48 protein-coding genes, 1 tRNA gene and 1 riboswitch (1 of these 50 running past the window's edge) are annotated in these 57671 nt (G+C 44.7%); of the genes, 24 read left to right on the plus strand and 25 right to left on the minus strand.

Annotation, left to right across the window (positions count from 1 at the left end; translation table 11 throughout):
* Positions 1-108 precede the first annotated feature (108 nt).
* From AB4482_RS07400 to sodB, 3 genes are all read right to left on the minus strand, one after another.
* Positions 109-792, minus strand: coding sequence for an SDR family oxidoreductase (locus AB4482_RS07400; protein ID WP_017070508.1), 684 nt, complete (start codon positions 790-792; stop codon positions 109-111).
* Positions 793-1070: 278 nt separating this feature from the next.
* Complete coding sequence (locus AB4482_RS07405) at positions 1071-1574, minus strand: VC2046/SO_2500 family protein (RefSeq protein WP_277815999.1); 504 nt, start codon at positions 1572-1574, stop codon at positions 1071-1073.
* A 247-nt stretch (positions 1575-1821) separates the two neighbouring features.
* Positions 1822-2406 carry a superoxide dismutase [Fe] gene (gene sodB / locus AB4482_RS07410; protein WP_004734050.1) on the minus strand — a complete coding sequence of 195 codons (585 nt, stop codon included), beginning with the start codon at positions 2404-2406 and terminating at the stop codon, positions 1822-1824.
* 269 nt (positions 2407-2675) lie between these two features.
* On the opposite strand from sodB, the gene AB4482_RS07415 reads away from it, so the two are divergent.
* Positions 2676-3014 (plus strand): Grx4 family monothiol glutaredoxin, encoded by a 339-nt coding sequence (locus tag AB4482_RS07415; RefSeq protein ID WP_004741702.1) that lies wholly within the window; start codon positions 2676-2678, stop codon positions 3012-3014.
* Between the two features lie 98 nt (positions 3015-3112).
* Positions 3113-3742, plus strand: coding sequence for a DsbA family protein (locus tag AB4482_RS07420; protein ID WP_372099925.1), 630 nt, complete (start codon positions 3113-3115; stop codon positions 3740-3742).
* A 191-nt stretch (positions 3743-3933) separates the two neighbouring features.
* Here AB4482_RS07420 and AB4482_RS07425 read toward each other — a convergent pair whose 3' ends face one another.
* Both AB4482_RS07425 and rnt read right to left on the minus strand, forming a co-directional pair.
* Positions 3934-5259, minus strand: a complete 1326-nt coding sequence (locus AB4482_RS07425; RefSeq protein WP_372180761.1) for a Na+/H+ antiporter family protein — start codon at positions 5257-5259, stop codon at positions 3934-3936.
* Positions 5260-5324: 65 nt separating this feature from the next.
* On the minus strand, positions 5325-5969 hold the full coding sequence (rnt, locus tag AB4482_RS07430) for a ribonuclease T (protein ID WP_017061178.1): 645 nt from the start codon (positions 5967-5969) through the stop codon (positions 5325-5327).
* A gap of 188 nt (positions 5970-6157) precedes the next feature.
* Here rnt and motY point away from each other — a divergent pair, with 188 nt between their 5' ends.
* Positions 6158-7039 carry a flagellar protein MotY gene (gene motY / locus AB4482_RS07435; protein WP_017063457.1) on the plus strand — a complete coding sequence of 294 codons (882 nt, stop codon included), beginning with the start codon at positions 6158-6160 and terminating at the stop codon, positions 7037-7039.
* Positions 7040-7134: 95 nt separating this feature from the next.
* On the opposite strand, the gene AB4482_RS07440 is transcribed toward motY, so the two are convergent.
* Positions 7135-7569 (minus strand): DUF2753 domain-containing protein, encoded by a 435-nt coding sequence (locus AB4482_RS07440; protein ID WP_004734047.1) that lies wholly within the window; start codon positions 7567-7569, stop codon positions 7135-7137.
* 199 nt (positions 7570-7768) lie between these two features.
* Complete coding sequence (gene gloA, locus AB4482_RS07445; protein WP_004734046.1) at positions 7769-8185, minus strand: lactoylglutathione lyase; 417 nt, start codon at positions 8183-8185, stop codon at positions 7769-7771.
* A gap of 747 nt (positions 8186-8932) precedes the next feature.
* Between gloA and AB4482_RS07450 the strand changes: the two genes are divergently transcribed.
* On the plus strand, positions 8933-11686 hold the full coding sequence (locus AB4482_RS07450) for a cation-transporting P-type ATPase (protein ID WP_017061173.1): 2754 nt from the start codon (positions 8933-8935) through the stop codon (positions 11684-11686).
* Between the two features lie 180 nt (positions 11687-11866).
* On the opposite strand, the gene nth is transcribed toward AB4482_RS07450, so the two are convergent.
* From nth to AB4482_RS07505, 11 genes are all read right to left on the minus strand, one after another.
* Entirely contained in the window at positions 11867-12502 is a 636-nt protein-coding gene (gene nth, locus AB4482_RS07455; protein ID WP_017061172.1) for an endonuclease III, read from the minus strand.
* Positions 12503-12666: 164 nt separating this feature from the next.
* Positions 12667-13359: an electron transport complex subunit E gene (locus tag AB4482_RS07460; RefSeq protein ID WP_012603531.1), complete on the minus strand. Its 693-nt coding sequence runs from the start codon at positions 13357-13359 to the stop codon at positions 12667-12669.
* Positions 13359-13988, minus strand: coding sequence for an electron transport complex subunit RsxG (rsxG, locus tag AB4482_RS07465; protein WP_017061171.1), 630 nt, complete (start codon positions 13986-13988; stop codon positions 13359-13361). The genes AB4482_RS07460 and rsxG overlap by 1 nt, the downstream gene beginning before the upstream one ends.
* Positions 13989-14001: 13 nt before the next feature.
* Complete coding sequence (rsxD, locus tag AB4482_RS07470) at positions 14002-15048, minus strand: electron transport complex subunit RsxD (RefSeq protein ID WP_017063459.1); 1047 nt, start codon at positions 15046-15048, stop codon at positions 14002-14004.
* Positions 15048-17483 carry an electron transport complex subunit RsxC gene (rsxC, locus tag AB4482_RS07475; protein WP_372180762.1) on the minus strand — a complete coding sequence of 812 codons (2436 nt, stop codon included), beginning with the start codon at positions 17481-17483 and terminating at the stop codon, positions 15048-15050. Before rsxC ends, rsxD begins: the two co-directional genes overlap by 1 nt.
* A 7-nt stretch (positions 17484-17490) precedes the next feature.
* On the minus strand, positions 17491-18084 hold the full coding sequence (rsxB, locus tag AB4482_RS07480; RefSeq protein WP_004734040.1) for an electron transport complex subunit RsxB: 594 nt from the start codon (positions 18082-18084) through the stop codon (positions 17491-17493).
* Between the two features lie 2 nt (positions 18085-18086).
* On the minus strand, positions 18087-18665 hold the full coding sequence (gene rsxA / locus AB4482_RS07485; protein ID WP_004734039.1) for an electron transport complex subunit RsxA: 579 nt from the start codon (positions 18663-18665) through the stop codon (positions 18087-18089).
* Between the two features lie 269 nt (positions 18666-18934).
* Positions 18935-19939, minus strand: coding sequence for a substrate-binding domain-containing protein (locus AB4482_RS07490; protein ID WP_136973536.1), 1005 nt, complete (start codon positions 19937-19939; stop codon positions 18935-18937).
* A 299-nt stretch (positions 19940-20238) separates the two neighbouring features.
* On the minus strand, positions 20239-23340 hold the full coding sequence (locus tag AB4482_RS07495) for a beta-galactosidase (RefSeq protein ID WP_372132047.1): 3102 nt from the start codon (positions 23338-23340) through the stop codon (positions 20239-20241).
* Between the two features lie 121 nt (positions 23341-23461).
* Positions 23462-24364: a MalM family protein gene (locus tag AB4482_RS07500; protein ID WP_372110616.1), complete on the minus strand. Its 903-nt coding sequence runs from the start codon at positions 24362-24364 to the stop codon at positions 23462-23464.
* 107 nt (positions 24365-24471) lie between these two features.
* Positions 24472-25716 (minus strand): carbohydrate porin, encoded by a 1245-nt coding sequence (locus AB4482_RS07505; RefSeq protein WP_136973539.1) that lies wholly within the window; start codon positions 25714-25716, stop codon positions 24472-24474.
* Positions 25717-26547: 831 nt separating this feature from the next.
* Between AB4482_RS07505 and AB4482_RS07510 the strand changes: the two genes are divergently transcribed.
* Both AB4482_RS07510 and melB read left to right on the plus strand, forming a co-directional pair.
* Positions 26548-28665, plus strand: a complete 2118-nt coding sequence (locus tag AB4482_RS07510; protein WP_102321133.1) for an alpha-galactosidase — start codon at positions 26548-26550, stop codon at positions 28663-28665.
* A 475-nt stretch (positions 28666-29140) separates the two neighbouring features.
* Positions 29141-30514 carry a melibiose:sodium transporter MelB gene (gene melB / locus AB4482_RS07515; protein ID WP_102394332.1) on the plus strand — a complete coding sequence of 458 codons (1374 nt, stop codon included), beginning with the start codon at positions 29141-29143 and terminating at the stop codon, positions 30512-30514.
* Positions 30515-30684: 170 nt separating this feature from the next.
* Here melB and AB4482_RS07520 read toward each other — a convergent pair.
* Positions 30685-30760, minus strand: a tRNA-Asn gene (locus tag AB4482_RS07520).
* Between the two features lie 508 nt (positions 30761-31268).
* Between AB4482_RS07520 and uvrB the strand changes: the two genes are divergently transcribed.
* The 3 genes from uvrB (at position 31269) to luxU (ending at position 35359) form a co-directional block, all read left to right on the plus strand.
* Positions 31269-33299 carry an excinuclease ABC subunit UvrB gene (gene uvrB / locus AB4482_RS07525; protein ID WP_372126065.1) on the plus strand — a complete coding sequence of 677 codons (2031 nt, stop codon included), beginning with the start codon at positions 31269-31271 and terminating at the stop codon, positions 33297-33299.
* A 302-nt stretch (positions 33300-33601) separates the two neighbouring features.
* Positions 33602-34990 carry a quorum-sensing sigma-54 dependent transcriptional regulator LuxO gene (gene luxO / locus AB4482_RS07530; protein ID WP_004734031.1) on the plus strand — a complete coding sequence of 463 codons (1389 nt, stop codon included), beginning with the start codon at positions 33602-33604 and terminating at the stop codon, positions 34988-34990.
* 24 nt (positions 34991-35014) lie between these two features.
* A complete protein-coding gene (gene luxU, locus AB4482_RS07535) occupies positions 35015-35359 on the plus strand; it encodes a quorum-sensing phosphorelay protein LuxU (RefSeq protein ID WP_372126067.1) in 345 nt (114 codons plus the stop codon).
* Between the two features lie 74 nt (positions 35360-35433).
* Here the strand turns inward: luxU and AB4482_RS07540 are convergent, their stop codons facing one another.
* A complete protein-coding gene (locus tag AB4482_RS07540) occupies positions 35434-36321 on the minus strand; it encodes a YvcK family protein (RefSeq protein ID WP_017062178.1) in 888 nt (295 codons plus the stop codon).
* Between the two features lie 195 nt (positions 36322-36516).
* Positions 36517-36669, plus strand: a riboswitch (molybdenum cofactor riboswitch).
* On the opposite strand from AB4482_RS07540, the gene moaA reads away from it, so the two are divergent.
* From moaA to AB4482_RS07595, 11 genes are all read left to right on the plus strand, one after another.
* The gene (gene moaA / locus AB4482_RS07545; RefSeq protein ID WP_009848642.1) at positions 36658-37647 is read left to right on the plus strand and encodes a GTP 3',8-cyclase MoaA; all 990 of its coding nucleotides are present in this window, start codon (positions 36658-36660) and stop codon (positions 37645-37647) included. (Overlaps the previous riboswitch by 12 nt.)
* Positions 37648-37733: 86 nt before the next feature.
* Positions 37734-38246: a molybdenum cofactor biosynthesis protein B gene (gene moaB / locus AB4482_RS07550; RefSeq protein ID WP_004734027.1), complete on the plus strand. Its 513-nt coding sequence runs from the start codon at positions 37734-37736 to the stop codon at positions 38244-38246.
* Positions 38247-38258: 12 nt separating this feature from the next.
* Positions 38259-38738 carry a cyclic pyranopterin monophosphate synthase MoaC gene (gene moaC / locus AB4482_RS07555; protein ID WP_004734026.1) on the plus strand — a complete coding sequence of 160 codons (480 nt, stop codon included), beginning with the start codon at positions 38259-38261 and terminating at the stop codon, positions 38736-38738.
* A complete protein-coding gene (gene moaD / locus AB4482_RS07560) occupies positions 38735-38980 on the plus strand; it encodes a molybdopterin synthase sulfur carrier subunit (RefSeq protein ID WP_017063465.1) in 246 nt (81 codons plus the stop codon). Before moaC ends, moaD begins: the two co-directional genes overlap by 4 nt.
* A gap of 2 nt (positions 38981-38982) precedes the next feature.
* On the plus strand, positions 38983-39438 hold the full coding sequence (gene moaE, locus AB4482_RS07565) for a molybdopterin synthase catalytic subunit MoaE (RefSeq protein ID WP_017062176.1): 456 nt from the start codon (positions 38983-38985) through the stop codon (positions 39436-39438).
* Between the two features lie 652 nt (positions 39439-40090).
* Entirely contained in the window at positions 40091-41722 is a 1632-nt protein-coding gene (locus AB4482_RS07570) for an ABC transporter substrate-binding protein (RefSeq protein ID WP_016767672.1), read from the plus strand.
* Positions 41723-41825: 103 nt separating this feature from the next.
* The gene (oppB, locus tag AB4482_RS07575; protein WP_017067676.1) at positions 41826-42746 is read left to right on the plus strand and encodes an oligopeptide ABC transporter permease OppB; all 921 of its coding nucleotides are present in this window, start codon (positions 41826-41828) and stop codon (positions 42744-42746) included.
* Positions 42747-42761: 15 nt separating this feature from the next.
* The gene (gene oppC, locus AB4482_RS07580) at positions 42762-43664 is read left to right on the plus strand and encodes an oligopeptide ABC transporter permease OppC (RefSeq protein ID WP_019823598.1); all 903 of its coding nucleotides are present in this window, start codon (positions 42762-42764) and stop codon (positions 43662-43664) included.
* Positions 43665-43706: 42 nt separating this feature from the next.
* The gene (locus AB4482_RS07585) at positions 43707-44678 is read left to right on the plus strand and encodes an ABC transporter ATP-binding protein (protein WP_012603544.1); all 972 of its coding nucleotides are present in this window, start codon (positions 43707-43709) and stop codon (positions 44676-44678) included.
* Complete coding sequence (gene oppF / locus AB4482_RS07590; RefSeq protein WP_372132049.1) at positions 44675-45661, plus strand: murein tripeptide/oligopeptide ABC transporter ATP binding protein OppF; 987 nt, start codon at positions 44675-44677, stop codon at positions 45659-45661. The genes AB4482_RS07585 and oppF overlap by 4 nt, the downstream gene beginning before the upstream one ends.
* Before the next feature lie 182 nt (positions 45662-45843).
* Positions 45844-46782, plus strand: coding sequence for a glutathione S-transferase family protein (locus AB4482_RS07595; protein WP_372132051.1), 939 nt, complete (start codon positions 45844-45846; stop codon positions 46780-46782).
* 82 nt (positions 46783-46864) lie between these two features.
* Here the strand turns inward: AB4482_RS07595 and pta are convergent, their stop codons facing one another.
* Both pta and AB4482_RS07605 read right to left on the minus strand, forming a co-directional pair.
* Complete coding sequence (gene pta, locus AB4482_RS07600) at positions 46865-49030, minus strand: phosphate acetyltransferase (protein WP_017062170.1); 2166 nt, start codon at positions 49028-49030, stop codon at positions 46865-46867.
* A gap of 147 nt (positions 49031-49177) precedes the next feature.
* Positions 49178-50374 (minus strand): acetate kinase, encoded by a 1197-nt coding sequence (locus AB4482_RS07605; RefSeq protein WP_017062169.1) that lies wholly within the window; start codon positions 50372-50374, stop codon positions 49178-49180.
* A 341-nt stretch (positions 50375-50715) separates the two neighbouring features.
* Between AB4482_RS07605 and yfbV the strand changes: the two genes are divergently transcribed.
* The 3 genes from yfbV (at position 50716) to AB4482_RS07620 (ending at position 54154) form a co-directional block, all read left to right on the plus strand.
* Positions 50716-51168, plus strand: coding sequence for a terminus macrodomain insulation protein YfbV (yfbV, locus tag AB4482_RS07610; protein ID WP_017062168.1), 453 nt, complete (start codon positions 50716-50718; stop codon positions 51166-51168).
* Between the two features lie 302 nt (positions 51169-51470).
* A complete protein-coding gene (locus tag AB4482_RS07615) occupies positions 51471-52436 on the plus strand; it encodes an ABC transporter substrate-binding protein (protein WP_017062167.1) in 966 nt (321 codons plus the stop codon).
* 251 nt (positions 52437-52687) lie between these two features.
* Positions 52688-54154 (plus strand): GGDEF domain-containing protein, encoded by a 1467-nt coding sequence (locus AB4482_RS07620; RefSeq protein ID WP_372109818.1) that lies wholly within the window; start codon positions 52688-52690, stop codon positions 54152-54154.
* Positions 54155-54292: 138 nt separating this feature from the next.
* Here AB4482_RS07620 and dusC read toward each other — a convergent pair whose 3' ends face one another.
* Positions 54293-55249: a tRNA dihydrouridine(16) synthase DusC gene (gene dusC / locus AB4482_RS07625; protein ID WP_017069187.1), complete on the minus strand. Its 957-nt coding sequence runs from the start codon at positions 55247-55249 to the stop codon at positions 54293-54295.
* Positions 55250-55424: 175 nt separating this feature from the next.
* Between dusC and AB4482_RS07630 the strand changes: the two genes are divergently transcribed.
* Positions 55425-56045: a YecA family protein gene (locus tag AB4482_RS07630; protein WP_017062164.1), complete on the plus strand. Its 621-nt coding sequence runs from the start codon at positions 55425-55427 to the stop codon at positions 56043-56045.
* Between the two features lie 121 nt (positions 56046-56166).
* Here AB4482_RS07630 and dsbB read toward each other — a convergent pair whose 3' ends face one another.
* Together dsbB and nhaB are read right to left on the minus strand one after the other, a co-directional pair.
* Entirely contained in the window at positions 56167-56682 is a 516-nt protein-coding gene (gene dsbB, locus AB4482_RS07635) for a disulfide bond formation protein DsbB (protein WP_029235613.1), read from the minus strand.
* A gap of 427 nt (positions 56683-57109) precedes the next feature.
* A protein-coding gene (gene nhaB / locus AB4482_RS07640) for a Na(+)/H(+) antiporter NhaB (protein WP_136973544.1) crosses the window boundary here: on the minus strand, positions 57110-57671 show its 3' portion. Its footprint extends 1031 nt past the window's final position; only the last 562 of its 1593 coding nucleotides appear in the window; the start codon falls outside the window, past its right edge — the gene reads right to left on this strand; the stop codon is at positions 57110-57112.

Here is a 57671-nt window from a genome sequence, read left to right on the forward strand (position 1 = left end):
CGCGATGAACCTTTTTTTATGTTTGGTTCGTTTGTAAAACGGATTGAGAGGCAATAGCTCTGCTACTTAATATGAGCTGAGCCAGTCATGTTCAATTGGAATAGGGAGTTAAACCTCTGCCGCGACAACTCGCCCACTGAAGTAGTCATTCGAGACAATGTATTCGGTTGTTCTGGTCAGCTCGTCTTGCAGCTGCGCCCAGTGACATCGGTTGAGCTTGCCATCGGAGTTATGAACGGCGGGAACAACGCCACCGACTCGAATGCCAAAGGGAGTCAGCTCTTTCGCCCAACTATGGGTAAAGCCAGTGATCATTGAGTTTGCGCTCTCTAAGCCAGACACATCGTGAAAGTCATCATGAGATATCACATTCACAATCACGCCTTCCTTATCTTCCTCTCGCAATCTCTCAGCACTGATTTGCCCAAATGCGAACAGGGTCGATGCCATCGATGAGAGATCATTAATAAAGCTGCTCACAGGCTGATCGCCAATTAGGCTAGGCATTGGGGAGCTTATCCAGTTATTGACCAGCACATCGGGTGTCGTGTTGAAGGTGGTTTGAATAAAATCATATACGCTGAGAATCGCTTGGCTGTCATTGCCTTTGAGCGTGTAGTGGTAAACAGAGTCAGAAAACCGGGCACACTGTAGATACGTCGCTCTAAGTGCTTCCGTGTCTTTATCACAAAGGATGACGGTGGCTCCAAGGTTAACAAAGTGGTTCGCAATCGCCCCCCCCAGTCGCGAGCCGGCAGATGTCACCAATATGATTGAGCTTTTTATTTCCATCCCAGTACCTAAACAAATCGTCCATGTCGGATAAGGATGGGTTAAAATTTATACAACGGGTGTGAATTGGTTCAAACTAAGGTGTGCCAATTAATAAGTTTTTATGAAGTTAGTGGCACGTCACATTTTGTAGTAACTTCAAGCGGTAACCGACATCAGGTGTTTTTAGGTTGCCTAAGGCTAGTGGTTCATATCATTCGTGTGAATACTTTGAAGTGTGCGAGTTAGTCGAAGAAGAGCTATGGATAGACAGCGAAAAAGGGAAAGGTAGGCGACCGCTATACTTGAGCTTGAATTTGATACTGACGTTGCGCGGTGGTTAGCTCATTGTAGAGCGTGGAATGTGGCAAATCAGGTAAATGCTTGTTTGCGAGTTTGCGTCGGTCATGACCAGAAAGGTTTTGGTAAACCTCTTCGGGTAAGTCGGCTGTATCTTCAGGCATGAAGGCAAGCGCTTCAGGTTTCAAGTAATGGCTGAGCTTGGCGCTGGCAAGGCTAGCTTGATGAAAATGATTAGATTGCTGAGCTGAAATCTCATATGAAGACTGGTTTGAACGCAGTTGTTGAGGTTCTGCTATGCCAAATTGTTTGCGCAGGCGATCTTCATTTGTCTCTGTGATTTCAATGGTGTCAATTGGCGTGCAATCACGGACATCATTAGAAAACATAGATAACAGCAACGCGAAATCTGCACGGCGACCTTGCTCAACCGCTTGGCTGATCCCGATGCCGAACTTCAGTTCGTTGATGATTCCTGCTTTGTCTAAAGTATGTATTTGCATGTCGCCTCTCATTGGATACACCTTTAACGGCATGGAGTCGGCAAACTTTAGTGTTTAATTACAGGCAAATAGAGAATTTATGTAGGGTTGGGAAGAACGCTATCAATAGTTCGAGAAGTAAGCGCTATTGGCGGGTTTATTACGAAATGTTTAGATTTTGTGGAACACGACAGATACAAAAAAGCTCACGCCGAGGCATGAGCTTTCAATAGATAACTCGCTATAAATAGCGCAGCGTAAGCAATAATTACTTAGCTAGGTTCTCTTCTACGAAAGACCAGTTTACTAGGTTCCAGAATGCAGCCATGTAGTCAGGGCGAACATTGCGGAAATCGATGTAGTAAGCGTGTTCCCATAGGTCAACAGTTAGAAGTGGAGTAACACCTTCTTCTGTTAGAGGAGTAGCAGCGTTAGAAGTGTTAACGATGTCTAGAGAACCGTCAGCTTTCTTAACTAACCAAGTCCAAGAAGAACCGAAGTTGTTGATTGCTGAATCAGTGAATTTCGCTTTGAATTCTTCGAAAGAACCGAATGCAGCGTTGATAGCTTCTGCAACAGCGCCAGTTGGTTCGCCGCCCGCTTTAGGAGCAAGACAGTGCCAGTAGAACGTGTGGTTCCAGATTTGAGCAGCGTTATTGAAAACACCACCAGTAGAAGTCTTAACGATCTCTTCTAGTGTTTTGCCTTCAAACTCAGTACCTGGGATAAGGCCGTTTAGCTTAACAACGTAAGTGTTGTGGTGCTTACCGTGGTGGAAATCTAGCGTTTCTGCTGAGATGTGTGGTTCTAGCGCGTCTTTCGCGTAAGGAAGAGCCGGTAGTTCAAATGCCATTGCTCAATTCTCCATTGATATGAAAGAGTTAACTCTTTCGATTGCTTCCAGTGATATTATTATTCATGGCTCGCTATACTGCCAACCATGGTCAATTTGCTGACTTGCGATATAGTTTAGCAAGTTTTTACTTTATTAAAAGCTTATTTCATTACTTTTGTGTGAATTGTTAGCTTAGCTTGTTAACCGCTTTTTTTATATGGTTTTTATTCTTTTAGTTTGGGGTAGAATAAAGGCAATAAAAGCCGTAATCCATTAACGAGGAAGCAATGGAAACTATCGATAAAATCAAACAGCAAATTGAAGAAAACACTATTCTACTGTACATGAAAGGTTCTCCTAAGCTACCTAGCTGTGGTTTCTCTTCTCAAGCGTCTCAAGCTCTAATGGCATGTGGCGAAAAATTTGCTTACGTAGATATCCTACAAAACCCTGATATCCGTGCAGAGCTTCCTGCTTACGCACAGTGGCCAACTTTCCCACAACTTTGGGTTGAAGGTGAGCTAATCGGTGGTTGTGACATCATTCTTGAGATGTTCCAAAAAGGCGAACTTCAGCCAATCATCAAAGAAGCAGCGGCTAAAGTTGCTGGCGATGACGCTGAATAAGTTCTAGCCTTTGCGCTGAATAGTTAAAATGAGGGGCCTTAATCAGGCTCCTTTTTTGTTTGAATTGATCGAATCATTGACTCGATAAGGAATGAACAATGAACGTAAAACTTCATTATGTGCATGATCCAATGTGCAGCTGGTGTTGGGGTTACAAGCCAACACTTGAGTTATTGAAACAACAATTGCCTGCGAGCATTGAGTTTAACTATGTAGTGGGTGGTTTGGCCCCGGATTCTGATGAGCCAATGTCAGAAGAGATGAAAGGCAAGCTGCAAGCGATTTGGAAGCAGATCGAAGCTAAGTTGGGTACTGAGTTTAACCATGATTTTTGGACAGAGTGCCAACCTGTTCGCAGTACTTACCCTGCGTGCCGTGCCGTGATTGCTGCAGGTTTTCAAGACCACTACGAAGCGATGCTTGAAGCGATTCAACATGCTTACTACCTTCGTGCGATGTTGCCACATAGCCAAGACACACATTTGCAGTTGGCTGAAGAGCTAGGTATGAATGTTCAACAGTTAGAAAATGACCTTTCTAGCAAGTTATTGGAAAGTGAGTTAGATGACCAGCTAGGCTTTAAAGAAGCGATGGGTGTATTTTCTTACCCGACCTTAATGCTTGAAGTGAACGGCATCTTTAGTGAAGTTGAATTGGATTATCATTCAACGGAAGCGACGCTTAAGTCTATTCGCGAAATTTTAGTGAGTAATGCTCCCGCTGCGTAATTCAGCGAGAGTCATCTGTATTCGCAATGATTTCTAAGGCTTACTCATCAGAGTAAGCCTTTTTTGTTTGGTGTCGCTAGTTCAATGAGAGTGAGCGGAAGGAAGAGTAGAATGAATCTCAGAGACAAAAAAGACCGCACGAGGCGGTCTTTATAAAAGTGAGCGTAGGACTGTTTAACTACAGAACCTAATTACAGAACCATGGCTGCAATCCAACCGAATACGATCAGTGGGATGTTGTAGTGCAGGAACGTCGGTACTACGGTTTCCCATACGTGCTCGTGTTGACCATCAGCATTTAGACCAGACGTTGGACCTAATGTTGAGTCAGAAGCCGGAGAGCCCGCATCACCAAGTGCAGCAGCTGTACCTACTAGAGCGATTGTTGCCATTGGCGAGAAGCCAAATGCTGCTGCTAGTGGAACGTAGATAGTTGCAAGGATTGGAATCGTAGAGAACGAAGAACCAATGCCCATAGTAACCAATAGACCAACAATTAGCATAAGTAGTGCTGCTAGAGGCTTGTTGTCGCCGATGCTTGTTGAAAGTGCTTCAACCAAAGATTCAACGCCACCTGTTTGCTTCATAACTGCCGCGAAACCTGCTGCTGCAATCATGATGAAACCGATCATTGCCATCATGTGAACGCCCTTGGTGAAGACATCTTGTGTCTCTTTCCAAGCAATAACGCCACCGAAGGTAAATACCATGAAACCCGCTAGAGCACCGATGATCATAGAGCCAGTCGATAGTTGAACTGTTAGCGCTGCTACGATACCAGCTGCTGCTACTAGGATGTGCTTCTTGTTGATCTCTTTCACTTCTGTTGAAACAACAGTGTGAGAGGTTTCTTTGTATTGGCGAGGCTTACGGTAAGTAAAGAATACTGCAGTAAGAAGACCGAAGATCATGCCCGCAGCGGGTAACAACATCGCCATTGGCACTTGGCTTGCTACTACGTTTTCAAGACCATTGTCGTGAAGGTTTTTAAGCAGAATGTTGTTTAGGAAGATGCCACCAAAACCAATCGGTAACACCATGTAAGGTGTAATCAGACCAAAAGTCAGCACACACGCAACTAGACGACGGTCTAGGTTCATTTTTGCGAATACGCCTAGTAGAGGTGGGATTAAGATTGGGATGAAGGCGATATGTACCGGAATCACGTTTTGCGAAGACATGGTCACTAAGATCAACGACGCAAGCATGCCGTATTTAAGACCAGTCGATGCTGCACTGTTCTCTTTGCCGTGAATGCGTTTGATAACACTTTGAGCAAGGAGATCTGTGATACCAGAACGTGAGATAGCAACAGCGAATGTACCAAGCATAGCGTAGCTAAGTGCAATCGTTGCACCGCCGCCTAATCCACTTTCGAAAGCCGCGACTGTGTCGTTCAAGCTCATACCAGAGGCTACGCCACCGATAATTGCACTGAACGTCAGAGCAACGACTACGTTTACGCGCATCAAAGCTAAAACAAGCATGATGCAAACTGAAATTACAACAGGATTCATATTATTCTCGGGATGTTGTGTTTTTTATGAAGGCAATACGAAAAAACGTTTACCGACTCTATTTTTTATTCTTCGTCAACAAGAGGCCAACCACCAAGGGCTTTCCATTTGTTTACAATGCCGCAAAATAACTCTGTGGTTTTTTGCGTATCATACAAAGCAGAGTGTGCTTCTTTGTTGTCAAATTCCATCCCTGCAGTGCGGCAAGCTTTAGCCAAAACGGTTTGACCGTAGGCAAGACCACTAAGAGCTGCAGTGTCAAAAGTAGCAAATGGATGGAAAGGGACGCGTTTAAGCTTACAGCGCTCACTTGCCGCATTAACGAAGTTCAAATCGAATGTAGCGTTGTGAGCAACCATGATTGCGCGACTGCAATCTGAAGCTTTTTGTTCTTTTCTCACTAGCTTGTAGATTTCTTTAAGGGCTTCTTGTTCCGACACAGCACCACGTAATGGGCTAAATGGGTCTTTAATTCCGTTAAAGTCTAATGCTGCCTGCTCTATATTTGCGCCTTCAAAAGGCTCAATGTGAAAATGAAGCGTTGATGCAGGGTGCAGATCTCCGTTCTCATCCATTTTTAATGTAATGGCACAGATTTCTAATAATGCATCGGTTTCAGCGTTAAACCCTGCGGTTTCCACGTCGATGACCACTGGAAAATAGCCGCGAAAGCGTTTTTTTAGGGTCAGAGCTTCGTTTTCTACAGTCATGTTAGCCCAAATAAGTGTGATTAAGGCTGCATTATTGCAGATAATAGCAGTGATAAAAACTAGGGAAGGGCAATAAATCATAAATTACCTAACCCATTACGGCTTGATAATTGCATATTTAAACGTGAGAGAAAAATGCGGCAATTGGCTGCATTGTTAAACGAATTGCTTAAGAGATACTCCACTTTATGAAGAAACAACTCATAACAGGTTCAATGCTATTTTCGCTACTTGTGTCGTCATCGGTCATGGCACAAGAAAAGCGTTACGGAGCATCTCCTCAACAGTCGACATGGGAGATGGTGGCCAACACGCCACTAGAATGTCGCTTGGTTCACCCAATTCCAAACTTTGGTGATGCTGAGTTCTCATCTCGCGCGAGTAAAAAAATCATTTTGGACTTTGAGCTTAAAATGCGTCGCCCAATGGGTGCGACGCGTAATGTCAGCTTGATTTCGATGCCGCCACCTTGGCGTCCGGGTGAAAGTGCTGATCGCATGACAACCATTAAGTTCTTCCAACAATTTGATGGCTATGTCGGTGGTCAAACAGCTTGGGGCATCTTGAGTGAGTTGGAGAAAGGGCGTTATCCGACATTCAGCTACCAAGAGTGGCAGAGCCGAGATCAACGTATCGAAGTGTCGTTGTCGTCAGTGCTATTCCAAGAAAAATACAATGTGTTCAGTGACTGTGTTGCTAATCTGCTGCCTTACAGCTTTGAAGATATCTCTTTCACTATTTTGCATTACGACCGCAACAGCGATCAGCTGAATAAATCGTCGCGTAAAAGGCTGAGCCAGATTGCTGATTACGTTCGCTATAATCAAGACATCGACCTTGTGCTGGTGGCAACGTACACCGACTCTGTCGACAGCAAAGGGATTAGCCAAAACCTTTCAGAGCGCAGAGCGGAATCGTTAAGAGAGTACTTCAAATCTCTAGGCTTGCCAGAAGATCGTATTCAAGTACAAGGCTATGGTAAGCGTCGTCCGATTGCAGACAATAACTCGCCAATTGGTAAAGACAAGAACCGACGTGTTGTGATCTCTTTAGGTCGTACACAGGTTTAAGCTAAACAATAGCTTGTTTTGAAATGACAAAGCCCGTCTTGATGACGGGCTTTTTTATGTTTTAGATTTGGAGTCGTTGTTTGGACGTAACTTGTTTAGTTCAAGCGGAAGCGGGCGATCATTTCACAGTTGGTCGCGGTATCGATCTTCTCCACCATAGAGGCAATTTTAGGGTTTGGGTGGCGTTTCATGAAATCGATCAGCGCTTTCTTACAGCAACCAATAGAATCGATAAAGCTTGAACATTGAGTATTAGGGCACTGAGGGATCAGTGTGAGTACCTTTTCGGAAGCCAGTTGAAGATACTTGAGCTCGTATTCAGTGTCGCCAGCCCAACGCCAGAATTGAGCAAGATTGTGGCAAGAAATCACCGAAATCAGTAACCGCTCATCGGCTTGAATATCGGTGCGTTCTGTAATTTCTTCACTTAAGTTCAAAGCCTGCTGATAATGAAGAATACTTCGTACAGGATCGTCGAGCTGCAATGCAGTATCGGCAAGTAACGTGTGTTTTTCCCATTCGCTAATCATTGTATTACCTCATTAATCAATAGGTGGTTAATTTAAATAATAATTATTATCATGTAAAGTTTCATCAATGAGATTGTTAAGAATAATTGGTGAAGCATATCGATTATGGGGAGAGTGATAAAAAAGAAGCGAGCATAGTGCTCGCTTCTTTTTTATTTCATCAGGCGTTCAAACTCAACTTCTCAAAGAGGTTAAGGAATTAACCTTCTAGACCTGCGCTTGCTTGTTTGTTCTGAATCAGCTCAATCATGTAGCCATCAGGATCTTTAACGAACGCAATGTGTGTAGAGCCGCCTTTAACCGGACCCGCTTCTCGCGTTACGTTGCCGCCAGCTGCTTTAATCGCATCACACGTTGTGTAGATGTCATCAACACCGATAGCAACGTGACCAAAAGCAGAGCCAAGATCGTATTCCGTGGTGCCCCAGTTGTAAGTCAGCTCAATCACTGCGCCTTGAGATTCGTCGCCAAAGCCAACGAAAGCCAGTGTGTATTCGTACTCTTTGTTTTCGTTCTTACGTAATAGCTGCATGCCCATTACATTGGTGTAGAACTCGATAGACTTGTCTAGATCACCCACGCGTAGCATGGTGTGTAAAATACGACCGTTTGACATGATTTGCTCCTAGCTTGTTATTGGTTGTTTCTTTTATAGCACTATATATGAGCAAGCTCATAAGCAACACCAAAGAGATGATGAGCTTGGTCATATTTTCTTATTCTCATCATCTATCTTACTCTCCCTCTCTAGATTTTTCTTATTTGTATTACAAGAAAATGAAAGTAGACGGCCTTCTTGATTTGTCAGTCACTATTGATTAATTCGAATTTTTGCATAAATAGTAAGTTTGAGTATTGGTCTTTTTTGTAATGGCCTTGGTTATTGAATTGTGACTTATATCTCCATCTTGTTGCTGATTTCCTTTCGTTTTTAAAATTGGCATCTAACTTTCCATTTTATCAATTTATGATTACGCCAACATCTCCCTGTTTATAGAAAGGTTATTCCGATGTTTTACTTCGTTATTAAGGAGTTTTCGATAAAATACGCCGATAACCAATGGTTTTTACGAAAGTGCAAAGGGTGTCTATTTTTTGTGCTTATCTTTTTTAAACAATAGTTTGGGCTTGTATTGTTTGTTTTATGTTTGATGTGGTTGTGTTTTCAAAGTAGTTGTCAAGTGTGTATCAAGTGTATCTTTTGCGATCTTTGCTAAATAGACAATCCTTACTATATAGTTTTTCAAGCGCACCAAATCGACTAAATATTCACTTTTGATTTGTGCGATTTTTCTATCACATAAGAATAAGTATTATTTTATTACATTAGCCTCGGCGTGAGGCATTGATGTGGAGTACTCAAATGACGAGTAAATGGTTTACACAACAAAGTTCAGATGTTTTAAACGAACTGAACGCAGATCAAACGACAGGTTTATCAACTTCTGAAGCGGATGCACGCTTAGAGAAGCACGGCACTAACGAACTGACTGCACAAGAGTCAGCTTCTGCGTGGGAACTGTATATTCATCAATATAAAAACCCACTGATTTTTATTCTAGCTGTTGGTGCAATCGTTTCTTGGTCTACTGGCCACGCGATTGATGCTATGGCTATTGCAGTGATTATCCTTATCAATACTGGTATCGCGTTCTGGCAAGAATTTAAAGCTCAGAAAGGGATGGAAGCGCTAAAAGAAATGGCAGCTCCAGAAGCCGAAGTGATGCGCGATGGTAAATGGATCAGTGTTCCAGCTAAAACCCTCGTTCCTGGTGACATCATCAAAATTAATACTGGCGATATTCTGCCTGCTGATGTTCGTATTCTTGAGTCAAACCGTCTGACGGTAGATGAGGCTGCACTGACCGGTGAATCTGAGCCAGTGAATAAGCAGTCTGAACGCCTTGAAGATGAGACCCTTGGTCTTGGCGATCAGAAGAACATGGGCTTCATGACAACAATCGTGACTACAGGTACAGGCCTTGCTGTGGTAACAAGCACAGGTATGCAAACTGAAGTTGGTCACATCGCTGATATGATGAACCAAACGGAAGAGACGAAAACACCAATGCAAGAGCGTATGGACACCATCGCACTCGCATTATTGGTTGTTGCTCTTGTGGTTGTTGCTATTGTTTGTGCTATCGGTGTTTACCACGGTATGCCATGGTTAGAAATCCTAACAACAGGTATCTCTTTATCGGTTGCCGCTATTCCTGAAGGTTTACCAACGGTGGTTACTATCGTATTAACGATGGGCTCGACTAAGATGGTTAAGAATAATGCTTTGGCTAAACAGCTAGCAGCAATCGAAACGCTTGGTTCTACAACCGTTATCTGTTCAGATAAAACCGGTACGCTAACACAAAACCAAATGCAGGTGATGAAAGCGTACGATGTGTCTGGTCGTTACTGGGATGTGTCAGGTAAAGGTTTTGATCCTAAGGGTGAATTCATTACCAAAGGTCACAATGTCGAAGCGACAAACAGCCCTGCAATGATGAAAGGTCTTGTTGTTGCAACGCTTTGTAACGATGCTGAATATGTAAATGCTGATGGTAAATGGACGGTTCGTGGCAACCCGACAGAAGGTGCACTAATTGTTGCAGCTGCAAAAGCAGGTCTTAAACAAGATGAAATGCTATCAACGGGTGGCTACTCAATCGTTAAGAAGTTCCCGTTCGATTCTGGTCGTAAGATGGCTTCTGTTATCGTTCGTGACCCACAAGGTAAGCACTTCCTAGCATTGAAAGGTGCGCCAGATGTTGTTCTTGGTAAATCAACCAGCTTCATGGTTGACGGTGGTTTCGTACCAACGGTTGGCTGTGAAGTTTCAGGCAACTTGGCTCTCGATACCGCACCGTCTCAAGAGCTTCATTTAAACTTTGAAGCGGCAATCCAAACCTTTGGTGGTGATGCTCTGCGTACACTTGCCGTTGGTTTCCGTGAATTAAAAGAAGAAGAGCTTGAGTTAGATTTCCCTGAGCTTGAAAAAGACGTCAGCATCCTGGGTATCTATGGCATCATGGATCCACCACGTCCAGAAGTGCGTGATGCTGTAAATAGCTGTTATAGCGCTGGTGTTCGTACGGTAATGATTACCGGTGACCACGCAGTCACGGCAGCAGCGATTGCTCGTGAAATCGGAATCATCCGTAGCGAAGACGATCTAGTGGTAACGGGTGCTGAGCTTGACCAAATGGATGACGAGAAGCTTTTGTCTATCTGTTCTCAGGTTGCAGTATTTGCACGTGTTACTCCAGAGCACAAGCTGCGTATCGTAAAAGCGCAGCAAGAGAACAATGAAGTTGCCTCTATGACCGGTGACGGCGTGAACGATGCGCCAGCACTGCGTCGTGCAGACATTGGTGTTGCGATGGGTATTACAGGTACGTCTGTTGCGAAAGACTCAGGTGACCTTATCCTGTTGGATGACAACTTCAGTACTATCGTGAAGGCGGTACGTCAGGGTCGTCAAATTTTCGATAACCTACGTAAGTTTATCCGCCAAGCACTTACAGCGAACGTGGGTGAGGTTTCGGTAATCCTATTTGCATTCCTACTCATGGGACCAGATGTAGTACTTCCGCTAACTCCACTAATGATTTTATGGGTTAACCTCGTTTCTGATGGTCTACCAGCACTCGCACTCGGTGTTGAGCCAGAAGAGAAAGATCTCATGGAGCGTAAGCCAGGCAAACGTGACCAAGGCTTCTTCTCTAATGGTCTAGGCGCTCGTATCCTAACTCGTGGTCTCGCATTAGGTGGTCTAAGCTTTGTGACATTCTCTTACGCACTCGACGGTGGTTACAGTGCTCAATACGCACAAACCGTTGCGTTTTTAACACTGATCTTTGCTCAACTTTGGAGCTTGTTCGATGCACGTACGTTTACAACGATTTATCGTAAGAATCCGTTCACTAACCACTACCTACTTGGTGCGGTGGCAGTATCGGCTATCTTGTCTTTAAGCGTTGTGTACACAAGCTTCGGTCAGTTGGTATTCAGCACAGAAGCGCTAGAGTTTAATCACTTAATATCGTTAATCTTCATTGCAGCAGTACCAACATTTGTTCTATCTGCTATCAAAGAAGTGACTAAAGTGGAGTTTATCTAAGACAGACTTCTTAGCTAAATAATTGAATCCCGCCATAAAAGGCGGGATTTTTTATGCCTGTTGTCTTGGGAACGCAGAATTAGAAGTGAAAACTTATGTAGAGGCGGATTCTAGAGAGTGGCAATAAAAAAGCAGCGCTTTAAGCGCTGCCGTATTGATTAATCGTTGTGAACGGAAAGACTAATCTTCGCTCTTTTCTTTGAATTCACAGAGGTCTTCAATGATACAGCTGCCACAGCGTGGTTTACGTGCGACACAGGTGTAACGTCCATGAAGAATGAGCCAATGGTGGACATCCAGTTTGAATTCTTTTGGGATAACCTTAAGTAGTTTTGCTTCGACATCGTCGACGGTTTTACCCATCGCTAGCTTAGTGCGGTTTGATACACGATAGATGTGAGTATCAACGGCAATGGTTGGCCAACCGAATGCGGTATTTAACACTACGTTTGCTGTTTTACGACCGACACCTGGAAGGGCTTCTAATGCAGCGCGATCTTCCGGTACTTCACCATTATGTAGGTCAAGCAGCATACGACACGTTTTGATGGTGTTTTCTGCTTTTGAGTTAAATAGGCCGATGGTCTTGATATACTCTTTTAAGCCATCAACACCTAGGTCGAAAATTGCTTGCGGAGTGTTGGCTAAAGGGTACAGCTTATCCGTCGCCTTGTTCACGCTGACATCGGTTGCTTGTGCAGACAATAGAACGGCAATCAGCAGCTCGAATGGGCTGTTCCAGTTAAGCTCAGTCTCTGGCTTTGGATTGTTTTCTCTTAAACGCTCAAGTATTTCTACTCGTTTTACATTGTTCATAGCGACATTACTTTCAAATAGTTAGGGCATGAAGCTTGGATTGCTTCTGCTTTATCATCGGTTACGCGCTCTTATGAGCGTCATTATTATATGTACTGTTTAGATCTGATTTCCCCCGCTGAGTGGTTGAGCTAACTCAGCGAGGTTTAAGCTAATTTAACTTATTAGGCATTGGTAACGCGAGCGCGTTCAATGACTGGTTTTTCTTGTTTTGGTTGTCTAGATTTTGCTTGGTTATCGATGATATTTTTCAAAGCAATTAAGAAACCAACACCAATGAAGGCACCCGGTGGAAGCAGGGCTAACAAGAAGCTGTTATCAAATTGGAATATCTGGATTCGTAACACCGAAGCCCAGTCACCAAGCAGCAGGTCTGCGCCATCAAATAGGGTCCCGTTACCAATAATTTCACGCATCGCACCTAACACGACCAATACTGATGTCATGCCTAGACCCATCCAGAAACCATCTTGAGCCGCTGGTAGCACTTCATTTTTTGAAGCGAAGGCTTCCGCACGACCAATGATGATGCAGTTGGTTACGATCAGCGGGATGAAGATACCCAAAGAGAGGTAAAGCCCATAGGCGTAAGCGTTCATCAGCAATTGAACACAGGTTACTAGCGAGGCAATGATCATTACGAATACTGGGATACGTACTTCTTTTGGCACATGATTACGAACCAAAGAAACAGAAACGTTTGAGCCGACCAGTACAAGCAAGGTAGCAATGCCTAGCCCAAGTGCGTTAGTGACTGTTGACGATACAGCCAGCAGCGGACATAACCCAAGAAGTTGCACTAGGGCAGGGTTATTGGCCCACATGCCATTTTTGATCAATGTTTTATGGTCACTCATTATTCACCACCACAATTTAGAGGTTGAGCAAGCAATGCTTGGTTGTTTTGGTTAACGTACTGGACCGCTTGTTTGACTGACTTCACGACTGCTCTTGGCGTGATAGTAGCGCCAGTAAACTGGTCAAAATCACCACCGTCTTTACGAACCTTCCAACGGTCTAGATTAGAATCCGTCACTTGCTTACCTGCAAACGAAAGAATCCAATCACTCACACGCAGATCAATCTTATCACCCAAGCCCGGAGTCTCTTGGTGAGAAAGCACGCGAGTACCTAAAATAGTACCGTCAGTTTTCATTCCAACAATGACTTTAATCGCGCCATTGTAGCCGTCTGGTGCAATCGCTTCGATCGCAATCGCGCTAGGCTCACCATTAAGCTTAGCAATGTAAGCCGGCATCGCTTGCTCAGTACCAAGCTCTTCTGCTTGAACCAAAGTACAAGACGAAAACAGCTCGTTGTCGTGCTGATCGTGTGGGATCACTTGGTTAAGAACAGACAGTAACTGAGCCTGTTCTTGTTGTTTGATCTGATCTTTGGTTAGGTAGTGAGTTACCGCGACCAAACCCGTCGAAGCACACGCAAAAATCGCGAGTACAAGGCCGTTTTTCTTAATTGCATTTAGCATGGTATCCGCTCCCTTAGTGACCGTATGTGCGAGGTTTGGTGTAGTAGTCAATCAGTGGAACACACATGTTGGCTAACAATACAGCAAACGCCACGCCATCAGGGAAACCACCCCAACTGCGGATGATAAAGACTAAACCGCCGATCAGAGCGCCAAACACTAAGCGACCTTTGACTGTCGTGGATGCTGAAACTGGGTCGGTTGCAATAAAGAATGCACCAAGCATAGTCGCGCCAGACAGAAGGTGAATGGTTGGAGAAGCGGTTTCACCAGGAGTGAGCACTAAGAACACTAAGCTAAACAGAGTAAGACTGCCGATGAAAGCCACAGGGATATACCATTGAATAACACGTTGCTTAATCAGCACTAAACCGCCGATTAGGTAAGCAAGGTTTACCCACTCCCAGCCTACGCCAGCTAACCAACTAAATTGAGGTTGAGATAGTGCTTCTGAGGCAGTATTGCCTGCCGTTAATGCCGTTTTGAATGCATCAAGCGGCGTCGCCATTGTGGTGCCATCAATGCCAAGGCGTGCTTGTTGCAGAGACAAACCTTCGTTATTGAAGCCAGTAAAGATCATCAAGAATGAGTCAATAAAGCTTGTTGCTTCTGCTGTCAGGCTCGCGGGAGCATTCCAACTGGTCATTTGAACTGGGAATGAAATCAGCAAAACAACGTAAGCGACCATCGCAGGGTTAAATGGGTTCTGCCCTAGGCCGCCGTATAAGTGTTTCGCGATAATAATAGCGAAGAACATACCAATGACGAGGATCCACCACGGAGAGTGTGGGGGAATCGCGACACTGAGTAGCCAAGCGGTTACAACAGCACTGTAATCACGCAGTGCCATTACTGGCGGGCGTTTTCTCAATAGCATGACGGCTGCTTCAAAGGTAACAGCAAGTGCAATAGCAAATACTAACTGGATGAGGGTACCCCATCCAAAGAAGTAGGTTTGAGCTAGTAGACCTGGCAATGCACAAATAGCCACCCATTTCATTAGATCTGGGGTGCTTCTACGGCTATGCGCGTGCGGTGAGCTGGCGATAAAGAAGGCCACTACTCTTTCTCCTCATTGTTCTTTTTATCTAGCTCTTGCTGGGCTTTTTTCGCTTTAGCACGAGCGATAGCTGCAGCAACAGCAGCTTTCTTCGGATCGACCTGTTCAGATTGAGTATCAGTTTCTACTTCAACTACTGGTTCAGATGTTTCTGCTTGCTTAGCTTGCTGTGCTTTTTTTGCTTTAGCACGGGCTATAGCGGCAGCAACGGCGTCTTTCTTAGCATCGCCAGAACTTCCAGCTTCAGTTTCAACTGCAGGTTCAGGAGCTTCGGTTGTTTCTTGTGTCGCTTGCTGTGCTTTCTTAGCCTTAGCGCGAGCGATGGCCGCAGCAACAGCAGCTTTCTTAGGGTCGACTTGCTCCGATTGAGTCTCGGTTTCAACTTCAACCACTGGTTCAGATGTTTCTGCTTGCTTCGCTTGCTGGGCTTTTTTGGCTTTAGCACGAGCGATAGCGGCAGTAACAGCATCTTTCTTGGCATCGCCGGATTTTTCAGCAGGAGCTTCAGCAGCAGATTCAGCTTGTTGAGCTTTCTTGGCTTTAGCACGAGCAATGGCCGCAGCGACAGCATCTTTCTTAGCATCGCCAGAGCTTTCAACAGGAGCATCCGAAGCAGATTCCGCTTGCTGTGCTTTCTTCGCTTTAGCACGAGCAATCGCTGCAGCGACGGCATCTTTCTTAGCATCGCCAGAGCTTTCTGTTGGATTATCCGTTGCAGCTTGCTGTGCTTTACGTTCTCGTGCTTGACGTTTACGCTCTTCACGTAGCTTAGACATTTCAGAGTTATCTGGTTCTGCGTCATTTGCTTTCTGGGCCGCAGCTTGTTTTGCTTTTGCTCTAGCAATAGCCGCTGCAACCGCAGGTTTTACAGCCGGTTCCGAATTAGGAGCTTGGTCTGCCGCGGCTTTTTGCGCTTTAACGCGAGCAATCGCAGCTGCAATCGCATCATCACCATCCGTAGACTTCATGTCTTTACGACGGTTGTCAGCGGCTTTCTTGAAGCGGTTTTCACGCTCTGCTTTGTCACGCTCCATGCGAGCGTTTTTTTCTTCGAAACGAATCTTGGCGCGTTCTGCAGCTGTTGCTTCGTCTTTTCTTGTTTTGATTTCTGCTTTCGCTTGGCGATAGTACTGAACAAGAGGAATTTCACTTGGGCAGACAAAGGCACAAGCACCACATTCAATGCAGTCTTTAATATTCAGTTCTTCACACTTATCCAACTCGTTGGCTTTCGCATGCCATTGCAGTTGTTGAGGGAGCAATGACGCAGGACATGCTTCGGCACAAGCACTGCATCGAATACATTCCATTTCATAAGTGCTTGGCGAAATTTCACGGCGTGTCGGCGCTAAAATACAGTTGGACGTTTTGGTAATTGGCACATTAGCATGTGGTAAAGTGAAGCCCATCATAGGGCCGCCCAAAATCAATCGCGGCAGCTTTTTATCCGCTTTGTAGCCAAACTCTTCCAGTAACTCGTGTACTGGTGTACCTAATAGTGCCCATACGTTGCGAGGTTGCTTAAAGGTCTTCCCTGTTAAAGTCACAACACGGTTGATAACGGGCTCGCCGTCAACCACTGCTCTTTTAATAGAGTAGAGAGAACCGACGTTTTGAACCAAAACACCAATATCTGCAGGTATACCACCAGCTGGAACCTCTTTATTGGTGAGGATCTTGATGAGCTGTTTCTCACCACCCGAAGGGTATTTAGTTGGGATAACTCGAATGACGATGTCTTTGTTTTTCGCTGCAACCTCAAGTGCTTTTATTGCATCAGGTTTGTTGTCTTCAATACCGATAACGGTCAGCTTTGGTTGAAGAATGTGTTCAACCACTTCGATGCCTTTTAATACTTCGTCGGCATGTTCTTGAAGCAACTTGTCATCAGAGGTGATGTAAGGTTCACATTCCGCAGCGTTGACGATCAAAATGTCGGTACGACCTAAGCCTGATTGAAGCTTCTTAGCCGTAGGGAAACCTGCGCCGCCCATGCCTGAAATACCAGCTTGGCGAATCACATCAAGCAGTTCGTCAGAAGTCTTTGTCGAAAAATCTTCAACTGGATTTTTTTCAATCCAAGTGTCTAGGCCATCAGGTTTAATAACCACGCATATTTCGCTCAAGCCTGAAGGGTGAGCGGTAGTTCGCGGTTCGATAGCGGTAATCACACCCGATGTTGGTGCGTGTACTGGCAAAGTAAAACCTGTGTCTAAGGCCGTAAGTTGCTGACCTTTTAACACAGTGTCGCCAGCAGCAACCAATAGGTTCCCCGGCTTACCGATGTGCTGTTTCACAGGAAGAACGATTTCTTCTGGAAGCCTTGCATGGACGATATCAGTAGTATTCGACTGTTTCTTGTTTTCAGCAGGGTGCACGCCACCAGGGAAGTTCCAAATACAGCCCGTGCGAATTTGTTCAATTAAAGAGATCATACTAACCCTATGCTTTAGGCTCTGACGCAGTCGCATCAGTCGCTTGGTTAGTGATATCAGTAACAGGGATGATGTTCATCTGCCATTTCCAATTTTCAGTCGTTGTTGCCACTGGAATCATTTCAATACAGTCAGTAGGGCACGGTGCGACACATAGATCACAACCTGTACATTCATCTTTAATTACTGTGTGCAGTGCCTTGGTGCCACCAACAATGGCGTCAACAGGGCAGGCTTGAATACACTTGGTACAGCCGATACACATATCTTCGTGAATGAAGGCAACGGTTTTTACTTTGTTATCTAAATCATGAGCGGAGTCTTCAACTTCTACGCCCATTAAATCTGCTAGCTTCTCAATGGTTGCTTGGCCGCCCGGAGGACATTTGTTGATCTTGTCTCCGTTAGCGATCGCCTCTGCGTATGGGCGACAGCCAGGGTAGCCACACTGGCCACATTGAGTTTGCGGTAAAATGGTGTCGATTTGATCGACGATAGGATCAGCTTCAACTTTAAAACGGATAGAAGCAAAGCCCAAAATAGCGCCAAAAACAGCGGCTAAAACGGCTAGCGCAATGATCGCAATTAAAATGGTACTCATGTTTATTTCACCAACCCAGTAAAGCCCATGAATGCCAGAGACATTAGGCCTGCTGTGATCATCGCAATCGATGCGCCTTTGAATGGCATTGGAACATCAGCAACCGCAATACGTTCACGCATTGCAGCAAATAAGATCAATACAAGAGAGAAACCCACCGCTGCGCCGAAACCATAGATGATCGACTGAATGAAGTTGTGGTTTTCATTGATGTTCAGAAGTGCCACACCTAATACCGCACAGTTGGTGGTGATAAGAGGCAGAAAGATACCCAGCAGGCGATAAAGAGTCGGGCTGGTTTTGTGAACGACCATTTCCGTAAATTGAACAACCACCGCGATAACCAAGATGAAACTCATGGTACGCAGGTATTCAATACCCAGAGGGGTAAGGATGTAGGTTTCTACTAGGTATGCAGAGACCGACGCTAACGTTAGAACGAAAGTCGTCGCGAGGCCCATGCCAATCGCAGTCTCCAGTTTCTTGGAGACTCCCATAAATGGACATAGTCCTAAAAACTTCACTAGCACAAAGTTATTGACCAGCACTGTGCCAACCAACAACAAAAGGTATTCGGTCATAATGGATTAATTCTTGAGATTCCGATCCCGATATTATCCTGCTTTGCTCACCTAATAACAACCAAGGATCACTAGGGATTTAGACACTTGGTGAAAAAATCAACGGGTAACCGTTTGATTAAGATGGATCAGGTTAAGTATAGGTGGGTATTTGCGGGGAATGAAAAATAAGATTAACTCAATGATAACTCATCGAATCAATCCTATTTTCTTTGTTGTAAAAAGTGTCGAGGAACGAAATGACTTAGTCTTTATGAACCTGAGCTTTCTCAATTAATGTTTCGAACAGAGGCTCTGCGCACCAAAATTGGCATAAATAGCTTATGTTCCGTGTGTTCTTTTGGCTCGTCACTTGCGAGTTGCAGAGAGAGCTTAACCGCTTGATTAGCCATGACTTGAATTGGGTAACGAATGGTGGTCAATCGAGGGTAGATGAAGCGAGCAATGTGGCCGTCATCAAACCCAATAACTGATATATCTTCTGGAATACGAACGCCATTTTCTTGTAATAACGCCAAACAGCCTGCTGCCATGTAGTCGTTATACGTTGCAATGGCTGTGATATCTGTGTTTTTTGCCATTAAGTTAACCATGGCTTGCTCACCGCCTAGCTCGTCAGGTTCACCATATTCGATGTACTCATCGTTCGATTCAATACCGTGATCTTTCAATGCATCCAAATAGCCACCTAAGCGGTCGTGAGCATCTTCAATATCGTGACTCGAGCAGATGTAGCCAATGTGCTTGTGGCCGTTTTTAATCAAATACTCAGTCGCGATGTAAGAGCCGCGGCGGTTGTCGAGAGCAATACAGCGGTGTTCGATATCGGGAACAATTCGGTTGATGAGAACTAAGCCGGGCACTTCATTGGCTAGCTTAACCAATTCTTCGTCGCTAATGCCTTTGCTATGAACCACGAGTGATTCGCAGCGGCTGTTGATCAGCAAGTTAATCGCATTACGCTCTTTGGTCGCGTCATGGTAGCCGCTGCCAATCAGTAGCTGCTTTTCTTGCTCACTTGCCACGGTATCAATGGCTTTGATCATCGAGCCGAAGAACGGGGCAGAAACATCATTAACCAGTACACCAATCGCGTTTGAAGATTTGCTGACCAATGCACGGGCGTTGGCATTTGGGCGATAGCCGAGTTTTTCCATAGCGGCTTTTACCGCCGCAATTGCGGTTTCACTGGTGTGAGGTGCATTGTTGATTACTCGAGAGGTGGTCGCGATTGATACGCCTGCTTCCTTCGCAACATCTTTAATGGTAGCCATTCCGCTCTCTTATTCTGAATATAATGCTGTGTGCTGGTGGTTGGACATTTAACAACGGATAGTTAGGCAATTCAAATATTAAACATCAAATATGACGAGGTTTGATGGTTTATTTTTGATTGGCTGACTAGTTTGAAAATAATAAGCCAAGCTCTAGATTTGAGCTTGGTTTTTGAGTCACATTGGCGTGTGGACTGCTGTCGTGTGAGCTGTTGTCGCGTGAAGTAAGGTAATCACAGGTAACCCAAAGTAATAGGGGAACCAAGTGGCTTAGAGCAAGCCGCTTGGTCCGAATCTACTTACGATGCGCTTGTTAGCGTAACCTGATAACGATATTGATTGTCGGTGAGTTGAAACTCTTGGTGAACACTTGGACTCCAAGAATCATCACCACCAACACCCATATGTTGGTGATCTACGCGTACATAGATTTTCTCTTCACGAGTCAGGTCATTGGTATGCTTAGCATCCGTTAATTGTTGCTGGCTGTACTGACTCACACTGAATGAAAAATCGCCTTCGATCCCGATATTTCCTACATTCAAGTTTTTGGTTCCGCAACGTAACCCGCTATCGGTTGGGAATATATACGGCGTATGCATCTGATCCAGTGTCTGTTTGTGTAAACCGAATCGAGCAGCAGCCAAACGGTCTGGATAGTTTTCAAAAGGACCTAATCCCAGCCACGATACTGGAGTTTCATTGGCAGTTTCGAGTGGTAAAGGTAGCTCCATCTCAAGACCAATGCGTGGCATCGGTGGTAAGTGATCGGCTAAGTTGACATCAACCGCGATATTCATTTCGCCTAGGTTATTTAAGGTGTATTGCCATTTGGTAATCGCTTGGATTTGGCCATTAAATTGGTAGGCGAATACTGACGCCACTTGTACTGAGTCTGCGAGCGCTTGCACGACACAACTTGTACACTGACGCTCCCATTGACCAATGCCTGCAAGTTCCCAGCGACAAGCCCATGCATTTGGGTCGATGTTGTCTATCTCACTGATACCAATGTCGTTATCAAGTGGCGCGCGATAGAAGTTATCGACAGGTGCCTTGATAACTTGCGGTTGCCCATCAACGATCCAGTGGGTCAACAATCCACTCTCTGTATCCCATTGCCATTGATGTGTTTCATCTAGGCTAGACACGACCACTTTATTGTCTTGCTGATGTAACTGGGGAGCCAAAGCATTTGCCGTGATCGGGAGTTGCAAGCCAGCATGGTTACGTAAAGCAAATTGCTCCGTCGCACAAACATGGCCTTCCCCTGCCCACTTGGTTGAATGAGTCAGAGTAATATCGGTGTTGAGATGATATTCGGCTTGTGCTTTTGGTGTGAAAGCGAGGTCAATTACCAGCTCTTGTTTACTATCTTCAGCAACGGATAAGACTTGTTGCCCTGATTGAATCACGATGCCATTTTCGAGCAATCGCCAGCGTAAGATTTCATTGTCAGTCGCTCGGAACAGGTTTTCATTGGTTACCGTTAGGCGGCATTGATCTTCAGTTTGCTCTGCTAACGTCACATTGATCATTCTCTGGCAGTATTTCGCCTCTTCCAAGGTCGGGTGTACGCTGCGATCTGGGAAGATCAAACCGTTGATGCAGAACTGACGGTCGTTGATGACATCGCCAAAGTCTCCACCGTAGGCCCAGAAGTGTTCACCGTTTTCATCCCATTGGCTTAGTCCTTGGTCAACCCAATCCCAGATGAAACCGCCTTGTAGGCGAGGATATTCTCGGAATGCATCCCAGTAATCATTAAAGCTACCCAAACTGTTACCCATTGCGTGTGCGTATTCACAAAGAATAAGCGGGCGTTGCTCGTTAGGCAGAGAAACCCATTTCTTGATAGACCATTTTGGAACGGCATCGTCTTCGATAGTGCTGTTAACGCGTGCGTACATTGGCGCAATGATATCGGTCGCTGTGGTATTTGAACCACCGCCTTCATACTGTACCGGGCGAGAAGGATCGTACTGTTTCGACCAAGCATACATCGCATTGTGGCTGCTGCCGTGCCCTGACTCGTTGCCCAAAGACCAGATGATGATAGAAGGGTGGTTCTTATCACGCATGACCATTTGCGTATAGCGACTCATATAAGCGTGTGCCCATTGCGGATCCGCAGACAAGCGATTCATAGGCTGCATGCCATGGGTCTCGATGTTCGCTTCATCACACACATATAAACCGTATTCGTCACACAGCTCGTACCATCGTGGGTGGTTAGGGTAGTGAGCGGTGCGCACAGCATTGAAGTTGTACTGCTTCATTAGACAGATATCGCGGATCATGTCTTCTTCTGTCATCACATGCCCCAACTCTGGGTGATGCTCATGACGGTTGACGCCGCGAATCAATAGCGGTTTGCCGTTTAGCTTTAGCTGACCGTCTGTCATTTCGACTTTACGGAATCCAACTTGATAAGCTTCACTTTCTATGTGGTTACCTTGCCTATCAAGCAATGACACGACAATTCGGTAAAGGTTAGGAACTTCTGCGCTCCATTTCTTCGGATCTCGAACATGAAGAGTTTGGAATACCACATCATCGTAGGTGCCACGCTCGTCAATTCGTCGATTATGAGGGCGATCGATAAGCGGTTCAGTCACCGCGTTTTCACCGTCAAACAGTTGAACCTGAACTTGGTAAGTGTCTGGTGCCGTAATTTTGGTGACAATAGACAGTGAACCATCGCGATAGCATGCGTCTAAGTCCGGCGTAACGAACACATCTTCAATGCACTGCTTTGGTTTAGCTAGTAAGGTCACATCACGGAAAATACCGCTTAGCCACCACATATCTTGGTCTTCTAAATAGCTACCATCACACCAACGTATCACCATGACAGAAAGCGTATTGTCGCCAACCGTTAGATACTGAGTTAAGTCGAACTCGGCAGGTAAGCGGCTATCTTGGCTGTAACCAACCCAATTGCCATTACACCAAAGATGAAAAGCGGAATTGACGCCATCAAAGATAATACGTTGGGTGTTCTTTAGGTCATTTTTAGTCAACGTAATTTGAGTGCGGTAACAACCGGTTGGGTTTTCTGCCGGTACAAACGGTGGGTTCACTTCAAATGGGTATTTTACGTTGGCGTAGATAGGTTTATCGTAGCCTTGCATTTGCCAGTTCGATGGTACGGTAATCTCGTCCCATTGTGAGTCATTGAAACTTGTTTCGATAAATTCACCGTCAACTTGTTCAGGTGCATCAAAGTATTTGAACTTCCATTGTCCATTAAGAGATTTACGTTGTGACTCAATGCCGTCTCGAGCGTGCTTAAGGTTGCGGTAGCTTGATAATGGGCTGTGCGCATTAAGGCAGTGGATATTCACAGACTGTGGGTTTTCCCAATCGCGTCTTTGGATGATGTTTGAAAATGCCTTCATGGTATTCCTACTCTTAAAGTGTTCAATATGGGTAATAATTCTATTAAGTCATCGGTCTTTTAAGCCGTGATGACCGTTATCAAATCGTTGGTTATGCGTATTGTTCTGTTGGCTTATTCAGCTATTCAGCGAGCTGTTTTAATAAATAATCTTTTGCTTCGGGTATGCCCTGTTCGGCCGCTTGATTAGCAATAAATGCAGCTTGTTTGATGTCATTGTTGTTTAGGGCTTGGTCAATGTCTTTTTGGATATTCAGCCATTGCGCCTTTTGATTGGTTTCAATTGTCTGATTTGATGGTTGAGAAACTTGCTTTGAACCTAAGGTTTCGGGTTCATTGTCGGATGAAACACCAAGCTCAGCCAATAGAGTCAAAACCGCACTGTTTGTTGATTTGCTCGCCGTAACATCAATGACACCTACGTAGCTCAACGTCGCAGTCAACGGCAGTTGCTTATTGCCAATAACCTGCTGAGATTCTGAATACAGATCTTCAGGATGAATTCGATTGATGGCGCTATCTAACTTAGTGCTATCGGCGCTGACCACAATAAATTGCGCGTTGTCTCGTTGAGGTTCGAGTGCAATTGATGCTTCAATTCTTTCTAACCCTTGCATCGTTGTCGGGTAGTAAGTGAAGTCGTTAGTACTGTATTGACCAAGCAGTCGCCATTGTTTGTCAAAGACATAAATAGACGGTGCGAATAGCGCATCATTTTTAATGTATGAACGAATGAGCAAGGACAGCGATTCTGTCGTGTCACTGATTTGGTACGCGATGGTCGGAAAGCGTTGGCTATCCGCTTGTGTATTGTCATTTAACAATGAAGAGGAAAGGGTCGGTAAATGACCGTCCATAATCACTTGTTGGTGGAATGGAACAGACAATTGCGTCATTGGCAGCGCACTTAGCTGAGAGCAGCATGCACTCTCATTGAAATCAGTATTAAGTTCCTTTTCAGGTATTCCGCTGCATGCGCTAACTGTGAGTGCCGCGACAATGATCACCAATGATTTTAATTTCATCTGATTGCTACCTTAGTAAAGGGGAAAACATCGGCTTTCCCCGTTAAATTGCTATTCCAGTGTTGAGCGTCAATTCGTTGATTGAACAGACGCTCGGGTGTGGTGGTTTACCACCAAGTTTCTACGTTGAAACCAAAGGTAATTTCATCGACGGTCTCTGCATTGATGCTCGTCGCCGTGCCATACACTTCGTTACCACGGTCCCATTCGTTGTTGGATTCAGAGTACGTCGCAAAAATACGAATAGATGGACGAGCCCATACCCCTTTTCCAGCTTGGAACATTTGAGCCACGGTCACTTTATACATATCGTTGGTGCCCGAGCCGTTTTGAGCTTCTACCGTTTCGTAACCCACCTCTAATGCTGTCGACATGTAATCTGTCCAAGCATATTGAGGACGAGCTCCGACACTGAACCACTTCTCACCATCGTTGTTATCTAGGTTTTTGTCTTGATAAGCGATGGAGTACATCACTTGAACATCTTCACTGATATTCAAGTCACCGTGGTTAAATAGGCGCCAGCTAGAACCATCGTGTTCCACACCCGTGCTGTATTTTCTGTTTGATCCACCTTCAGCACTCATTAATCCACCTGCCAACGCATCGGTACCATATTGGAAGGCCAAGGTGTTTGAACCGTAGTTCCAAGCTTGACGGTAAAGAGCAGAGAGCATTGCGCCAGAAGTAGTAATGTCTTTATCGTCGTAGCTTGAGTTCTGCGTGGTTACGTAGTTTAGGCCGAGTGTTAGGTCTGCTGTTTCACTTAGCTCAATGCCACTTAAGCGGGCATCGATGTTATGAAGGCTGCGTCCATCGTCACTTGAAGAGTTTGGTGCCATCCAAGCTAAGTGAGCATCAGCAAAGCCGAGATCCCAATCTTCAATACCAAGACCGGTGCTGGATGTATCCCAGTACTTCACATCTATCATGTGGACTTCGTGGCGACGGTAAAAACGTTCACCTGCCCAAATTTTTGCGTTGGGTTGGCCGTCGATAAGCCCATGGCCTGCTGACCAAAGCTGAATCGTACTCACGTCTCCCCAGCTATCTCCACTGCCTAGATAAATCGTGGTGTCAAAATAGGCGTCATTGTCACGCCATACATCGGCTTTCACTCCCGCTTCCCACCAATTTAGTTCATTACCTAAACGGTAGTTACCGTAACCTTGGCCCGCTCGAATAACGTCGTTGCGTTCTCCTTTGCCGTCGTTATGTTGGTCATTATCGGTGTAGATGTTTCCCCATTTTGCATAACCAAAATACGTTACGTTCTCCACTGCAGCGAAGCTGACTAATGGGGCGAGGGACAGAGTGAATCCTAATGCTTTGACTAGCATTTTTTGTTTCATGAAGTGTCTCCATTATTTTTTATTTATGGATATTTTTATGTTTGAGTCCTAACTCGAGCGAGAGTGTAAATAAACTCTGGAAACGTTTTCATGATGAAGTTGGCATTTTTATGCTATTGATGGGTTTGTGATTATTTTGTGTGATTTTGATCTGATTATTGGGCTTGTATAGGTGTTTTTACGCTAGGTTTTGTGATTTTAAAGTGGAATCGTTTTCTTTACTCAGTGCTATGTGGTGGTTTAGAGGGAGTGATTATGCTGTTGGTTGTCTTGGAATTTGAGGTGAAGCGGGTTTGAGGTACTTTGAGTGTCGGGTTGTTCGAGGGCTTTGAGGAAAAGCAGCCCAGTTAATGATAACTGGGCTCGTGAGACAAGGAAGTAAGTATCAAAGCAAATGCAGCAGCAAGGCTACAAGCATCGTGTTCTGTACCGTCAAGCTGGAATGTAAAAGTTAGGACCCAGAGAGACACTTCATAGATGTACTCGAAGATCTAAGAATACGAGTGTGATGTGATCAGTTCAAGAGGAAATGTATTTTAGCCTATGTGTTAATGGGAACTTTGATTTAATATACTGAATTTAAAAGATTAAATTGCCATTAATTATCGTTTTATATTGCTTTATTTAGAGTGGAAAGTTCAATTCTACCTAGAGGTAGGCAATATGAGATGGAATGGTGGTCAATCTAAATCTTTGAATTAGGAGCTATTTACCAAAGTTATCAGTCTTGAATATTTACTGGAAACGTTTTCATGATTTCGAGTTTGATCACAGAAACTCTGGGCTTAATAATTATGATACGGGGTAATTAAACGCGTTAAGGTTAAAAAAATGACGAATAAATCCCTAATTGATATTACCGGTCAACACTCGCAACTGATTGTAGAACTTGGCGATTTTGCCGAAATTCTTCATTGGGGAGCTCCCGTTCGTGGTGATTTAGCTAGCTTCCGTGTTTCTCTTGAAAGACCGGTTCCATACGGCCGCCTTGATAATGATGTTGCTATGTCTCTGAGCCCAGAGCTCGGGCGCGGTGTTTTCAGCAGTCCGGCATTAGAAGGGCACCGAGACGGATTGGACTGGGCGCCTGTTTTCTCTATTACGGATGTTCAACAAACACCATCTAGCCTAATCATTGAGAGTGAAGATATACGTGCAGGCTTACGTTTAACAACCGAGTTATGCCTCGATAAACATGATGTTGTGAAATCTCGTCACACCTTAACCAACGTTAAAGCCGGCCTTTATCAGGTGAACCGTCTCGCCAATACTTTGCCATTACCAGCAAGAGCTAATGAGTTGATGACGTACTACGGCCGCTGGGTACATGAGTTCCAAACGGTGCGTCAACCCTTACAGCAAGGGGGCTATCAGCAAGAAAATCGTCGCGGAAGAACGTCTCATGAACATTATCCAGCGATGGTTGTCGGTACCGCTAACTTTAATGAAATGGCAGGTGATGTGTGGGGGATTCACTTCGCTTGGAGTGGTAACCACAGACTGCGCGCGGATGTAAAAGCAGACGGTCGTCGCTACGTGCAAGCGGAAGTTATTTATCTACCGGGTGAGATTACATTGGATGAAGGTGAAAGCTTAACGACACCTTGGTTATATGCCAGTTTCAGTTCGGAAGGCTTAAATGGAATGAGCCATCAGTTCCACTCCCATGTGCGTTGTTCCATCTTGCCGGAGTCTTTCGCACAAAAGCCTCGACCTATCCATCTTAATACTTGGGAAGGCATCTATTTTGACCATGATCCTGATTATATTATGTCGATGGCTAGCCAAGCCGCGGATATGGGAGTAGAGCGTTTTATCATTGACGATGGCTGGTTCAAAGGGCGCTGCGGAGACAAGGCTGCGCTAGGGGATTGGTTCTTAGATGAAGAAAAATACCCAAATGGTTTAGATCCGATAGTTGAGCACGTTAATCAGTTGGGTATGGAGTTTGGATTGTGGTTCGAACCTGAGATGATCAATAAGGATTCTGACTTATACCGAGCCCATCCAGACTGGTTGCTTGCGGTTGACGGCTATGACCAACCAACGGGTCGTAATCAATATGTTATCGATCTTCAGAATCAACAAGCATTCGACTTTTTGTTTGAGCGTCTTGACCACTTCTTAAGTCAGTACAACATTGCTTACATTAAGTGGGATATGAACCGAGAAGTTGTACAACCTGCGCATCTAGGCAGGGCTGCGGCTCATCAACAAACCGCTCGTTATTATGAGTTGGTCGATAAAGTCCGAGAGAAGCACCCAATGGTTGATATTGAATCGTGTGCGGCTGGTGGTGGTCGTATCGATTTTGAGGTTCTTAAGCGTACGCAACGTTTTTGGGCGTCTGATAACAATGACGCGCTGGAAAGACAAACGATTCAGCGTGGGATGAGTTACTTCTTCCCCCCTGAGGTAATGGGAAGCCATATTGGTGCGAGCCACTGCCACAGCACTCGTCGTCGTCATAGTATTGAGTTTCGTGGTCTAACAGCACTGTTTGGTCATATGGGGATTGAATTAGATCCTGTGAAAGAAGTGCAAGAAGAGAAGCAGGGCTTTGAACACTACATCAAGCTACATAAGATGCTGCGCCCGTTACTGCATAGCGGGAGAACTTGGCGAGTTCCAACGGACGATAGTGCCCATCAAATCCATGCGGTCGTCTCCGAAGATGTGTCAGAAGCTGTGGTGATGATTGCACAGCTTGCGATGCCAACCAATTCATTGAGTGGTCATTTGCGTATACCTGGGCTAGATCCACAAAGTTTATACAAGGTATCTGTGATTGATAAACCGTCAAATTACGATGATATTGTGAATTATCAACCGCCATGGACAGAGTCTTGCTGTGAATTATCAGGTGCTTGGTGTGCCGAGGTGGGGCTGACGATGCCAATACTTGACGCAGAAACAGCGATGCTGATTAAGTTTGAACGTATCGAGTAAGTTTTAGCATAGGCTTTATATTTGATGAACCGCGTAGGTGAAATTACGCGGTTTTTTATTGCCTTTAATAAGCCGTCATGAACTATCAAATCAATTTGATGTGCCCGTATAGATTGGAGAACTGTAGGTATTCCCAGCGTGATACTGTACTTATGTAATCGTTCTCATGCGTTACTTCACACAATGAACTGTTTTGAGCACTTTAATTAGCGATATTCTCTATCAATTCGAGGGTTTTATTGTTCGATCTCTCACTTTGGATATTTGACTGAAAACGTTTCCATGGAGTGGTTGTTGATCACAGTATCTGTTCGTTGGAATGGTTACATTAGCATCGGACTTGATACTTGAGTGTTTTAAGAAGCGACCACAGAGTGGCTCTAAAACAGAACTTGAGTGGATAAATTATTATAAATAAAAGGTAAGTGTTTCAACGTCTGTTAGGAGATGAAGTTACGCGCCTGAAGGAAATACTATGTCTGATCAAATTACTCTACAAACCAAATTATCGTATGGACTTGGGGCTTTAGGTAAAGACTTTGCCTGTGCTCCAATCTACATCTTCTTAATGTTTTACTTCACCGATGTTGCTGGGCTGTCAGCGGCATTTGTGGGTACTATCTTTTTGGCCGCGCGCATTGTCGACGCGGTGACCGACCCAATGATGGGCGTTATCGTTGATAACACACGCTCTAAGTTTGGTAAATTCCGTCCTTGGATAGTGATTGGAACCCTGTTAAATGCTGTAGTGCTTGTTGGTCTTTTTAGTACGCATATGTTTGAAGGCACTACGTTATACATTTATGCAGCGGCTGCTTATATTCTGTGGGGCCTTACGTACACTATTATGGACATTCCATATTGGTCTTTGATTCCTGCACTATCGAGCTCTCGTCAAGAACGTGAAAAGTTGGTTGTTTGGCCACGATTATTTGCTAGCTTGGCGTGGTTTATTACGGGTACTTACGGGCTACATATTGTCGGTAAACTGGGTGACGGCGACCAAGGACAAGGTTTCTTCAACGTTGCTATGTTGATTGCTGTGCTGTTCGTGATGAGTGCATTCTTGATTGCTCGCAACGTAAAAGAAAAATCGGCACCAGCAAATGCGAAACCAGCTGAGCGTTTCAGCTTTAAAGATGTAATGGTTATCATTGGTAAGAATGACCAACTAAAAGCACTTATTGGTACCGTATTGTCGTTCCAAATAGCAAACTTGTTGGTGGGTGGTTTTGCGATTTACTACTTCTCTTACGCTTTAGGCAACGCTGACTTGTTCCCCGTTTATATGATGGTGGCAGGTATCGCTGAAGTTGCAGGCGTATTCTTGTTCCCTCGTATTGCATCAGTGTTACCACGCAAACACCTATGGGTTATCGCTTGTGGCTTCCCAGTGCTGTCTTGTACCACTCTACTTATCATGGGCTTTATCGCTCCAGGTAACGCGATTCTAATCGGTATCGCAGGTGCTGCTATCAAGTTTGGTGTGGGTATCGCTAACGCACTGCAAACTGTAATGCTTGCCGATGTTGTTGATTACGGTGAACACAAAACGGGTCGTCGCAGTGAGAGTGTTATCTTCTCTGTTCAAACTATGCTTGTTAAGTTTGCAGGCGCGGCTGGTGGTTTTATTGTTGGTATGGGCTTGTCTGTGGTGGGTTATGTACCAAACGTGGAACAGTCTGACAGCACTATCATGGGACTGCAGTTTATGATGGTAGGTTTACCAGCGATTCTAATGACGGTAAGTGCTCTTGTTTATAAGCGCTACTACCACCTGCATGAAGGATTTGATCAAGACCAAGCCGGTAAAGAGACTCAGACAAATGTTGTTACAGCAGAAGCATAACCGCTAAACGACGTCTAATCTAGAATAAAGCTCAGTTTAGTCACTAAGCCCAAACGCCTCCTTGTGAGGCGTTTTTTTATGGATGTGAGTTAATCAAAGCTGTGCCTGTAGGGCTTTTGTTTCGACTAAAACGCAAAAAGCCGCATCGAATGATGCGGCTTCTTTAAATTTGGCTCCCCTTGCAAGACTTGAACTTGCGACATACGGATTAACAGTCCGCCGTTCTACCAACTGAACTAAAGGGGAATTGCTTGTTAGCGACGCGAATTCTAATAATTGTCCGGATTTCTGTCAATAAAAAATATCAGAAAAAAGTAAGATAAAAAACTTTACTTTCTTGAACGCCTTATAGGATTTAGCTTTGCTTTAGTTATCCACCAAAATTGTGGATAAGTGTGTGTGTGAAACTTTAACAACAATAATCGGGATAAATCGAAAAATGTAAAAACCTTATCTAACGTAATGTATTTAAAAGATTTATAGCAAAATGTCGCAATTGTATAACTTTTGTAGATTATAAAACGAACAGTAAAACAAGCGGTATTTTTAGGTTTTTTGGGGAAAAGTAGTGGATTAAAATTCGAGTAATTTAGCTGGGGAAACTTTGCAGGGCACGGATAATACCAAGTTCTAAAAATAAAAGCTATAACTGATCTCTGATCTTAAGATGCATTTCTCTAGATAATTGTTGCAACGACACTCCTCCTAGAGTGACAATGACCTGATTAAAAAAACAGTATGGAAATGGCGACCTATGAGTAAACTCTTTGACTTGGTATCGGACTACAGCCCGTCCGGTGATCAGCCGACAGCGATAACCAAATTACTAGACGGATTAGATTCTGGTTTGGCACATCAAACTCTACTAGGGGTAACGGGCTCAGGTAAAACCTTTACCCTTGCCAACGTCATTTCCCAATCTCAAAGACCTGCGATTCTGTTAGCGCCTAACAAGACATTGGCGGCTCAACTTTACGGTGAGATGAAATCTTTCTTTCCAAACAATGCCGTTGAGTATTTCGTTTCTTACTACGATTACTACCAACCTGAAGCCTACGTTCCAACCACGGACACGTTCATCGAGAAAGATGCGTCTGTGAACGCTCATATCGAACAAATGAGGCTTTCGGCAACCAAAGCCTTATTAGAACGAAAAGACGCCATCATTGTGGCTTCTGTGTCGGCTATCTACGGTCTGGGTGATCCTAAGTCTTATTTGAAGATGATGCTTCATTTGAGTCGTGGCGAGGTGATGGATCAGCGAGACATCCTGCGTCGATTGGCTGAGCTGCAATATTCAAGAAACGATGTCGCCTTTGAACGTGGTCAGTTCCGTGTTCGTGGTGAGGTGATTGATATCTTTCCGGCTGAATCTGACCAAGATGCGGTTCGAATTGAGATGTTCGATGACGAAGTGGACTGCATTAGTATTTTTGATCCTCTGACTGGTGCGGTGAAACAAAGAGACTTGCCGCGCTTTACGGTTTATCCAAAAACTCACTATGTAACGCCAAGAGAAAAAATCCTTGAGGCGATTGAGAACATCAAGGACGAACTGCGCGATCGTGCTCAATACTTAAAAGACAACAATAAGCTTTTGGAAGAGCAGCGTATCTCTCAAAGAACTCAGTTTGATATTGAGATGATGACCGAGCTTGGCTTCTGTTCCGGTATCGAAAACTATTCACGATACTTGAGCGGCCGTGCGGAAGGGGAAGCGCCGCCAACGTTATTTGACTACCTGCCTGATGATGGTTTGCTGATCATCGATGAGTCACACGTGACTGTGCCGCAAATTGGTGCGATGTATAAAGGTGACCGTTCTCGTAAAGAAACCTTGGTCGAGTTTGGTTTTAGACTGCCTTCTGCATTGGATAACCGTCCAATGAAGTTTGAAGAATTTGAGTCTATAGCCCCACAAACGATTTTTGTGTCGGCAACACCAGGTAATTACGAGATTGAAAAATCAGATGGCGAGATTGCTGATCAAGTGGTACGTCCTACTGGTCTGTTAGACCCAATCATCGAAGTAAGACCTGTCGCGACGCAGGTGGATGACTTGCTGTCTGAAATCAGAATCCGTTCAGTGAAAGAAGAGCGTGTTTTGGTTACCACGTTGACCAAGAGAATGGCAGAAGACTTAACCGAATACCTAAATGAGCACGGCGTTAAAGTGCGTTACTTGCACTCGGATATCGATACCGTTGAGCGTGTAGAGATCATCCGAGACCTACGTTTGGGCAAGTTCGATGTGTTAGTGGGCATTAACTTACTTCGTGAAGGTTTGGATATGCCTGAAGTGTCGCTGGTGGCGATTCTTGATGCAGATAAAGAGGGCTTCTTGCGTTCTGAGCGTTCTCTGATTCAAACCATTGGTCGTGCTGCTCGTAACTTGGAAGGTCGAGCAATCCTTTATGGTGATTCGATTACTAAGTCGATGAGAAAAGCGATTGATGAAACCGATCGTCGTCGCGAGAAACAGCAAGCCTACAACGAAGAGCAAGGCATCACTCCGCAAGCGTTGAAACGCAATATCAAAGACATTATGGAACTGGGTGATCTAACCAAGTCGAAGCAGCAGCGCCAATCGAAACAAGTTCCACTATCTAAGGTGGCAGAGCCTTCTGAAAGTTATGCAGTACTTACGCCGCAACAGCTTGATAAAGAGATCAGCAAGCTAGAATCTGCGATGTATCAGCATGCTCAGAATCTGGAATTTGAATTGGCCGCACAGAAGCGTGATGAAATTGATCAGTTAAGAAAGCAGTTTATTACCAACAGCTAATCTCACTTTTCGCTCGAGAATTGATCCCCCTCAACACAAGAATTGAGAGTGTTTCAGACAAAAAAACAGCCAGTAGTAAATGTTCTACTGGCTTACGTTTGTGAACAATCGGTCCACTAACAACGTCAGTTGGCTAGGTGACCCGAAGGTCATTTATACCGTTGCATCGTTCGTGCCAGATAGATAAAACATTGATTGTTTGAAGCAAGTAAAAAAACACACTACAAATACTGTGGCTAATTTGCATAATGCAAAGCGGAATGCGACTATAATAAGAAATGCAAATTATAAATGGCTAGGATATGCAATCAAAAACGCTAGATAACAAATCGAAGTATTTGTTGATGGTAGAGGATACCGCTTCGGTAGCAGCTTTATATCGCTCGTATCTTACACCGCTCGAAATTGATATCAACATTGTCGGCACTGGCCGCGATGCAATCGAGAGTTTGAATCATCGAATCCCAGACCTTATTTTATTAGATCTACGTCTGCCTGATATGACGGGTATGGACGTACTATTTGCTGTAAAACAAAAATACCCTGAAGTTCCAGTTATCTTCATGACGGCTCACGGCTCTATCGATACCGCTGTAGAAGCGATGCGTCATGGCTCTCAAGATTTCCTTATCAAACCGTGTGAAGCCGACCGACTCCGTATTACGGTGAATAATGCGATCCGCAAAGCCACCAAACTTAAAAATAGCTCGGAACACCCGGGAAACCAGAACTACCAAGGTTTTATCGGCAGCAGCCAAACCATGCAGCAGGTTTACCGAACTATCGATTCTGCTGCATCGAGTAAGGCGAGCATTTTCATTACTGGTGAAAGTGGTACCGGTAAAGAGGTATGTGCAGAAGCCATTCATGCGGCGAGTAAGCGTGGCGATAAGCCGTTCATCGCGATTAACTGTGCCGCTATCCCTAAAGACCTGATTGAAAGTGAGCTGTTTGGCCACGTTAAAGGTGCCTTTACCGGTGCTGCGACCGATCGCCAAGGTGCTGCTGAGCTTGCTGATGGTGGAACACTGTTCCTTGATGAACTGTGCGAAATGGACTTAGAGCTGCAAACCAAGCTGCTGCGCTTTATCCAAACCGGTACTTTCCAAAAAGTCGGCTCTTCGAAGATGAAGAGTGTCGACGTTCGTTTTGTGTGTGCGACCAACCGTGACCCTTGGAAAGAAGTACAAGAAGGTCGCTTTAGAGAAGATTTATACTATCGTTTATACGTGATTCCATTGCACTTGCCGCCATTGCGTGAGCGTGGTGAAGATGTCATCGAGATCGCGTATTCTCTGCTAGGCTATATGTCGGTCGAGGAGGGGAAGGCGTTTGTACGTTTTGCTCAGGAAGTACTTGATCGCTTTAATCAATATGAGTGGCCGGGTAACGTTCGTCAGCTACAAAACGTGTTGCGGAACGTGGTGGTTTTGAATAACGGCAAAGAGATTACTCTCAACATGCTTCCACCACCGTTGAACCAACCGATTGAAAACAGTCTGCGATTGAAAGAGAAGCAGAATGAAGACATCACGGTAAAAGATATTTTCCCATTGTGGATCACTGAGAAAACGGCTATCGAGCAGGCCATTAAAGCGTGTGATGGCAACATCCCTCGTGCGGCAGGTTTCTTAGATGTCAGTCCATCGACGATATACCGTAAGTTGCAAACGTGGAATGCGAAGCAGTAATCAACAAACAATAAGAAAATAATAATGACGAAAGTATTAAATCAGCAAAAAGTTGATGAGCTTGGCGGCGAAATAGGCCAAGAGAATGTCCCGGTTTTACTGGAAATCTTTTTAGGTGAGTTGAAAGGCTACTACGAACACCTAGAGATAAATAAAGAGTCGGATACCTCTAAGTACTTGGCTGATATCAGTCATGCGCTTAAGAGCAGCGCAGCAAGCTTTGGTGCGGATTCTTTGTGTAGTTTTGCTATTAGCTTAGACGCAAAAGTGAAGCAAGCGTTGCCTGTAACCGAGATTGATTTTCAAGATATGCAAGACCTCCTGTTATCGACGTACACTGAATATCAGCAGTTGATGACGGACCTTTAAAACAGCGAGTTATTACTGAGATTAAAAAAGGAGCAGCATGCTCCTTTTTTGTTGTTTGTCGCTTGAACCTATGGCTACGCCAACTGGGCTTCAATGGCTTGTTGAAGCTTCACACGGTCGTGTCGCCAATCTCGGTTTGCCGATGCAAGATCTGTGGTCACACAATTCCATTGCACTTCTAGTTCCGGGTGAGGTTCATTGCCTAACACGATGTCTATTTTCCTTGCCTTACAGGTACGTTCACACCACTCCAATTGCTCTTGAAGCGTCATTTTCCCTGCGGGACCGTGCTCTGGTGAAAGGTTTTCAACGAAGATAACTTTTGCCTTGGTGTTCTCAGAGATTGCTTTGCCAATCTCTGGAAGGAGAAGAGGGGGCATCACACTGGTTAAAAAGCTTCCAGGGCCAAGGACAATGCAGTCTGCTTGCTCAACGGCAGCAACGGCTTCTTTGGTTGCTGGCACTTCTGGAGACAAGTCCATCATGCGCAGCTTTTCCGTCATGTCATCAACGTTGGTTTCGCCGGTAACCCAGCGGCCGTCCATTGATAGAGCCGTGAGGTCTGAAGGATGCTCAGTCATCGGCACGATATTGACATCGACCTTGAGCATATTTCGAATCAGGTTAATTGCTTCCAATGGGCGAACGGAAAGGTTGTCTAACGCCGTCAGCATTAGGTTACCCAAGTTATGACCGTCTAGCTCACCTTGACCACGAAAGCGGTATTCGAACATCATCGAACTGATTGAAGGCTCTGTGATTAATTGGTTGATACAGTTGCGTGTATCTCCCCATGCGATGCCACCTTGGCAATCTCTAATACGTCCGGTGGAACCGCCGTTATCTGTCGTTGCAACAATGCCAGTTGCGTTGTTACCAAAGTCTTTTAATGCAGCTAACATGCGACCTAAGCCATGGCCACCGCCGATTGCTACGACTTTCTTTGAAGAGTAAATATTCATTTATTGTTCTTGTTAGGTTATTACCAACTATAATTTAGGTTAAATGCTTCTCGCTATATACTCAACAAGAGTTATTTTGAGCGTTTGATACGTTTTTTTTTGCCGATGTGACCCGTTTTTTACCATCAGAGCTAGATTCACGTACAAATATTAAGTATTTTATTACTCAGCTACTGCGCGTGTGAATATAACGCTCAGTTGCCATAACTCCGAGCTCTCGCATGCTAAGTCGCACAGTGGTATTTGCTGTACCGATACGCATTAAGAGCCAGTGACATGTTGTCACAAGGGCTTAATTGGAAATGATTATGCCTCCCGTGTTTGGAAAGGTGTTCCGTGGCGCAACAATTTGAAGATAGATTCCATCGCAAGTTTTATTACTTGCGCTTGTCGGTTACAGACGTCTGTAACTTTAAATGTACTTACTGCTTGCCAGATGGTTACAAACCGTCAGGGCAAAAAAACTCGTCTTTTTTAAGTGTTCCCGAGATCAAACGCGTTGTTAAAGCGTTTGCAGATTGTGGTACCTCAAAGATCCGCATTACAGGCGGAGAGCCGAGTCTGCGTAAAGACTTTCCTGAAATCATACATACCGTTGCTTCTACTCCAGGCATCGAAAAAGTAGCCACCACAACGAATGGCTACCGCATGGAGAAACAAGTAGGGCAATGGCGTGATGCTGGTTTAACCCATATAAACGTGAGCGTGGATAGTTTAGATTCGCGCATGTTCCATCAGATCACTGGTGAGAATAAGTTTACTGAGGTTATGCGAGGCATTGATAAAGCGTTTGAGGTTGGCTTTGAACAAGTCAAAGTCAACGTCGTATTAATGAAAGACCTCAATAGTCAGGAATTACCAGCCTTCCTTAATTGGATCAAAGACAAACCTATTCAATTACGTTTTATCGAGCTGATGAAAACCGGCGAGATGGACGAGTTGTTCGATAAACATCATGTGTCTGGCGTTGCGATTCGCAACCAGCTTATTGCTAATGGTTGGCTGTTAAAAGTCAAAGCCGTTAACGATGGCCCGGCGCAAGTGTTTGTCCACCCAGACTACAAGGGTGAAATCGGTTTGATCATGCCTTACGAGAAAGACTTTTGTGAGAGTTGTAACCGACTGCGCGTTTCTGCGACCGGTAAACTTCACTTATGTCTGTTTGGCGACCATGGTGTTGAACTGAGAGATCTGATTCAAGAAGATCAACAAGAGCAAGAACTCATTGATCGAATTCAGGCTCAGCTTCAAACCAAGTCCGTTAGCCACTTCTTACACGATGGCAACAGCGGCATGACTCCAAACTTGGCGTCAATCGGCGGTTAACCCGCTACACACTCTAAAGCATTTTATCGCTCAGCTTCTTCAGGCTGGGCGAATCAGTCTAATGAAAAATTTATATAGGTGAACAAATGGGTCACGCAGAAAGCAAATTCCAAGCAGCAAACATCGCAGTACTAACGGTTTCAGATACTCGTACAGAAGAAAACGACACTTCAGGCGGTTACCTAGCAGAGCATGCTAAAGAAGCGGGTCACAACGTGGTTGATAAGCAAATCGTTATTGATGACATGTACAAGATCCGTGCGATCGTATCTAAATGGATCGCTGATGAAAGCGTACAAGCTATCATGATCACGGGTGGTACTGGTTTCACTTCTCGTGACAGCACGCCTGAAGCGCTTAAGCCACTGTTCGACAAAGAAGTAGAAGGCTTTGGTGAGCTATTCCGTCAAGTATCTTACGAAGAGATCGGTACTTCGACAATTCAATCTCGTGCGATTGCGGGTTTTGCTAACCACACGGTTATCTTTGCGATGCCAGGTTCTACAGGCGCTTGCCGCACCGGTTGGACTAAGATCATCAAGCAACAGATGGATGCTAGCCACCGTCCTTGTAACTTCATGCCACACCTTTCTGTATAAGGCGGTTTGAGTATGAGCCAATTTACACACATTAACGCGTCTGGCGAAGCAAACATGGTCGATGTATCGGCTAAAGCGGAAACAGTACGTGAAGCGAGAGCGGAAGCCTTCGTTCAAATGTCGGCAGAAACGCTAGAGCTGATTGTCTCTGGTAGCCACCATAAAGGTGATGTTTTCGCAACGGCACGTATTGCGGGTATTCAAGCGGCGAAGAAGACGTGGGATCTGATTCCCCTGTGTCACCCTCTGCTATTAACTAAAGTAGAAGTGCAGCTTGAAGCTATCGAGTCTGAAAACAAGGTTCGCATCGAATCTGTTTGTAAGCTTGCGGGTAAGACGGGCGTAGAGATGGAAGCGCTAACGGCTGCTTCTGTGGCTGCGTTAACGATTTACGATATGTGTAAAGCTGTTCAGAAAGACATTGTTATCGAAAACGTGCGCCTGCTAGAGAAGACAGGTGGTAAATCTGGTCACTTTAAGGTGGAGTCATGATTACAGTACTTTTCTTTGCTCAAACTCGTGAACTTGTTGGTGTGGACAGCGTTGAAGTTGATGCACAATTTAAGACGATTGAAGCGATTCGTAGTCATCTTGTGACACAAGAAGGCAAATGGGATATCGCATTGGAAGAGGGGAAGCTTCTGGCTGCACTTAACCAATCAATCGTACCTCTGACAGCTGAAGTGAAAGACGGCGACGAAGTGGCTTTCTTCCCACCAGTGACTGGAGGCTAAGCATGGATCCAAGAGTATTAGTGACAGCTGAGGACTTCTCGGTAGGCGACGAATACGACTACTTGGCTCAAGGTACAGCTGCCGGAGCGATTGTGACGTTCGTTGGTAAAGTTCGCGACATGAACCTTGGCGACAATGTGATTGGTTTGTCTCTGGAGCACTATCCGGGTATGACAGAAAAATCACTGAGCGAGATCTGTGACCAAGCTGAGGCTCGCTGGCCTATTCAGAAGATGCGTGTTATCCACCGTGTAGGTGACTTAGATATCGGCGACCAGATTGTTTACGTTGGTGTATCCAGTGCACACCGTGGTGCTGCATTTGAAGCCTGTGAATTCGTTATGGACTTCCTGAAAACCAAGGCTCCCTTTTGGAAAAAGGAACGCACGACCGAAACGACGCGTTGGGTTGATTCTCGTGATTCAGACACGAAAGCAGCGGAACGCTGGGAGAAGTAATTTCTCTTAAAGTGATGTTGCTTCAGCATTTACTCATTTGTATATGAGACAGTTAAAAACCGACCACTTAGGTCGGTTTTTTTGTACCTGCTATAAATCTATTTATAGATAATCATTGATTTGATAAATGATAATTCATTGTGGTTGCATATAAATTCAGCGCGTAATTTTGTCTTAATTGGTGCATTGGATAACCCGGTTTGGTGCAGAGCATTATGCTGTCTTGTATAAAGTGATTATCCTCACAAATAGTGTAGACGGTTTAGGTGATATGTGATGTGCAATTAGATTTCATGTGGCATTAATGTTAATTTGCGCTCAGTGTTCTAGCATAAGATGCTGAAAAAAAGTATCAACACAGATACATCAACACTAAAGGCTGTTTTTTAATTAATCCCTCTACGCAAGTCACTACTGATTTGGGGTTTTTTAGATATTTACACTGATACCTTAAGTATTTCGGAGAATTATCCGATTTTTTGCGACTTGTTTGTGGCAAATTACTTCAATGGTTGATAGTGTGTGCCTCAATCTTTGTAAGGTTTTAGATTTTTATGCTTAAAATTTGAGCTAAATAAATCTAAATCACTGCCGTTCAGTGAACCAAGCAAAGAAGTCATGGATGCAATACGGAAAACTTGGAGTTTATTAAATGTACAAGAATAAAATCACTCAGGCCCTTCTTCTAGGTGCTGGTTTGGCAGTGGCTGCCACTTCTACTCTTTCTATCGCTGCTGAAGTTCCAGCAGGCACTGAACTAGCAAAAGTTCAGGAACTGGTTCGCGGTAATGGTACTGAAGTAGCAACACTCGACCCTCACAAATCTCAAGGTGTACCAGAATCTCACGTAATTCGTGACCTTCTAGAAGGTTTAGTGAACCAAGATGGCGACGGCAATACTATCCCAGGAGTAGCTGAAAGCTGGGAAACGACAGACAACAAAACATTCACTTTCCACCTACGTAAAGACGCAAAATGGTCTAACGGCGATCCTGTAACGGCAAATGACTTCGTTTACAGCTTCCAACGTGCGGTTGATCCTTTAACTGCTTCTCCATACGCTTGGTACATGGAATATACCAAGATGGCGAATGCGAAAGACATCGTTGCGGGTAAGAAAGACAAGAGTGAACTAGGCGTTAAAGCTTTAGATGACTACACGTTAGAAGTGACTTTAGATACAGCTGTCCCATATTTCGTAATGATGATGGGTCACACAACAGTGAAGCCAGTACATAAAGCAACTGTTGAAAAATTCGGTGACCAGTGGACTAAGCCTGAAAACTTTGTTGGTAATGGTGCATTTGTTCCAAATCAATGGGTAGTTAACGAGCGTCTTGAACTAGTACGCAACGAAAATTATTGGGATAACGAACATACAGTTCTTAACAAAGTAACATTCTTACCAATCGAAAACCAAGTAGCGGAAATGAACCGCTTCCTCTCTGGCGAACTAGATTTCACATATGAAGTTCCTAACGAGCACTTCCGTCGCTTACAGAAAGAATACCCAGAAGATGTAAACATTAAGGGTAACCTGTGTACTTATTACTACCAATTTAATGCACAGAAAGCACCTTTCGACGACGTACGTGTTCGTAAAGCAATGTCTTATGCGATGGATCGTGACATCGTGACGAAAGCGATTCTTGGTCAAGGTCAAAAACCAGCTTACTTCTTGACTCCTGAAATTACTGCTGGTTTTGACCCGGTAACTCCAGAGTATGGTCAACTTTCTCAAAAAGAGCGTATTGCTGAAGCGAAGCGTCTTCTTGAAGAAGCGGGCTACACGAAGAGCAACCCACTTGAATTTAACCTGCTTTACAACACGTCTGAAAACCACAAGAAGCTTGCTGTAGCAATCGCATCAATGTGGAAGAAAGAGCTTGGTATTAACGCGAAACTCGAAAACCAAGAGTGGAAATCATATCTAGACAGTAAAGATACTGGTAACTTTGACGTTGCTCGTGCAGGTTGGTGTGGTGACTACAATGAAGCATCTTCATTCCTAACATTGATGGTTAGCCAAAATACAACTGCTGGTCAGCACTATAAGAGCGCAGACTATGACAAGATTATCGATAAAGCACTAAGCTCTACTTCAGAAGAAGAGCGTACTAAGCTATACATCGAAGCAGAAAAATTGCTAGCTAAAGACATGCCAATTGCTCCAGTCTACCAGTACGTTACAACACGTCTTGTATCACCTCAGCTAGGTGGTTACCCAGAAGGTAACGCCGAAGATAAGATCTATTCAAAAGATCTTTATATCAAAGCAAAATAACCTCCTATAAAAATAAAATATAACTAACTTAGACCTGTGTGCGAGAAATCGCACGCAGTGTCTATTTAATTTTTAATTGTCACAGACTGAAAAGAGTGAGTTTATGCTTAAATTCATTATGAAAAGGATATTCGAAGCGATTCCAACCATGTTGGTGTTGATCACTATATCTTTCTTTCTCATGCGTTTTGCACCGGGTAACCCGTTTTCGAGCGAACGCCCATTACCGCCAGAAGTTATGGCTAACATCGAAGCTAAATACGGCTTAGATAAACCTGTATTTGAACAGTACACCACGTACTTGACTAACATCGTTCAAGGTGACTTTGGTCCATCATTCAAATATCAAGATTACACCGTAAATGAGCTGATCGCAGTCGCACTTCCAGTATCTGCGAAGGTAGGTTTTATTGCCTTTATCTTTACCCTGATTATGGGAGTATCGGTCGGAACGATTGCCGCCTTGAAGCACAACACCTGGATTGACTACACCATAATGTCGACCGCTATGCTCGGGGTAGTAATGCCATCCTTCGTGTTGGCTCCAGCGCTTATTTACCTGTTCTCTCTGCACTGGAACATATTCCCAGCAGGTGGTTGGCACGGCGGTACTTATATGTACATCGTCCTGCCAGTTATCGCGATGTCTCTTCTTTACGTAGCCACATTTGCTCGTATTACTCGCGGTAGCATGATTGAAACGCTAAACAGTAACTTTATCCGAACTGCTCGTGCAAAAGGCCTAAGTTACCGTTACATCGTTCTAAAACATGCACTGAAGCCAGCACTGCTGCCTGTCGTTTCTTATATGGGACCTGCGTTTGTAGGTATCATTACAGGTTCTGTTGTTGTTGAAACCATCTTCGGCCTACCAGGTATCGGCAAGCTGTTTGTTAACGCCGCGTTTAACCGTGACTACTCGCTAGTAATGGGTGTAACCATCTTGATTGGTTTCCTATTCATCTTGTTCAACGCAATCGTTGATATTTTGCTAGCGCTAATTGACCCGAAAATTCGCTACTAACAGGGACGCATGGTTATGTTGAAGAAAAAAGAAAATTTAGAAGCGATCGAAAAGTTCTCTGAGAGCTTAGAGATTGAAGGTCGCAGTTTGTGGCAGGATGCCCGCATTCGTTTTATGCGAAACAAAGCGGCAATGGTAAGCCTGTTTATTCTTACGCTTATGGTACTGGCGGTTATCTTCTTACCGATGCTTGCTCAGTACACTTATGATGATACTGACTGGTACGCAATGCATGCAGCGCCAAGCGCGGACCACTGGTTTGGTACTGATAGCTTAGGCCGTGATTTGTACGTTCGTACTCTTATCGGTGGTCGTATCTCATTGATGGTTGGTGTGATGGGCGCATTCGTAGCGGTACTGATTGGTACGCTTTACGGTGCAGCTTCAGGTTTCATCGGCGGTCGTACTGACCGAGTGATGATGCGTATCCTAGAGATCTTGTACGCGGTACCATTTATGTTCCTAGTAATCGTCCTGGTAACGTTCTTTGGTCGTAACATCATCCTAATCTTCGTTGCTATTGGTGCGATTGCTTGGCTAGATATGGCGCGTATTGTACGTGGTCAAACGCTGAGCTTGCGTAGTAAAGAGTTCATTGAAGCCGCACACGTATGTGGTGTAAGCAAATGGAAGATCATTACACGTCACATCGTACCGAACGTACTGGGTATCGTAGCGGTTTATTCTACGCTGCTTATTCCAAGCATGATCCTTACAGAATCATTCTTATCTTTCCTTGGTCTTGGTGTTCAAGAGCCTATGACAAGCTGGGGCGCATTGCTTCAAGAAGGCTCGCAAACAATGGAAGTTGCAATCTGGCAATTAACATTCCCTGCGGCATTCATGGTAGTTACGCTGTTCTGCTTTAACTACGTAGGTGATGGTCTGCGCGACGCGCTTGATCCAAAAGACAGATAACGAAATAGCAATTAAAGGCTATAAAAGATTAAGGAAGCAATAATGAGCTTATTAGATGTCAAAGATCTGCGCGTCGAATTTACCACGCAAGATGGTATCGTAACCGCAGTAAACGACTTGAACTTCTCACTTAACCAAGGCGAAACGCTGGGTATTGTTGGTGAGTCGGGTTCAGGTAAATCACAAACGGTATTTGCACTGATGGGGCTGCTGGCTAAAAACGGCATCATCTCAGGCAGTGCAAAGTTTGAAGGCAATGAAATCCTCAACCTGCCTGAAAAAGCGCTGAACAAGGTTCGTGCTGAACAGATCGCAATGATCTTCCAAGATCCAATGACGTCACTGAACCCTTACATGAAAGTAAGTGATCAGTTGATGGAAGTACTTATGCTGCACAAAGGCATGGGTAAAGCAGAGGCGTTTGAAGAATCAGTACGCATGCTTGAAGCGGTTAAAATCCCTGAAGCACGTAAGCGTATCACCATGTACCCACACGAATTTTCTGGCGGTATGCGTCAGCGTGTGATGATCGCAATGGCACTGCTGTGTCGTCCTAAATTACTTATCGCTGATGAACCAACAACGGCACTGGATGTAACCATTCAAGCGCAAATCATGGAATTGCTGAACGAACTTAAAGATGAGTTCAATACGGCAATCATCATGATCACCCATGACTTGGGTGTTGTTGCTGGCTCATGTGACAAAGTACTTGTGATGTACGCGGGTCGTACAATGGAGTACGGCACGGTTGATGAAATCTTCTACGAGCCAAGCCACCCATATGCGGAAGGCCTGCTTAAAGCGATTCCTCGTTTGGATACCGAAGGTGAAATTCTACCGACGATTCCAGGTAACCCACCTAACTTACTTCGCCTACCAACAGGTTGTCCTTACCAAGACCGTTGTCACCGTGTAATGGACCGTTGTAAGCAAGAAGCACCGATTTTGCAGCCATTTGCTAAAGACCGTCAGCGTGCTTGTTTTTCAGATTGGGAGACTTGGACAAAATGAGTAAAGAATTACTATTAGATATTAAAGACCTGAAAGTTCACTTTAGCATTGCAGCTAAGTCTGCTTGGCCTTGGGCAAAACCATCAAACCTTAAAGCGGTTGATGGTGTTGATGTTCACCTTTACGAAGGAGAGACTCTGGGTGTAGTAGGTGAGTCTGGTTGTGGTAAGTCGACTTTTGCCCGTGCGATTATCGGCTTGGTTGAAGCGACTGAAGGTCAAGTGATGTGGTTAGGTCAAGACCTAATTAAGATGCAGGAAGTGAAGCGTCGTGAGACTCGTAAAGAGATTCAGATGATCTTCCAAGACCCGCTAGCATCGCTTAACCCACGTATGTCAGTAGGAGATATTATTGCTGAGCCTCTAGAGACTTTCTTCCCTGAACTTTCTAAACAAGAAGTGAAGGACAGAGTTAAAGAGATGATGGCAAAGGTTGGTCTACTACCCAACGTAATCAACCGTTACCCTCATGAATTCTCTGGTGGTCAGTGTCAGCGTATTGGTATTGCACGTGCGCTTATCTTGAAACCTAAGATGATCATCTGTGATGAACCTGTTTCTGCACTGGATGTATCTATCCAAGCTCAAGTAGTTAACCTTCTGAAGGAGCTACAAAAAGAGCTAGGTTTGTCTTTGGTATTCATCGCGCACGATTTGTCGGTTGTTAAACACATCTCTGATCGCGTATTGGTGATGTACCTAGGGAATGCGGTAGAACTTGGCGAATCAGATGCATTGTTCTCTGATCCTAAGCACCCATACACCAAAGCGTTGATGTCTGCAGTTCCAATTCCTGACCCTCGTCTAGAGCGCAACAAAACGATTCAGATGTTGGAAGGCGATTTACCTTCACCAATCAATCCACCATCAGGTTGTGTGTTCCGTACGCGTTGCCCACAAGCAACAGAGGCGTGTGCGCAAACTAAGCCAACCATTCAAGGCGATGATGTACACGCAGTATCTTGCTTGCACGTACAAGTCTAGAGCCTATTTAAACCGGTTCAGCCTGTGACAGGCTTAAGCGCAACTTGTTTATGAGTTGCGCTTTTTTTGTGTCTGAACAAGCCTCCTTCAAATAATTCGAACAACTAGGCCAACTTCTTCTAGTTTTGAAAAAGTTGGCTTTTTTTATACTAGAGAAAAGCTTGGATGACAGAGGTTTGGATATGGGTAAGTTAGTTGAAGGTGTTTGGCACGATGTGTGGTACGACACCAAAGAAAGCGGTGGTAAATTTGTTCGTGAAGATGCGGGCTTTCGTCACTGGGTAGAGAATAAACCGGGCGCGCAGTTTCAGCCGGAAAGCGGCCGCTATCACTTATACGTATCGTTAGCTTGTCCTTGGGCGCACCGAACCCTTATCTTCCGTGAACTGAAAGACCTGACCGATCACATTGACGTGACAGTAGTTTGCCCAGACATGATGAGTGAAGGTTGGCAAATGGGGTTACCTGAGCCTCTATTCGGTCATACCCGAATGCATCAAATTTACACTCAAGCCAAACCGGATTACTCGGGCAGAGTAACGGTGCCTGTGTTGTGGGATAAGAAAACCAACACAATTGTGAGCAACGAGTCGTCTGAAATCATCCGCATGTTCAATTCAGAATTTAATGAGTTAACAGGCAACACCGATGATTACTACCCGTGGGAGTTGTCCAAGAAGATTGATGAGTGGAATGATTATATCTACCCAAACATCAACAACGGTGTATACCGAACCGGCTTTGCGACAACACAAGAAGCCTACGAAGAGGCGTATGAAGCGTTATTTGAAGCGTTAGATAAAGTGGATGCGCATCTTAGTGAGAAACGTTATTTAGCGGGAGAGCAGATTACTGAAGCGGATTGGCGGTTGTTCACGACCTTGGTTCGATTCGATGCTGTGTATGTGGGTCACTTCAAGTGTAACAAGCAACGAATTGCGGATTACAAACATATCCAAGGTTATCTAAAAGAGCTCTATCAAATAGAGGGTATTAAAGAGACGACGGATTTCTACCACATCAAGCGCCACTACTATTACAGCCATACGGGCATCAACCCGACTCAAGTGGTGCCTAAAGGGCCTGATCTGGATTTAGATTCGCCTCACGGACGTGGTTAGAATCATTAATTAATCCGCTTTTCTTCAGGCGTAAAAAAACCCTAGATAAACATCTAGGGTTTTTGCTTTCTGAAAAAGAAAATTAGTTAACTACTTTTTCTTCAGCTTGCGCAGCTTGGTCTGCTTGGATAGCCGTTAGAGCTACTGTGTAAACGATATCGTCTACTAGAGCGCCACGAGACAAGTCATTTACTGGCTTGCGCATACCTTGAAGCATTGGACCGATAGATACTAGATCTGCTGAACGCTGTACAGCTTTGTAAGTCGTGTTACCCGTGTTTAAGTCTGGGAATACGAATACTGTCGCTTTACCTGCAACTGGAGAGTTAGGCGCTTTAGAAGCGGCTACGTTTTCCATGATTGCTGCATCGTACTGTAGAGGACCGTCGATCACTAGATCAGGACGCTTCTCTTGAGCAAGTTTCGTTGCTTCACGTACTTTATCTACGTCTGCACCCTTACCAGATTCACCAGTAGAGTAAGAGATCATAGCAACGCGTGGGTCGATACCGAATGCCGCAGCAGAATCTGCAGATTGGATAGCGATTTCAGCAAGCTGTTCAGCTGTTGGATCTGGGTTGATCGCACAGTCACCGTATACAAGAACTTGATCAGGCAGAAGCATGAAGAAGATCGAAGATACGATAGAAGCATCAGGAGCAGTCTTGATGATCTGGAACGGAGGAACGATAGTGTTCGCCGTTGTGTGAACAGCACCAGAAACTAGGCCGTCAACTTCGCCAGCTTCAAGCATCATAGTACCTAGGAATACTGAATCTTCTAGCTTCTCACGAGCAACAACTTCAGTCATACCTTTAGCGCCACGAAGTTCTACTAGACGAGCTACGTAGTTTTCGCGAACTGATGCAGAATCGATGATCTCAACGCCAGCGCCAAGCTCAACACCTTGCTGCGCTGCAACGCGACGGATTTCTTCAGGGTTACCTAGAAGTACACACGTTGCGATACCGCGCTCAGCACAGATAGCCGCAGCTTTAACTGTACGTGGCTCATCACCTTCAGGAAGAACGATGCGCTTAGCCGCTTTACGAGCAAATTCAGTTAGCTGGTAACGGAATGCTGGTGGGCTTAGACGACGGATGCCTTGAGTACCTTCAGATAGAGAATCAATCCAAGGGCCATCAATGTGGCTTGCAACGTGATCGTTAACGAACTCGATACGCTCTTTATCGTCTGCAGGAACTTCTAGGTTGAAGCTCTGTAGGTTTAGAGATGTCTGCCAAGTGTTACCTTGAGCCTTGAAGATCGGTAGACCTGAAGCGAATGCTGGTGCACAAAGGTTAGCAATGCTTTCTGGAATGTCGTAACCGCCAGTAAGCAGGATTGCGCCAATCTCAACACCGTTTTTCGCAGCAAGAGCCGCAGCAACGATAACGTCAGGACGGTCTGCAGAAGTTACTAGCAGTGAGCCTGGTTTGAAGTGCTCAATCATGTGCGGTAGAGAACGTGCACAGAAAGTGATGCTCTTAATACGACGAGTTGAGATTTCACCTTCGTTAACGATTTCAGCGTTAAGGTGCTTAGCCATATCAACCGCACGAGTTGCGATTAGATCGATGCTCCATGGCACGCAGCCAAGAACACGGATAGGGCTAGAGTTGAAGATTTGCATTACTTCAAGGTTCGCTTGCTGAGCACTGTCTGCATCATCAAAGATTTCAGATAGGTCAGGGCGAGTACGGCCAGCCTCATCAACAGGAGCGTTAAGCTTGTTGATGATTACGCCTTTGATGTTTTTGTTCTTAGTACCGCCGAAGTTAGAACATGCTACTTCTATACGCTCTTTAAGCTGCGTAGGGTTGTCAGTACCAGGAGTCGCAACGAATACGATCTCCGCGCCAAGTGTTTTTGCGATTTCCGCGTTCACTTGGTTAGCAAATGGGTGCTTACGAGTAGGTACTAGACCTTCGATTAGCGTAACTTCTGCGTCTTTGTTGATCTTGTTGTATTGCTCAACAACAGACTCAAGAAGCTCGTCCATTTTTTCGCTACCGATCAAAGCTTCAGCTTTAGTCATTGCGATTGGCTCACCAATCTTAATGTCGCTGTTTGCGCTGATGATAGTAGACGTTAGATCTGGTTGGTTACCACCGCTGCGAGGCTGAGCGATTGGCTTGTAGAAAGAAACACTTACGCCCTTACGCTCCATAGCGCGAAGAACACCCATGCTAACACTAGTAAGACCAACACCAGCGCTTGTAGGGATAAGCATAATAGTACGTGACATTGACGAACACCTTTGACTATTGGAAATAAAAAAAGCTCAACTGCTATTCCCACCGATATTTAAATTGGGGTAGGAATAGAAGTTGAGCCCCATTTTCTTGATATGAAAAACTGACTAGCTTCGAATGAAGCTAGTCAGGAAAATCAATTAAAGACCTGCTAGTTTCGCAGTGTCTTCAGCAATTACTAGCTCTTCGTTAGTAGAGATAACCATTGCAGGGATACGGCTGTTAGCTGTAGTGATAGTACCTTCGCCGCCGAAACGAGCTTTAAGGTTAGCTTCACCGTCAACTTCGATACCGAAGATGCCTAGGCGGTTAAGAACCATTTCACGGATTGGGCCTGAGTTCTCGCCGATGCCGCCAGTGAAAGTGATTGCGTCTAGACGACCTTCTAGAGTTGCAGTGTAACCAGCTACGTACTTAGCTAGACGGTGACAGAACACGTCCATTGCACGAGTTGCTTCTTCTTTCTCACCGTAGTTGTCTTCAACGAAACGACAGTCAGAAGTCACTTCAGTTAGACCAGCAAGACCAGACTCTTTAGTTAGCATGTTGTTGATTTCTTCAACAGAGTAACCAAGTGCGTCGTGTAGGTGGAAGATGATTGCAGGGTCTAGGTCACCACAACGAGTACCCATTACAAGACCTTCAAGAGGAGTAAGACCCATAGAAGTGTCTACAGATTTACCGTTCTTGATTGCACATACAGAAGCGCCGTTACCTAGGTGACAGTTGATGATGTTAACTTCTTCAACTGGCTTGTTTAGTAGGCCTGCAACTTCACGAGTGATGAATAGGTGAGAAGTACCGTGCATGCCGTAACGACGGATGCCGTGCTCTTTGTACAGGTTGTACGGTAGAGCGTATAGGTAAGACTCAGAAGGCATTGTTTGGTGGAACGCAGTGTCAAAAACAGCAACGTTTTGTAGACCAGGGAAGTTCTGTTGAGCCGCTTCGATACCGATAAGGTGAGCAGGGTTGTGAAGAGGTGCGAAAGTCGCAGCGTCTTGAATACCCTTAAGAACTTCATCAGTGATAAGTGCAGAAGAAGTGAACTGCTCGCCACCGTGTACGATACGGTGACCGATAGCGCCAAGGTTAGCTTTAAGCTCAGGCTTAGAAGCAAGAATAGTTTCTACCATGAAAGATAGTGCTTCTACGTGAGCTGCGCCCGCGCCTAGTTGTGCTTCATGCTTGCCATCAAGTTTCCACTTCATACGAGCTTCTGGAAGACCTAGACACTCAGCAAGACCAGTTAGGTGCTCTGCACCTGTTTCTGCATCAACAACAGCGAATTTAAGAGAAGAACTACCACAGTTTAAAACTAAAACTAGCTTAGACATTAATGACTACCTGTTTATTTTTCTGATCGAAATCAGTTAAGGATGAAAATTAATCTCAAGAATAGTCGAAGCACATAGGCTTGCGTACTAACCTTGGTCAAAAAAACGTTAATTTCCGTATAAAGTGAAAGCGCTCTTTATCAAAAAGAGGCTTGTGCATTCCTTGCAGAAGTCTTCTCAAAGTTGCTTAAATTGTAAATAAGGGCAACAATGAGATTGAGGTCTGCAAATAATAGCGATATTGTGCAAATATAACAAAAAAATTTGAAAGAATATTATTTTTCGTCAAATTTTTGTGTTTTTAGTTGATGATTTCAACTTTTTTTTAATGGGAGACTCATATGAGCAATAGAGTTGGTTTAGCTAGCAGTTTAAAAGATGGCCAAAAGTACATGGATCTCTGGCCTGTTCGAAAAGAGTTAAACGCTATTTTCCCTGAGCAACGCATTATTAAAGCGACCCGTTTTGGCGTGAAAGTGATGCCTGCGATTGCCGCTATCAGTGTTCTTACACAAATGGTCTTTAATAATTACCAAGCGATGCCACAGGCTGTGGTTATGGCTTTGTTTGCGATCAGCTTGCCGCTACAAGGTATGTGGTGGTTGGGCAATCGCTCAAATACACAACTTCCGCCGGCGCTAGTATCGTGGTACCGCGAACTGCATGAAAAGATCACTGAAACGGGTTTTGCGTTAGAGCCTATGAAGCCGCGCCCTCGCTATAAAGAATTGGCAATCATTTTAAATCGTGCCTTTCGTCAGTTAGATAAATCCTCAATGGAGCGTTGGTTCTAAAGAATCCCAGCTCTCCCTCTTGTCTGAGAACAACTATTCATCTTCTATAGCTTGTTCTCAGATTTGCTCCTCTTTTTGTTACCTCGCTTACTTTCCGTTTAGCTTACCTGTCCTTATTCACTTGGTTTCTTACCTTCCTCCGAAGTCAATATAACCTTTCTCACATAACTCGAGCCTTGTTGTATTTTTGTTAAATATCACTTCAAGTTATCAATGGTTACTGGTAATAATGTCAATAGTGATTTTGATGTTGTTCTCTTTGAGCGAGTAATGACGGGTAGAGCTTGATTCAGGGAGCGATAATGAGTTCTGTAAGAAAGGTATTGGCAGCGGTTTTAAGTTGCTTGATGTTGCTATGGACTGGCAATGCAATGGCAAACGTGGCCAAAGTGTCGGTTTCACAAGTTGTTGACCATCCAGATCTGAATGCGACACGTTTAGGGCTTCTTGAAGGATTGAGAGCCAATGGTTATGAACCCGGTAAGAACTTAGAATTCTCCTATGAAATGGCGAATGGTAACCCGGCTCAGGCAGCCAAGATTGCCAGAGAGCTCGTCAGTGAAAATCCACATGTACTTGTTGGTATCGCGACACCGACTTCACAAGCCTTAGTGTCGGCGACTCGCTCGATTCCTATCGTGTTTACCGCGGTTACGGATCCTATCGGCGCTAGGCTCGTTAAACAATTAGAAAAGCCGGGGCGTAATGTCACGGGGCTTTCTGACTTATCTCCGATCACTCAGCATGTGTCATTAATCAAAGAACTGCTCCCTGAAGCTAATTCAATCGGTGTAGTTTACAACCCAGCAGAAGCAAATGCCGTTGCGTTAGTTGGGTTATTGAGAAAGGCAACTCGAGATTTCGGTTATACACTTCACACCGAAAAAGCGCTGACTGTTGACGATGTCGAAGCAAAAGCAGAATCCATTGCTAAGAAGTCCGATGTTATCTATGCCTTGACCGATAATACGGTTGCAAGCGGCATGGAGGGTCTTATCAAAGCGGCTAACCATGCAGATACGCCAGTCGTCGCAGGCGCCACATCTTATGTCGGAAAGGGAGCGATTGCTGGTTTAGGTCTAGATTATTATGATGTTGGGGTTCAGACCGCGGATTATGTCGCAGCCATTCTGGAAGGACAGAAGCCCGGGAAGTTGAGTGTCAAAACTGCGCAGAGCTCTCAGCTGGTGGTCAACCTAGATGCTGCTCGTGAGCTTGGCGTGACAGTGCCTCAATCTGTGATTGAGCGTGCGGTCATTAGCCGGTGAATTGAGTTTGGTGTTAGGTGAGCTAATAGGCCATAAGTCATATTATTAACAGCATTGAAATGGGCTCAGATAACAAACTCACCTGCTCTATATGTTGGCGCTTCTCTATTTTATTCATTTGTAAGCGGTTATTTGACCGTTAGGTGTGTCGTTAATATCAATTTACATTATTTTACGTCGAGCGAATTGCCGATTAATGTAATAATATTAATGGGGAAAATGAAAATAGCTGAACGCTAAGAGCACATTATATGAAAGTAAATAGGCACTTTAGCCTAACCTTTGTTTTCGGGTTTCCCGCTGTGATCGCCGCGATGTTACTTGGCCTAATAGGAAAGAATCATTTTGACGCGGTAGAAAAAGATATCAGTAGTGAGTTTCATCGTATTGAAGATGTGTTCAAAAGAACCACAAAAGTGGCGACAGCCCTAGACTACAGCTTCTCCAACTATTATAAATCAGGAAACCCTCTCTTTCTTGATCACAACAAACATGTTGTGGATGGTCTTTGCCAAATTTGGCCTATTGATGTATTGCTACTTGCCGACGGTAAAACCTCAGACATTCCCTCTGTCGATATCGACTATATGCTAATCGGTCAAGAGTCTCTTTGTTCTGAAAGCAGTGATAGTTATAAGAGCGCGTCAGAAAAAATAGCGTTAGCTCCTATTCTTTCATTTTTATCCCAGCTTGATGAATACCATGCCGGCGTGCACTTTATTGATACGAGCGGCTATGTGATCTCTTCACCTGAAGGTTTTGCCAAAGGGCTGAGCAAAGAGTTACTCGCGACCATAAAGAGTCGTCCTTATTGGCAGAAAACTGCCAACAACCCTGACCAACTCACCCTTTCAGGCCCTGGTTATCGTTTTGATTCCCTTGACCGTATAATCAGTATGACGATCCCTGTATTCCATAAAGGCGTTCACCAAGGGATGCTGTCGGTGGATATTAATGCTGACAAGCTGCTCGCAAACTCGAATGAGCATCTTGCAGGTCGGATCGATATCATTGATACCACTTTAGCGACTCCGGTAGATTCTGCTGCTTTTTATCACGAGATCAAACTGGATGGTGTCTCGTCTCACCATGCGATGTATTACAAATTAGACATCGCGAAAGAGGTTGAGCACTTTTTCGTCTACGAGAAAGACAGCCTTATTGTTGCCATCATTGTGTATCTGTTCTCAGTAACCATCTTCTTCTACGTCAATTCCAATATTGAACGTGGTTACTTCAAAGATCTCGCAGCCAAAGACCCTATGACAGGGTTATTGAATCGTCGTGGCTTAGAAGCGTTCTGGCGCAGTGTAGAGCACGATCAACTGTTTGCATTAACCGTCTTCGATATTGATGATTTTAAGTCAATTAACGACACCTACGGCCACGATAAGGGGGATGATGTGATTCGTTATATGTCGCGTCAGATCAGCAACAGTATTCGAAGTAGTGACGTTGCAGCACGGTTTGGCGGTGAAGAGTTTGTCGTTTATATGAAAGGCGAAGATCGTGAAACTTTGATGAGAACATTAGAGCGAGTGAAGAATGCGATTTGTTCCACTTCAGCCGACATTATTCCAAATGGATTTACGGTGTCTGGCGGTGTCTGCATTGTTGAAACTGAGCAAAGTAAACTTAACTTCGATGAGATATTTAAGTACGCCGATGAAAAGCTGTACGTGGCTAAGACGACGGGTAAAGACCGTCTTAAATTTTAACCACGTTATTGAATCGATGCTTTGTATGCAAATGAAAATGAAAATGAAAGAGGGAAGAGCGAACGTGTCTACCAAGCAAAGCTTATTTGCACCGGTAAACACGTTTGTAGCGTTGGGTATTTAACCCTAAACATAATCTTAAACAGGTTGGCGGCGTTCTTCTTGATAACGCTGAAGGCGTTCTACAATCGGTGGCGCCTTTTTGAAAGTACGAATTTCTTTAAACAGTTCGTTCGCTTCAGGGTAGCCTTTACTTAGATAAACAAACCACTGCTTCACTCTATTGGGGTAGTACATGCCTTTGTCCCCTTTAATTTGAAACTCTGAATAGCGCAGCAAAAGTTCAATGACTTTATCCCACGGCATTTTCTGGTGGTTGTGCTTAACGACGTTACCAAGGTTTGGAATATTGAAAGCACCACGGCAGACCATTAATGAATCGACGCCTGTTGCTTCTATGCAATCTTGACCATCTTGATAGTTCCAGATCTCCCCATTAGCAATCAACGGCAGAGATGTTTTTTCTCTTATTTGATTGATGAAGTCCCATTTGATTTCGCTGGCTTTATAGCCGCCAACTTTGGTTCTTGCATGCACGGTGAGTTCGTCAGCTTTGGCTTGTTCGATGGCATCGACGATTTCAAAGCACTCTTCCGGATGCTCCCAACCTAATCGAATCTTTGCGGACACAGGAATGTGTGCCGGTACCGCTTCTCGACAGGCGTTCACCACTTGATAGATGAGCTCTGGCTCTTTTAGCAATGAAGCGCCACCATTACTTTTGTTGACCGCTTTTGCTGGGCAACCAAAATTAAGATCGATCCCTTTCGCGCCTAAGCTAGCAGCTTGAAAAGCATTCTCGGCCATCCAATTTGGGTGTTGCCCTAGAAGTTGGAGATGGATTGGCACACCAGCCATGGTCTGAGAGCCTTGATGTAGCTCAGGGCAAATACGGTGGAACACATGCGGGGGAAGAAGTTGATCTACGACGCGCACAAACTCTGTCACACAGAGATCGTAATCATTAATCTCTGTGAGAATTTCACGCATTAGGTGGTCTAGAACGCCCTCCATAGGGCCAAGTATTACGCGCATGTTGCTTTACCAAAACTGAATGAACCGAAAAATTCGAGGCGTGATTGTACGGTGTGCTTACAGAATTGTCACTATGAGTGTGGTGCATGTCTTAATGATGGTTTCGTCTCTTAATAGCGACATCTTTGGGAGGATGGCGTTATAATATCGAAAATGCCCAATATCCAGAGCTTTCATGACATATCAATTATTAAGCCTACCAGAATCAATCACTGACATTACTCCGCAGTTTATGGAAGGTGCAATCCTTGCCTCTAACTTAGCGACCAAACCACTCGATCCAGAAGAGTGGCTGGTTATCGTTGCGCCTGAAGCGGGTAAAGAGCTGGTAACAACGGTAACAGAACAGATTAATCGCCAGCACAACCTGATTCAGCGTAATGAATACCTATTAACAGACGTACTGGCTGAAGGTGACTTTAACGAACAGTTCGCTGATTTTTCTGAAGGCTTCATGATGGTTTGGCCAACAGTGGAAGAGCAGTGGCAGAGCGTGACAGTCGCGGATGGTACTCTGCGCATGTTGCAAGCGCTCTTAACCACCTTGATGCTTGCGATTGATGAAGAGCAAACTCAACAACAAATGATCGCTGCAGGGCTTACTAACCCACCATCGCTTGCCGATTTAGTGGGTCAAGTCGATCTGATGATCTCAGAAGTGGCAATGGCAGCGGATGAAGCTATGTTGGGCAATAAGTCCCAGAGCGTGAACCCGTTTAAAGACATTGGTCGAAACGACCTTTGCCCTTGTGAAAGCGGCAAGAAGTTTAAACAATGCTGCGGTAAAAGCAGCTAATCACGGCTTGTTGAGCAACTAAGTTTGTGTGAATAACAGACTCTCTTAATATGTTCAAAAGCTTAAGTAATAAAAAAGTCGACCTCGTGGTCGACTTTTTTGTTGTCCAAGTGTCAACGGCTTACTGCAAGTCCTTTTTCGACTTCACAAATTGAGAAATAACCACAATACCGAAAGCAACCAAGTTACCTGCAAAGATAATTACTAGCCACTGAGGCATAGAAAGATCGAAGAACTGCCACACAACCTTGCTGCAATCGCCGTAAGCCTCAAACATCCACGGAGCCCATTGGTTTAAAGGCGCCCAGCTAGGGAAGGTTACGAATAAGTCGCAGGTTGCGAAAGGGGACGGATTGAACTGGTAATCGACGTGCTCTAAAGCAAGCATCAAACCTTTGTATGCGCCAAATCCCCAGCTAGCAAGGCCTAACCAGCGTGATATTGGGTTATTCGGGGCAATCGCACCAATCATGGCGGCAACACCGATAGCGAGCATAGCAACGCGCTCATAGATACACATCACGCAAGGACCAAGCATCATCACGTGTTGGAAGAAGAGAGCGCACGCTTCAAAAAAGACAATAAAAGCCAGCAGTAAAAGCCAAGATAAACGTCCCTTAGAGAAGTCTTTGATCATTGCTAAAAAGTTCACGAATTGAATCCTGTCTATAAAATAAAAAAGCCCTGATTACTCAGAGCTTTTTATCTTGGATAAGTTTCCTAATCAACTAATATTTTTGATTAGCTAGGGCGTGTTGACCTTTCGCGATTAAATTTTGTTCGAGATAAAAGCGTTTTAATCGCGGCGAGGGGGAAGTAGCCTAGTCATTCTAAGCAAATCCCCCTCAACAAAGAGTAAAACGCTTTTTGCGGGGGCGCCCAGCTCGAACCCTTCGGGCAGTGTTTGCTGGTCATTTCTACTACGTTATCGGCTTCTCATGTAGGCTAGCTACACATCAAAGCCTCTGCCTTGTATAAATACCCAGCAACTCGCTGCAAAAATCAGCTCGAAAGGTCAACACGCCCTCGACACACTTATTGTGGTTTGCGACACAATGTTTAGCTTAATGACCACCAGAGATAACTGGAGCAACGACTTCACCAGTGCGTTGAATGATCCAACCTGCATCATAGAACCATGCTGTCATTGGCTCTACGAAGAACACAATGCCTGCTAGGCCAACCAGTGCCAATACGATGGTGTATGGCAACGCCATGATAACCATGCGACCGTAAGACAATCTAATTAACGGAGCAAGTGCTGATGTTAATAGGAATAGGAATGCAGCCTGGCCGTTTGGCGTTGCAACAGAAGGTAGGTTAGTACCAGTGTTGATAGCAACAGCAAGTAGGTCGAACTGATCACGAGTGATGATGCCTTCAACCAGTGCAGTTTTCACTTCGTTAATGTAAACCGTACCGACGAACACGTTATCTGAAACCATCGATAAAATACCGTTGGCAATATAGAAGAGTGCGAGCTGTGCGCCTTTATCTTCAACGTGAAGTACTGCATCGATGACTGGCTTAAATAGAGCTTGGTCGATGATCACAGCAACAACAGCGAAGAAAACGGCAAGAAGTGCAGTAAATGGCAGCGCTTCTTCAAAGGCTTTACCCATAGAG

It is taken from the genome of Vibrio sp. 10N.222.55.C7 (assembly GCF_041473335.1).
In the GTDB taxonomy this organism is placed as follows: Bacteria; Pseudomonadota; Gammaproteobacteria; order Enterobacterales; family Vibrionaceae; genus Vibrio; species Vibrio crassostreae_C.

What these genes read in the sequence shown, in the direction of transcription:
- AB4482_RS07540 (WP_017062178.1), bottom strand. Translation starts at nt 36,321, where the DNA reads ATGAATATTTACTCTTCAAAGAAAGTCGTAGCAATCGGCGGTGGCCAT.
- AB4482_RS07420 (WP_372099925.1), top strand. Translation starts at nt 3,113, where the DNA reads ATGAACGTAAAACTTCATTATGTGCATGATCCAATGTGCAGCTGGTGT.
- AB4482_RS07415 (WP_004741702.1), top strand. Translation starts at nt 2,676, where the DNA reads ATGGAAACTATCGATAAAATCAAACAGCAAATTGAAGAAAACACTATT.
- luxU (WP_372126067.1), top strand. Translation starts at nt 35,015, where the DNA reads ATGACGAAAGTATTAAATCAGCAAAAAGTTGATGAGCTTGGCGGCGAA.
- rsxA (WP_004734039.1), bottom strand. Translation starts at nt 18,665, where the DNA reads ATGACCGAATACCTTTTGTTGTTGGTTGGCACAGTGCTGGTCAATAAC.
- uvrB (WP_372126065.1), top strand. Translation starts at nt 31,269, where the DNA reads ATGAGTAAACTCTTTGACTTGGTATCGGACTACAGCCCGTCCGGTGAT.
- AB4482_RS07505 (WP_136973539.1), bottom strand. Translation starts at nt 25,716, where the DNA reads ATGAAACAAAAAATGCTAGTCAAAGCATTAGGATTCACTCTGTCCCTC.
- yfbV (WP_017062168.1), top strand. Translation starts at nt 50,716, where the DNA reads ATGAGCAATAGAGTTGGTTTAGCTAGCAGTTTAAAAGATGGCCAAAAG.
- gloA (WP_004734046.1), bottom strand. Translation starts at nt 8,185, where the DNA reads ATGTCAAACGGTCGTATTTTACACACCATGCTACGCGTGGGTGATCTA.
- AB4482_RS07495 (WP_372132047.1), bottom strand. Translation starts at nt 23,340, where the DNA reads ATGAAGGCATTTTCAAACATCATCCAAAGACGCGATTGGGAAAACCCA.
- moaC (WP_004734026.1), top strand. Translation starts at nt 38,259, where the DNA reads ATGAGCCAATTTACACACATTAACGCGTCTGGCGAAGCAAACATGGTC.
- oppF (WP_372132049.1), top strand. Translation starts at nt 44,675, where the DNA reads ATGAGTAAAGAATTACTATTAGATATTAAAGACCTGAAAGTTCACTTT.
- sodB (WP_004734050.1), bottom strand. Translation starts at nt 2,406, where the DNA reads ATGGCATTTGAACTACCGGCTCTTCCTTACGCGAAAGACGCGCTAGAA.
- AB4482_RS07570 (WP_016767672.1), top strand. Translation starts at nt 40,091, where the DNA reads ATGTACAAGAATAAAATCACTCAGGCCCTTCTTCTAGGTGCTGGTTTG.
- luxO (WP_004734031.1), top strand. Translation starts at nt 33,602, where the DNA reads ATGCAATCAAAAACGCTAGATAACAAATCGAAGTATTTGTTGATGGTA.
- moaB (WP_004734027.1), top strand. Translation starts at nt 37,734, where the DNA reads ATGGGTCACGCAGAAAGCAAATTCCAAGCAGCAAACATCGCAGTACTA.
- moaD (WP_017063465.1), top strand. Translation starts at nt 38,735, where the DNA reads ATGATTACAGTACTTTTCTTTGCTCAAACTCGTGAACTTGTTGGTGTG.
- AB4482_RS07630 (WP_017062164.1), top strand. Translation starts at nt 55,425, where the DNA reads ATGACATATCAATTATTAAGCCTACCAGAATCAATCACTGACATTACT.
- moaE (WP_017062176.1), top strand. Translation starts at nt 38,983, where the DNA reads ATGGATCCAAGAGTATTAGTGACAGCTGAGGACTTCTCGGTAGGCGAC.
- AB4482_RS07510 (WP_102321133.1), top strand. Translation starts at nt 26,548, where the DNA reads ATGACGAATAAATCCCTAATTGATATTACCGGTCAACACTCGCAACTG.
- rnt (WP_017061178.1), bottom strand. Translation starts at nt 5,969, where the DNA reads ATGACTGTAGAAAACGAAGCTCTGACCCTAAAAAAACGCTTTCGCGGC.
- oppC (WP_019823598.1), top strand. Translation starts at nt 42,762, where the DNA reads ATGTTGAAGAAAAAAGAAAATTTAGAAGCGATCGAAAAGTTCTCTGAG.
- AB4482_RS07615 (WP_017062167.1), top strand. Translation starts at nt 51,471, where the DNA reads ATGAGTTCTGTAAGAAAGGTATTGGCAGCGGTTTTAAGTTGCTTGATG.
- rsxC (WP_372180762.1), bottom strand. Translation starts at nt 17,483, where the DNA reads ATGATCTCTTTAATTGAACAAATTCGCACGGGCTGTATTTGGAACTTC.
- pta (WP_017062170.1), bottom strand. Translation starts at nt 49,030, where the DNA reads ATGTCACGTACTATTATGCTTATCCCTACAAGCGCTGGTGTTGGTCTT.
- AB4482_RS07405 (WP_277815999.1), bottom strand. Translation starts at nt 1,574, where the DNA reads ATGCAAATACATACTTTAGACAAAGCAGGAATCATCAACGAACTGAAG.
- AB4482_RS07490 (WP_136973536.1), bottom strand. Translation starts at nt 19,939, where the DNA reads ATGGCTACCATTAAAGATGTTGCGAAGGAAGCAGGCGTATCAATCGCG.
- AB4482_RS07425 (WP_372180761.1), bottom strand. Translation starts at nt 5,259, where the DNA reads ATGAATCCTGTTGTAATTTCAGTTTGCATCATGCTTGTTTTAGCTTTG.
- oppB (WP_017067676.1), top strand. Translation starts at nt 41,826, where the DNA reads ATGCTTAAATTCATTATGAAAAGGATATTCGAAGCGATTCCAACCATG.
- dusC (WP_017069187.1), bottom strand. Translation starts at nt 55,249, where the DNA reads ATGCGCGTAATACTTGGCCCTATGGAGGGCGTTCTAGACCACCTAATG.
- rsxG (WP_017061171.1), bottom strand. Translation starts at nt 13,988, where the DNA reads ATGCTAAATGCAATTAAGAAAAACGGCCTTGTACTCGCGATTTTTGCG.
- AB4482_RS07460 (WP_012603531.1), bottom strand. Translation starts at nt 13,359, where the DNA reads ATGAGTGACCATAAAACATTGATCAAAAATGGCATGTGGGCCAATAAC.
- melB (WP_102394332.1), top strand. Translation starts at nt 29,141, where the DNA reads ATGTCTGATCAAATTACTCTACAAACCAAATTATCGTATGGACTTGGG.
- AB4482_RS07595 (WP_372132051.1), top strand. Translation starts at nt 45,844, where the DNA reads ATGGGTAAGTTAGTTGAAGGTGTTTGGCACGATGTGTGGTACGACACC.
- nth (WP_017061172.1), bottom strand. Translation starts at nt 12,502, where the DNA reads ATGAACAATGTAAAACGAGTAGAAATACTTGAGCGTTTAAGAGAAAAC.
- AB4482_RS07620 (WP_372109818.1), top strand. Translation starts at nt 52,688, where the DNA reads ATGAAAGTAAATAGGCACTTTAGCCTAACCTTTGTTTTCGGGTTTCCC.
- AB4482_RS07500 (WP_372110616.1), bottom strand. Translation starts at nt 24,364, where the DNA reads ATGAAATTAAAATCATTGGTGATCATTGTCGCGGCACTCACAGTTAGC.
- dsbB (WP_029235613.1), bottom strand. Translation starts at nt 56,682, where the DNA reads ATGATCAAAGACTTCTCTAAGGGACGTTTATCTTGGCTTTTACTGCTG.
- AB4482_RS07450 (WP_017061173.1), top strand. Translation starts at nt 8,933, where the DNA reads ATGACGAGTAAATGGTTTACACAACAAAGTTCAGATGTTTTAAACGAA.
- rsxB (WP_004734040.1), bottom strand. Translation starts at nt 18,084, where the DNA reads ATGAGTACCATTTTAATTGCGATCATTGCGCTAGCCGTTTTAGCCGCT.
- AB4482_RS07585 (WP_012603544.1), top strand. Translation starts at nt 43,707, where the DNA reads ATGAGCTTATTAGATGTCAAAGATCTGCGCGTCGAATTTACCACGCAA.
- AB4482_RS07440 (WP_004734047.1), bottom strand. Translation starts at nt 7,569, where the DNA reads ATGATTAGCGAATGGGAAAAACACACGTTACTTGCCGATACTGCATTG.
- AB4482_RS07400 (WP_017070508.1), bottom strand. Translation starts at nt 792, where the DNA reads ATGGAAATAAAAAGCTCAATCATATTGGTGACATCTGCCGGCTCGCGA.
- motY (WP_017063457.1), top strand. Translation starts at nt 6,158, where the DNA reads ATGAAGAAACAACTCATAACAGGTTCAATGCTATTTTCGCTACTTGTG.
- AB4482_RS07605 (WP_017062169.1), bottom strand. Translation starts at nt 50,374, where the DNA reads ATGTCTAAGCTAGTTTTAGTTTTAAACTGTGGTAGTTCTTCTCTTAAA.